Here is a 52,236-nt window from a genome sequence, read left to right as displayed (position 1 = left end):
GGTGACTACATGTTCGGGTAGTTGGGCCCGCCAGCGCCTTCGGGCGTGACCCAGGTGATGTTCTGGGCCGGGTCCTTGATGTCGCACGTCTTGCAGTGCACGCAGTTCTGCGCGTTGATCTGGAAACGCTTGCTGCCATCTTCCTGAGTGACTACTTCGTAGACGCCTGCCGGGCAATAACGCTGAGCAGGTTCGTCATACAGCGGCAGGTTGCTGGCGATCGGAATGGTCGGGTCGGCCAGCTTCAGGTGGCAGGGCTGCTCTTCTTCATGGTTGGTGCTGGACAGGAACACCGAGCTGAGCTTGTCGAAGCTGAGCTTGCCGTCGGGCTTGGGGTATTCGATCTTTTGCGAGTCCGCGGCCAGCTTCAGGCAGGCATAGTCAGGCTTGGTGTCGCGCAGCGTGAAGGGCAGCTTGCCGGCGAACCAGTTCTGGTCGATGTAGTTGAACGCAGCACCCAGCAACGGGCCGAACTTGTGCATGGCCGGGCCGAAGTTGCGGCTGGCGAACAGCTCTTCATGCAGCCAGCTGGCCTTGAAGGCGCTGACATAGCCGTCTAGCTGGTCACCGCCCTCACTGCCGGCGATCAGGGCGTCAGCGACGGCCTCCGCAGCGAGCATGCCCGACTTCATGGCCGTATGGCTGCCCTTGATCTTGGCAACGTTCATGGTACCCAGGTCGCAACCGATCAGGGCGCCGCCCTTGAATACCATCTTGGGCAGCGAGTTGATGCCGCCCTTGGCCAGCGCGCGCGCACCGTAGCTGATGCGTTTGCCGCCTTCGAGGTACTGGCTGATCACCGGGTGGTGCTTCAGGCGCTGGAACTCGTCGAAGGGCGACAGGTAGGGGTTGGCATAGGACAGGTCGACGATCAGCCCGACGACCACCTGGTTGTTCTCCAGATGGTAGAGGAACGAGCCACCGGTGTTGTCCTTGGCCATGACGTCCAGCGGCCAACCGGCGGTATGCACCACCAGGCCTTGCTGGTGTTTGGCTGGGTCGATTTCCCACAGTTCCTTGAGCCCGATACCGTAGTGCTGCACGTCCGAATCGCTGTCCAGTTTGAAGCGCTTGATCAGTTGCTTGCCGATGTGGCCACGGCAGCCTTCGGCGAACAAGGTGTATTTGGCGCGCAATTCCATGCCTGGCGTGTACAAGCCTTCCTTGGGCTGGCCTTCGCGATCGACCCCCAGGTCGCCCGTGACGATGCCGCGTACGACGCCGTCTTCGTCGAACAGCGCTTCCTGGGCTGCGAAACCTGGGTAGATCTCGACACCCAGGTTCTCGGCCTGCTGGGCCAGCCAGCGGCACAGGTTGCCCAGCGAGATGATGTAATTGCCCTGGTTGTGCATGGTCTTGGGCACGAACAGGTCAGGTACCTTGGTGGCGCTGCCGGCATCCTTGAGCACGTAGATGTCGTCACGCTTGACCTCGGTGTTCAGCGGCGCGCCCAGCGCCTTCCAGTCCGGGAACAGCTCGTTCAGGGCGCGTGGCTCGAACACGGCGCCGGAGAGAATATGGGCACCGACTTCGGAGCCTTTTTCCACCACGCAGACGCTGATTTCGCTACCGGCTTCGGCGGCCTTCTGCTTCAGGCGGCAGGCGGCGGACAGGCCCGCCGGGCCGGCGCCGACGATGACCACGTCGAATTCCATGTATTCGCGTTCCACAGGTTCTCTCCTACTCATCAAGGCTCATAGCTGTTGCTTTGTCTTATGGGTGCGCGGGCATTCGCAGCGGTGGCCAGGCCACCAGGTTGTAGCTGGGCAAATGACGAACTACACCGTTTTGTCTTGGACGCGCATTATATCTACACCACTTGACCGGTCCAATACAAACGTTTGTTTGAATTTGCCGCAGCCCAGTAAAATCAAAGGAAGGCGGCTGGAAGGTGACCGATTTGCCGTATTGACCGGATGGGGTGATACGGTCAAGATACGAGCGGTTTTACGTTCGCCGTAGGCTTGCAGCCGGGCGCAGGTACACCTCTAAAGACCAGGTGTGGAGCAGGGTTTTCAAGCGTTCAAGCGGTTTGTAGTGAAGTCTACACGCCACGACAGCAAATGACCCGCGTGCATTTTTGCCCCAGGCATGTGCACATCAGTGATGGGTCGGCGAACGCCGGGGCGCACTTGGTTGCGTTCACCATGAAAACTTCGTCTGCGGCTTGTTTCCAGAGGTGCCCTTGTACCCACGCGTATCGCAGGGCCTAGTCCCAGGCGACTATCTATTCACCGGAGAGTAACGAGGAATCCATGAAGGTTCTTGTAGCTGTCAAACGAGTGGTCGACTACAACGTCAAGGTTCGCGTCAAGGCGGACAACTCCGGCGTCGACCTTGCTAACGTCAAGATGTCCATGAACCCCTTCTGCGAAATTGCCGTGGAAGAGGCCGTTCGCCTGAAAGAAAAAGGCGTTGCGACCGAGATCGTCGTCGTATCCGTCGGCCCGACTACCGCCCAGGAGCAGTTGCGTACCGCCCTGGCGCTGGGTGCCGACCGCGCCATCCTGGTCGAAGCAGCCGACGAACTGAACTCCCTGGCTGTGGCCAAGGCGCTCAAGGCCGTGGTCGACAAGGAGCAGCCGCAGCTGGTCATCCTCGGCAAGCAGGCCATCGACAGTGACAACAACCAGACTGGCCAGATGCTCGCCGCACTGACCGGTTACGCCCAGGGCACTTTCGCGTCCAAGGTCGAAGTCGCTGGCGACAAGCTCAACGTCACCCGTGAAATCGACGGCGGCCTGCAAACCGTCGCGCTCAACCTGCCGGCCATCGTCACCACCGACCTGCGCCTGAACGAGCCGCGCTACGCGTCGTTGCCCAACATCATGAAGGCCAAGAAGAAGCCGCTCGAGACCCTGACGCCGGATGCGCTGGGCGTTTCCCTGGCCTCTACCAACAAGACCCTGAAAGTGGAAGCACCCGCTGCCCGTGGCGCTGGCATCAAGGTCAAATCGGTGGCCGAACTGGTCGAGAAGCTGAAGAACGAAGCGAAGGTAATCTAAATGACTATCCTGGTTGTCGCTGAATACGAGAACGGTGCCGTTGCGCCGTCCACCCTCAATACCGTTGCTGCTGCCGCCAAGATTGGTGGTGACGTGCACGTACTGGTCGCCGGTCACAATGTAGGTGCCATTGGCGAATCCGCCGCCAAGATCGCCGGCGTGGCCAAGGTTCTGGTCGCCGATAATGCCGCTTACGCCCATGCGCTGCCCGAGAACGTTGCGCCGTTGATCGTCGAGCTTGCCCAGGGCTACAGCCACGTGCTGGCCCCGGCCACCACCAATGGCAAGAACACCCTGCCGCGCGTTGCAGCGCTGCTGGACGTCGATCAGATCTCCGAAATCATCTCGGTCGAATCTGCCGACACCTTCAAGCGCCCGATCTACGCGGGTAACGCCATCGCTACCGTGCAGTCGAGCGCCAGCGTGAAGGTCATCACCGTGCGCACGACCGGCTTTGATGCCGTGGCTGCCGAGGGTGGCGCCGCCGCTGTCGAGGCGGTGGGTGCTGCCCATGATGCTGGCATCTCGGCGTTCGTTTCCGAAGAGCTGGCCAAGTCCGATCGCCCTGAGCTGACCGCTGCCAAAATCGTCGTTTCCGGCGGGCGCGGCATGGGTAACGGCGATAACTTCAGCCACCTGTACAGCCTGGCCGACAAACTGGGTGCCGCTGTTGGCGCTTCCCGTGCAGCGGTCGATGCGGGCTTCGTGCCCAACGACATGCAGGTCGGCCAGACCGGCAAGATCGTCGCTCCGCAGTTGTACATCGCCGTCGGTATCTCGGGCGCCATCCAGCACCTGGCCGGTATGAAGGATTCCAAGGTGATCGTGGCGATCAACAAGGACGAAGAAGCACCGATCTTCCAGGTTGCCGACTACGGCCTGGTTGCCGACCTGTTCGAAGCCGTGCCGGAGCTGGAAAAGCTGGTCTGATCCGCTGGCTTCACTTATAAAGAACCCGGCCCTCTTGTTGAGGGCCGGGTTTTTTTTATGGTCGAGGAGTATGGGATGAGGTTGGGTGCAACGGGCAGGACGCTGGCCTGCATGACAGTTCTGGTATCGCCACTGGCGATGGCGGCAGGCAAGTGCGAACGCCTGGTGGCCACCGGCAGCCCCGACGCGCCGCCCTATTCGTGGCAGGATCCTAAAGACCCTAAGCACCTGATTGGCGCCAACGTCGACTTGCTGCGCCAAGTCGCGGGCGAGCTGGGTATCAAGGTGGAAGTGCTCAATGCCGGCCGGCGCGATCAGGCCCTTGAGGAGGTGCGCAGCGGGCGCATGGATCTGCTGCTCGATGCGCCGTTGCAAGTTGAGCAATTGACATCGCTGGACTACATCCACCCGCCGTTGCAACTCAATGAGTATCTGGTATGGACGCGGCACGATGCCGAGTTGACCTTCGATGGCCCAGCCGACCTTGCGCGGTATCGGGGAAGTCTTTCGGAGCGAGCGCGGTTGACCCCCGCGTTCACCGCGTTTGCCAAAGACCAGTTGAAACCGGTGATGGCGCAGAATCTGACCCAGGCCTTTCAGAAGTTGGTACTCGGCCAAGTAGACTACGTGCTAGCCGGTCGTTACTCGGGCATGGCCATGGTCCAGAGCCTGGGCATGAACGATGCCCTGATTGCCCGCGGCCTACCCGTCGATCGACCCGGGCTTTACGTGGCGCTGTCCCATGACTCGGCGTGCAACGACAGTTGGCTGCGTGGGCATTTGGCGGAAAAACTGACAGAATTGCCCATCTCCGGTACGTCCGATGCTGTGCTGCAGACCAATCTCGAGCGCTGGAAGGCGCAATTGCAGGTGCAGGGCGACGCCCCCAAACACTAGGAAGATCGCGTGAAAACCCAACCTTTGATCCTTGCCATGGCCGTGCTTGCCCTGGCTGGCTGCGCCAACGACCCTGTCCCGGATGAGCAGATGCGCCTCTCCGAACAGGCCCTGGAACAAGCAAAAGCGGTTGGTGCTACCGACCAGGTCGAAGCGTTCAAGCTGGCCGAAGACAAACTGGGACGTGCTCGTACAAACATGCTCACACAGGATTTTCGCGACGCTCGCATGCGCGCCGAACAGGCTGAGCTCGATGCTCGGCTGGCCGAGGCACAAGTGTTGAACCAAAAGAGCGATGAGCAGTTGCAACTGCTGCAATCGAGGATTAAGCGCCTGCGCAAACAATTGGAGGTGCAGCCATGATGGCGCGTGGTTCTTTCACGGTACTGACGTTGCTGGCCCTTGCAGCAGGCCTGACCGGTTGCGCCAGCCAGCGCAGCACGGCCGCGCTGGATCAAGCCGCTGCCAGCTTCCAGAAGGTCAAGGACGACTCGGATGTGCTGCGCAGCGCGCCGCGTGATGTGATTCGCGCCGGCGAGTCGCTGGCGCGCGCCGAGCGTTTGTCCAGCTACATGGGTACCGGTGCCGATGTACGCCATTACGCCTACCTCAGTCAACGCTATAGCGAAATTGCCAGTGAGCACGCCAAGCTTGCGCTGAATCAGGAACGCCAGGCCAAGCTCGACTTGGAACGCCAACGGCTGCAATTGGCGCTGCGCGAGGCCAAGCTGGCCAGCGTGCAGCAACAGGGCAAATGGGTCGAGTCGCAGATCGTCGCACTGGCGTCGGAGCAGCCCGACCGTGGCTTGGTCATGACGCTGGGTGACGTACTGTTCGATACCGGCAGCGCCGATCTCAAGAACTCGGCCAGCCGGACGGTGCTCAAGCTTGTGCAGTTCCTCCAGCTCAACCCCCGCCGCATAGTGCGCATCGAAGGTTATACCGACAGCACTGGCACGCCTGAAGAGAATCTCAAGCTGTCCCGCGACCGGGCGCAGGCCGTGGCCGATATGCTGGCCGACCTGGGCATCGATGAAAAACGGATGCAAGTCGAGGGCTATGGCGACCAATACCCGGTTGAGGTCAACGCCTCGGAGCGGGGTAGGGCGCAGAATCGACGGGTCGAGATCGTGTTCTCCGACGACAAGGGCAAGCTCGCGCCAGCACGCTGATGGGTGGGTGTCAGGCCCGGGCAATGGGTCATGCTGGCCGTCGAAATGGGCAGTGCATGGCAGCCGTTGCCCCTGCGCGTGAATGACTTTTGGGCGCTTGCCACCTGCCGGATAGGCTCATGACTAGCATGCCCGCACACCGTTTAAGTGCCGGTGCTGCAAATCGCTTCCAAGCACGTGTACCGTTGACTATTCTGTCATCTGTCCCAGTACACTTTGCAACTGTTCCGGTATCCTGAACCGCAGTGAGCGACACAAGAATAATGAGCCTGTCCGCGCGTCGAGATCCAGCCATGACCAACCTGCTGTTATACCAGCGTATCGCCCAGCAACTGGCCGAAGACATCCGGCGCGGTGTCTACCAGCCAGGCGAACGGGTGCCTTCGGTGCGCAAGATGAGTGCACAGCTCAATGTCAGCCATGCCACCGTCCTGCAAGCGTATGCAAACCTGGAGGACCAGGGGTTGATTCGCGCGCGTCCCCAGTCTGGCTACTATGTGCACCAGACCCCGGCGCTAACGGCGCCCACGCCGGACATCGCGCGCGTGGAGCGCCCCGGTCTGGTGACCCGGGCCAGCATCATCCAGCAGGTGCTGACCGAGGCGCGCCGCGATGGCGTATTCGCCTTCGGCGCGGCCGTGCCACATGTCGACTATCTGCCCGTGCGAGCCTTGCACCAGCAACTGGCCAAGGTGACACGCTTTCACAGCCCGCGCGCCTTCAGCTACATGTTCAGCCCAGGCTTCGAGCCCCTGCGTCGGCAGATCGCCATTCGCATGCGCGACGCCGGCGTGCTGGTCGACCCACAGGAGGTGATCGTCACCCATGGCTGTGTCGATGCGTTGCAGATGTCGCTGCGTGTGCTCACCAAGCCCGGCGACCTGATCGCGGCCGAGTCGCCGACCTACTACGGTCTTCTGCAATTGGCGGACTTGCTCGGGTTGAAAGTGATCGAGATCCCCAGCGACCCCTCGACCGGCATCAGTCTCGAGGCCTTGCAATTGGCCGCCAACCAATGGTCCATCAAGGCGTTGGTGTTGACCGCGCGGTTGAGCAACCCGCTAGGAGGGACCGTTCCCGAAGAGCGGCAAAAGCAGTTGCTGCGCCTGGCATCGGACTACGACATCCAGATCGTCGAAGATGACATCTATGGCGAGTTGATGTTCGAGCAGGGCAAGACCAAGGCTTTGAAAGCGTTCGATCGTCTGGACAGGGTCATCTACTGCTCAAGCTTCTCCAAGACGCTCTCGCCTGGCGTGCGAGTGGGCTGGATGATTGCCGGCCGCTACCAGGACGAGATCCAGCGCTTGCAGACCTTCACCACCCATTCGGCGTGCAGCGTGACCCAGATGGCGGTAGCGGCTTACCTGGAAAACGGTGGTTATGATCGCCATCTTCGCTTCATTCGCCAGGAGTACCGCAAGAACCTCAGTGCGTATCAGTTGGCGGTGCAGCAGCACTTCCCGGAGGGCACTCAGATGACGCGCCCAACGGGCGGCTTCATTCTGTGGGTGAGCTTGCCTGGCCGGGTCAATACCCAGGAGCTGCACGTGCGGGCGCTGGAGCAGGGGATCAGCATCGCGCCGGGGCTGATTTTCAGCAACACCGAACAGTTCAACCACTGTATCCGCCTGAACTGCGGGATTCCATGGAACAAGGAGGCCGAGCGCGCAGTCATCACCTTGGGACTACTGGCACAACAATTGTGCAGAGAGCCTGCAACCCCGCTTTTGTGAGGCTTGCCAGGCGGCTGCGGAACAGGGAGCATACGCATTTTCCATGGAGTTCTGTCCATTTGCCATGAACGCACTGCGCCGGTATCTGATGGTCTTGTGTCTGCTGCCCGTGGTTCTGCCGGGCAGCCCAGCCCAGGCTGCCCAGCCAGCAAGCCAGGCACAGTCCGGTACAGATAAAGCGCAAGTCAAACCCAAGGCACAGCAAAGTGCTCGCAAGGCAGTCAGCAAGCGCGCTAAATCGACGCACAAAAAGGTCAGCAAGCAAGTGGCCAAGCCATTGCCCAAAGCCAACCTCGACCTGAGCTTGCCGACCGAGCTGGTGGATAACCTGCAGCCGAATGTGGGTGAGCCATCGCCCATCAAGAAGCGCAAGCCCTTGCTGCCGCCGTTGTTCGTTGAAAAGGCCGAAGCCGACAGTCCATTTCAACTCAACGGCCGCTTGATCAGCAACGAAATGCAATTGCAGCTTCGCAACGACAGCCGCCGGGATGTCGAAGGCGCCGCCATCGATTTCGAGTACCGTCAGTGAGCGGGGACTGACCGGCCAGTCAGTGGATTTTCATCTGGGTGGCAATTTCAAACGTCTGTTTGAGCGGTTACTATCCGTGTGTGCCGCCCTATCCCGTTCTCTGGAGCCCTGAGTCACTTGAATGCCATGAAATGCCGCGAAGGCTGCGGCGCCTGTTGCATCGCGCCATCCATCACCTCAGCCATGCCACTGATGCCCGAGGGCAAGCCGGCAGGGGTGAGGTGTCTGCACCTTACCCCTGCGAACCTGTGCGACCTGTTCGGCAAACCCGAGCGGCCGGCGGTCTGTGGCGGTTTCAAGGCCGATCCCGAGGTGTGCGGCGCTGACAATGAAGAGGCGATCAGGATTCTGGGCTGGTGGGAGCGGGTAACGGCGGCGTGACAGGCTGGATCTTCGACAACAAGGATAAACATGATGAGATCGTTCAAGCGTATTGCGCTGCTGTGTGGCGTCAGTGTTCTGTTTGCACCTGTTGCCTTGGCTGAAAACTGGCAGGTGGCCAAGGACGAGGAGGGCATCAAGGTCTCTCTCAGTGAAGTGCCGGGCTCCAAGTACAAGGCTTACCGAGGCGTGACCGTCATCAAGGCGCCGCTGGCCAAGGTTCAGGCGTTGCAGGAGGATGTGGCCGGGGCTTGTGCCTGGATTCACGAGTGCAAGTTGCAGAAACTGCTCAAGCATGAGGGTGACCAGAGCTGGACCTACACCCAGTTCAATACACCCTGGCCTGTGACACCACGCGACTCCGTGCTGCGTGTAACCACGGTCAAGAGTGCCGATGGCAGCCTTACGCGCAACCTCGTCGAAGAGCCTGCCTACGTGCCCGAGGAGAAGGGCTTCGTGCGGGTGGCGAAGGTGGACGGTTTCTGGAAGCTGGTGCCCAAGGGTGACAGCACGGAGGTCACGTACCAGGTGCATACCGAGCCAGGCGGCAGTGTGCCGGCGATGGTTGCCAACAAGTTCGTGGTGGAAGCGCCGTTCAATACGCTCAAGGCGCTTCGGGCGCGCGCTGAGAAAAACTGACGTTTCTCTGCTGGATGGGTGAAGGGCCGCCTGTCACAAGAGGCGGTCAGCACTGGGCCAACCAAAAAAGGCTGCCCGAGGGCAGCCTTTTGGCATTGGGCGTTGAACGCTTACTTGCGGTCGCTCAGTGCCACGATGTCGCGCTTCGCCTCGCCGGTGTACAGCTGGCGCGGGCGGCCGATCTTGTACGGGCTGGAGAGCATTTCTTTCCAGTGCGAAATCCAGCCTACGGTGCGCGCCAGGGCAAAGATCACGGTGAACATGCTGGTCGGAATGCCGATGGCCTTCAGGATGATGCCCGAGTAGAAGTCGACGTTCGGGTACAGCGAGCGCTCGATGAAGTAAGGATCGGTCAGGGCGATCTCTTCCAGGCGCATGGCCAGTTCGAGCTGCGGGTCGTTCTTGATGCCCAGCTCGCGCAGGACTTCGTCGCAGGTCTGCTTCATCACGGTGGCGCGCGGGTCGCGGTTCTTGTAGACGCGATGGCCGAAGCCCATGAGCTTGAACGGATCGTTCTTGTCCTTGGCCTTGGCGATGAAGGTGTCGATGTTGGACACATCGCCAATCTCATCGAGCATGGTCAGTACCGCTTCGTTGGCACCGCCGTGGGCCGGGCCCCAGAGTGCCGCGATGCCGGCAGCGATGCAGGCGAACGGGTTGGCACCCGACGAACCTGCCAGGCGCACGGTGGAGGTGGAGGCGTTCTGCTCGTGGTCGGCGTGGAGGATGAAGATCCGGTCCATTGCCTTGGCCAGCACCGGGCTGATCGGTTTGATCTCGCACGGGGTGTTGAACATCATGTGCAGGAAGTTTTCCGCATACGACAGGTCGTTGCGCGGGTACATCATGGGCTGCCCCATGGAATACTTGTACACCATCGCGGCCAGGGTCGGCATCTTTGCGACCAGGCGCACCGCGGAAATTTCGCGGTGTTGCGGGTTATTGATGTCCAGGGAGTCGTGGTAGAAGGCCGACAGGGCGCCGACCACACCGCACATCACCGCCATCGGGTGAGCGTCGCGGCGGAAGCCGTTGAAGAACGTCTTGAGCTGTTCGTGAACCATGGTGTGGTTCTTGACGGTGCTGACGAACTGGGCTTTCTGCTCGGCATTGGGGAGTTCGCCGTTGAGCAGCAGGTAGCAGGTCTCGAGGTAGTCGGACTGTTCGGCCAGTTGTTCGATGGGATAGCCGCGATGCAGCAGGATACCCTTGTCGCCGTCGATGTAGGTGATCTTCGACTCGCACGAGGCCGTTGCCATGAAACCAGGGTCGAAGGTGAAGTGACCAGTGGCCCCCAACCCGCGGACGTCGATTACATCAGGACCAACCGTGCCGGTTAAAATGGGCAGCTCGACGGGGGCAGTGCCCTCGATGACCAACTGCGCTTTTTTGTCAGCCATGTGGCCTCCTATTAATGCTTGAAATCATCAGACAGACCCCCCACGCAGGGCCCGCACCACTATAGAGGGATAAATTCAGATGTCAATTTGCCTAAAGGCTTGTTGAATCAGCTGTTCAAGCCTGATTTTTCCCGAAATTCTCGCCCATTTACGCCTTTTCCTCCTTAAAGGCAATGCGCTATTCGGGCTACCCCCTCACGTTGTCATGAGCAGCCTAACTGTCTATACTCGGCACCCGACCGCCAGGGGCTTGCAAGCCCGACCTGCTGGGGGTCGCCGTTCCCTGGGTGGTGGGTACCTGACCAGTACACTTACCAACAACTTTGCCCTGATTCGCTAGGGGCTCTTCAGTGTGAAAAAAGCCGTGAAAAGCCAACGACCTGTAAACCTAGACCTAAGGACCATCAAGCTTCCTGTCACCGCGTACACGTCCATCCTGCACCGTATCTCCGGCGTCATTCTGTTCATCGGCCTTGCCATCATGCTGTATGCACTGGGCAAGTCGCTGGGTTCGGAGGAAGGCTTCGGTGAAGTGAAGGCGTGTCTGACCAGCCCGCTGGCCAAGTTTGTGACCTGGGGCCTGTTGTCCGCCCTGCTTTATCACCTCGTGGCAGGTGTTCGTCACCTGATCATGGACATGGGTGTCGGCGAGACGCTGGAAGGCGGCAAGCTGGGCTCGAAAATCGTGATCGTCATCTCCGTGGTGCTGATCGTTCTGGTGGGAGTTTGGGTATGGTAACCAACGTCACGAACCTGTCGCGTTCGGGCCTCTATGACTGGATGGCGCAGCGCGTCTCGGCGGTCGTTCTCGCGGCTTACTTCATCTTCCTGATCGGCTACGTGGTCGCCCACCCAGGCATCGACTATGCCCAGTGGCATGCCCTGTTCTCCAACAACGCGATGCGGATCTTCAGTCTGCTGGCCCTCGTTGCCCTCGGCGCTCACGCCTGGGTTGGCATGTGGACCATTGCTACCGACTACCTGACGCCTATGTCGTTCGGCAAGTCGGCAACTGCGATTCGTTTCCTGTTCCAGGCGGTATGCGGCGTTGCGATGTTCGCTTACTTCGTCTGGGGTGTGCAGATTCTCTGGGGTATCTGATCCATGGCTAGCATTCCAACCATTTCTTTCGACGCCATCATCATCGGTGGCGGCGGCGCCGGCATGCGCGCAGCGCTGCAGCTGGCCCAGGGCGGTCACAAGACTGCCGTGGTCACCAAGGTCTTCCCGACCCGTTCGCACACCGTATCCGCCCAGGGCGGCATCACCTGCGCCATCGCTTCGGCCGACCCGAACGACGACTGGCGCTGGCACATGTACGATACCGTCAAGGGCTCGGACTACATCGGTGACCAGGACGCTATCGAATACATGTGCCAGGAAGGCCCGGCTGCGGTCTTCGAATTGGACCACATGGGCCTGCCGTTCTCGCGTACCGAAACCGGCCGTATCTACCAGCGCCCGTTCGGCGGCCAGTCCAAGGACTTCGGTAAAGGTGGCCAGGCTGCCCGTACCTGTGCCGCTTCCGACCGTACCGGTCACGCGCTGCTGCACACCCTGTACCAGGGCAACCTGAAAGCCGGTACCACCTTCCTCAACGAGTACTATGCCGTTGACCTGGTGAAGAACCAGGAAGGCGCCTTCGTCGGCGTGATCGCGATCTGCATCGAAACCGGCGAAACCATGTACATCAAGTCCAAGGCCACCGTTCTGGCCACTGGCGGTGCTGGCCGTATCTACGCCTCCACCACCAACGCCCTGATCAACACCGGTGACGGCATCGGCATGGCCCTGCGCGCCGGTGTTCCGGTGCAGGACATCGAGATGTGGCAGTTCCACCCGACCGGTATCGCCGGCGCCGGTGTACTGGTCACCGAGGGATGCCGCGGTGAGGGTGGTTACCTGATCAACGCCCACGGCGAGCGCTTCATGGAGCGCTACGCACCAAACGCCAAAGACCTGGCCGGCCGCGACGTGGTTGCCCGTTCCATGGTCAAGGAAATCATCGCTGGCAACGGCGTGGGCCCGAACAAGGACCACGTACTGCTGAAGCTGGATCACCTGGGCGAGGAAGTGCTGCACAGCCGTCTGCCAGGCATCTGCGAACTGTCCAAGACCTTCGCCCACGTTGACCCTGTCGTTGCGCCAGTGCCGGTCGTTCCGACCTGCCACTACATGATGGGTGGCGTTGCCACCAACATTCATGGCCAGGCCATCACCATGGACGAAGAAGGCAATGATCACATCATTCCTGGCCTGTTCGCCGTAGGTGAAGTGGCGTGCGTATCGGTTCACGGTGCAAACCGCCTGGGCGGCAACTCGCTGCTCGACCTGGTGGTATTCGGCCGTGCTGCCGGCCTGCACCTGGAGAAGGCGCTGAGCGACGGCATCGAGCACCTCGACGCCAGCGACACCGACATCGACGTTGCCCTGAATCGCCTGAACAAGCTCAACGAGCGCTCCACCGGCGAAGACGTAGCCAGCCTCAAGCGCGAATTGCAGAGCTGCATGCAGAACTACTTTGGTGTGTTCCGTACCGGCGAGTACATGCTCAAGGGTATCGAGCAACTGGCTGGCCTGCGTGAACGTATTGCCAACGTCAAGATCAACGACAAGTCCCAGGCCTTCAACACCGCGCGTATCGAAGCGCTGGAGCTGCAGAACCTGCTGGAAGTTGCCGAAGCTACCGCCATCGCGGCCGAAGCCCGTAAAGAGTCGCGCGGCGCTCACGCCCGTGAAGACTTCGAAGACCGTGACGACGAGAACTGGCTGTGCCACACCCTGTACTACCCGGGTGTCAAGCGCGTTGCCAAGCGTGGCGTCAACTTTGCGCCGAAGACCGTGCCGGCCTTCGAACCAAAAATCCGGACCTACTAAGGGTGGCTGCTATGTTGAAAGTCGAAGTTTATCGCTACAACCCCGACACCGACGCGGCCCCCAAGATGGAGTCGTTCGACGTCGATACCGGCGGCAAGGACCTGATGGTTCTGGATGTATTGGCGCTGATCAAGGAAAAGGACGAGGGCTTCTCGTACCGTCGCTCCTGCCGTGAAGGCGTGTGCGGTTCCGATGGCATGAACATGAACGGCAAGAACGGCCTGGCCTGCATCACCCCGCTGTCGGGCGTGGTCAAGGGCAACAAGCTGGTACTGCGTCCGTTGCCTGGCCTGCCGGTCATTCGTGACCTGGTCGTGGACATGAGCATCTTCTACAAGCAGTACGAGAAGGTGAAACCGTTCCTGCAGAACGATACGCCGCCTCCGGCCATCGAACGTCTGCAGTCGCCGGAAGACCGTGACAAGCTGGACGGCTTGTACGAGTGCATCCTGTGCGCGTGCTGCTCCACGTCCTGCCCGTCGTTCTGGTGGAACCCGGACAAGTTCCTGGGCCCCGCCGCGCTGTTGCAGGCCTACCGTTTCCTGGCCGACAGCCGTGACACCAAAACCCAGGAGCGCCTGGCGTCCCTGGATGACCCGTTCAGCGTATTCCGCTGCCGCGGGATCATGAACTGCGTCAACGTTTGCCCTAAAGGTCTCAATCCGACCAAGGCGATCGGCCACGTACGTAACATGCTGCTGCAAAGCGGCACCTGATACACGTTGTACCTGCAGTACGCCGACGTGCGGGTGTAACACCCGCACCGAGGTAAAACCCGAACGGGGCTCACAAAGCCCCTGTTCATTACCTATGAAGATGAGACCAGCAGGGGCTTTCCGGGCTGGTACCCGGAAAATCAGCAGGATCCAGGTGGCGTGGTTCAGTCGCTGTTTTCGGACCGTTCCAGGTTTTCATGGCTCTCGCCGATCAGTCCCCTAATCGAGGGTGACCAAGCATGCAAGAAAGCGTGATGCAGCGCATGTGGGAAAGCGCCCACCTTTCAGGTGGTAACGCTGCATATGTGGAAGAGCTCTACGAACTCTACCTGCACGACCCTAACGCTGTGCCAGAAGAGTGGCGCACCTACTTCCAGAAGTTGCCCGCCGACGGCAGCACCGCTACCGACGTATCGCACTCCACGATCCGCGATCATTTCGTACTGCTGGCAAAGAACCAGCGCCGCGCCCAGCCGGTATCTGCCGGGAGCGTGAGCAGTGAACACGAGAAGAAGCAGGTTGAAGTGCTGCGACTGATCCAGGCCTATCGTATGCGCGGCCATCAGGCTGCCAAGCTCGACCCCTTGGGGTTGTGGCAGCGCCCTGCGCCCGTAGACCTGTCGATCAATCACTACGGCTTGACCAATGCCGATCTTGATACGACCTTCCGTGCCGGCGACCTGTTCATCGGCAAAGAGGAGGCGAGCCTACGCGACATCCTCGATGCGCTCCAGAAGACATATTGTCGCACCATTGGCGCCGAGTTCACCCACATCGTCGATTCCGAGCAGCGCAGCTGGTTCCAGCAGCGCCTGGAAAGCGTGCGTGGCCGTCCTGAATTCTCCGCCGACGTGCAGTCCCACCTGCTCGAGCGCGTCACTGCAGGCGAAGGCCTGGAGAAATACCTGGGTACCAAGTACCCGGGCACCAAGCGTTTCGGCCTGGAAGGTGGCGAAAGCCTGATCCCGATGCTGGACGAAATGATCCAGCGCTCCGGCTCCTACGGCACCAAAGAAGTCGTCATCGGCATGGCCCACCGTGGTCGCCTGAACGTGCTGGTCAATACCTTCGGCAAGAACCCGCGCGAGCTGTTCGACGAGTTCGAAGGCAAGAAGATGAACGAGCTGGGCTCCGGTGACGTGAAGTATCACCAGGGCTTCTCTTCTAACGTGATGACCCCAGGCGGCGAAGTCCACCTGGCCATGGCGTTCAACCCGTCTCACCTTGAAATCGTGTCGCCTGTGGTCGAAGGCTCGGTGCGCGCCCGTCAGGACCGCCGCAACGACAGCGTTGGCGACAAGGTGCTGCCTATCTCCATCCACGGCGACGCGGCCTTCGCAGGCCAGGGCGTGGTGATGGAAACCTTCCAGATGTCGCAGACCCGCGGTTTCAAGACCGGCGGTACCGTGCACATCGTGATCAACAACCAGGTTGGCTTCACCATCAGCAACCCGCTCGATGCGCGCTCGACCGAGTACGCCACCGACGTGGCCAAGATGATTCAGGCGCCGATCCTGCACGTCAATGGCGACGATCCGGAAGCCGTGTTGTTCGTCACCCAGCTGGCCGTCGACTACCGCATGCAGTTCAAGCGTGACGTGGTCATCGATCTGGTTTGCTACCGTCGCCGCGGTCACAACGAGGCCGACGAGCCCAACGGCACCCAGCCGCTGATGTACCAGCAGATCACCAAGCAGCGCACCACCCGCGAGCTGTACGCCGAAGCCCTCATCCAGGCAGGCCGCATCGACGCCGAGCGCGCCCAGTCCAAGATCGACGACTACCGCAGTGCGCTGGACAACGGCCTGCATGTGGTCAAGAGCCTGGTCAAGGAGCCGAACCGCGAGTTGTTCGTGGACTGGCGCCCCTACCTGGGTCACGCCTGGACGGCTCGCCACGACACCCGCTTCGACCTCAAGACCCTGCAGGAGCTGTCGGCAAAACTGCTGGAGCTGCCTGAAGGTTTCGTGGTCCAGCGTCAGGTCGCCAAGATCTACGAAGATCGCCAGAAGATGCAAGCCGGTGGCCTGCCGATCAACTGGGGCTACGCCGAAACCATGGCCTACGCCACGCTGCAGTTCGAAGGGCACCCGATCCGCATGACCGGCCAGGACATCGGACGCGGCACCTTCTCCCACCGTCACGCGGTGCTGCACAACCAGAAGGACGCCAGCACCTACGTACCGCTGAAGAACCTGTACCCGGGCCAGCCACGCTTCGAACTGTACGACTCCTTCCTGTCCGAGGAAGCGGTGCTGGCATTCGAGTACGGCTACTCCACCACCACGCCGAACGCGTTGGTGATCTGGGAAGCTCAGTTCGGCGACTTCGCCAACGGTGCGCAAGTGGTGATCGACCAGTTCATCACCAGTGGCGAGCACAAGTGGGGCCGTCTGTGCGGCTTGACCATGCTGTTGCCGCACGGTTATGAAGGCCAGGGCCCAGAGCACTCCTCGGCGCGCCTGGAGCGTTACCTGCAGCTATGTGCAGAGCAGAACATCCAGGTCTGTGTGCCGACCACGCCGGCGCAGATCTATCACCTGCTGCGTCGTCAGGTCATTCGCCCGCTGCGCAAGCCGCTGATCGTGCTCACGCCCAAGTCGCTGCTGCGTCACAAGCTCGCCGTCTCGACGCTCGAAGACCTGGCGGAAGGTTCGTTCCAGACCGTCATTCCGGAAATCGACACCCTCGATCCGGCCAAGGTCGAGCGCCTGGTGCTGTGCGGTGGCAAGGTCTACTACGACCTGCTGGAAAAACGTCGTGCCGAAGGCCGCGAAGACATTGCGATCGTGCGTATCGAGCAGTTGTATCCGTTCCCGGAAGACGACCTGGTCGAAATCCTGGCGCCGTACACCAACCTCAAGCACGCGGTCTGGTGTCAGGAAGAGCCGATGAACCAGGGCGCCTGGTACAGCAGCCAGCACCACATGCGTCGTATCCTGGGCCGCCACAACAAGGCGCTGAACCTGGAATACGCCGGTCGCGAAGCTTCTGCCGCGCCAGCCTGTGGTTACGCTTCCAAGCACGCCGAACAGCAGGAACGACTGCTGCAAGACGCGTTCACCGTTTAACGCCTTCGCGCATCTGAAACCGAATTTAAGGAAACACTGATAATGGCTATCGAGATCAAAGCCCCAACCTTCCCGGAATCGGTTGCCGACGGCACCGTTGCCACCTGGCACAAGCAGCCAGGCGACGCCGTCAAGCGGGACGAGCTGATCGTCGACATCGAGACCGACAAGGTCGTGCTGGAAGTGCTGGCCACTGCCGACGGCGTGTTGGGTGACATCGTCAAGGGCGAGGGCGATACCGTCCTGTCCGACGAAGTGCTGGGTTCGATCGTGGAGGGCGGCGCTGCTGCCGCTGCACCTGCTGCTGCGCCTGCCCAGGCCGCCGCACCGGCCGCCGCCGCTGCCGACGCCGGTGAAGACGACCCGGTCGCTGCCCCTGCTGCGCGCAAGCTGGCAGAAGAAAATGGCATCGACCTGGCCAGCGTGTCGGGTACCGGTAAAGGCGGTCGCGTGACCAAGGAAGATGTGGTCGCCGCCGTTGCCAATAAAAAGTCGGCGCCTGCCCCGGCGGCCAAGCCTGCCGCTGCAGCACCGGCACCGGTCGTGACCGCCGCTGGCGATCGTACCGAGAAGCGTGTGCCGATGACCCGTCTGCGCGCCAAGATCGCCGAGCGCCTGGTCGAAGCCCAGTCCAACATGGCCATGCTGACCACCTTCAACGAAGTCGACATGACCGAAGTCATGGCCCTGCGTTCGAAGTACAAGGACCTGTTCGAGAAGACCCACAACGGCGTGCGCCTGGGCTTCATGTCGTTCTTCGTCAAGGCTGCGACCGAAGCGCTCAAGCGCTTCCCGGCTGTCAACGCCTCGATCGACGGTAACGACATCGTCTACCATGGTTACGCGGACGTCGGTGTAGCGGTCTCCAGCGACCGTGGCCTGGTGGTCCCGGTACTGCGCAACGCCGAGTCCATGAGCCTGGCCGAAATCGAGAACGGTATCGCCACCTTCGGCAAGAAAGCCCGTGACGGCAAGCTGGCCATCGAAGAAATGACCGGCGGCACCTTCACCATCACCAACGGTGGTACCTTCGGTTCGATGATGTCGACGCCGATCGTCAACCCACCACAAGCCGCGATCCTGGGCATGCACAACATCATCCAGCGCCCGATGGCCATCAATGGCCAAGTGGTGATTCGCCCGATGATGTACCTGGCGCTGTCCTACGATCACCGCCTGATCGACGGCAAGGAAGCGGTGACCTTCCTGGTGACCATCAAGAACCTGCTGGAAGATCCGTCCCGCCTGCTGCTGGACATCTAATCGCGCAGCTGTAAGCTGCGAGCGACAGGCTTCAGATCGAAGCCTGTCTGTCTTGCGGCTTGCAGCGGCCGCTTGAGCTAACAAGGAATCTTTTATGACCCAGAAATTCGACGTGGTAGTGATTGGTGCCGGTCCTGGCGGCTATGTAGCTGCTATCAAGGCCGCCCAACTTGGTCTGAAGACTGCCTGCATCGAGAAGTACACCGACGCCGAGGGCAAGCTGGCCCTGGGCGGCACTTGCCTCAACGTAGGCTGCATTCCTTCCAAGGCGCTGCTGGACAGCTCTTGGAAATACAAGGAAGCCAAAGAGAGCTTCAACGTCCACGGTATCTCCACTGGCGAAGTGAAGATGGACGTACCGGCGATGGTTGGCCGCAAGGCAGGCATCGTCAAGAACCTGACCGGCGGTGTCGCCACCCTGTTTAAGGCCAACGGCGTGACCTCCATCCAGGGCCACGGCAAGCTGCTGGCGGGCAAGAAGGTCGAAGTGACCAAGGCTGACGGCACCAGCGAAGTCATCGAAGCGGATAACGTCATCCTGGCTTCCGGCTCGCGCCCGATCGACATTCCGCCGGCCCCGGTCGACCAGAATGTGATCGTCGACTCCACCGGCGCCCTGGAATTCCAAGCCGTGCCCAAGCGCCTTGGCGTGATCGGTGCTGGCGTGATCGGCCTGGAACTGGGTTCGGTATGGGCGCGTCTGGGCGCAGAAGTGACCGTACTCGAAGCCCTGGACACCTTCCTGATGGCTGCCGACACCGCCGTCTCCAAGGAAGCCCAGAAGGTTCTGACCAAGCAAGGCCTGGACATCAAGCTGGGTGCGCGCGTCACCGGTTCCAAGGTCAACGGCGACGAAGTCGAAGTGACCTACACCAACGCCGAAGGCGAGCAGAAGATCACCTTCGACAAGCTGATCGTTGCGGTGGGCCGCCGTCCAGTGACCACCGACCTGCTGGCTGCCGACAGCGGTGTGAACATCGACGAGCGTGGCTACATCTACGTCGATGACCAGTGCGCGACCAGCGTGCCGGGCGTCTACGCCATCGGTGACGTGGTGCGTGGCCTGATGCTGGCGCACAAGGCCTCGGAAGAGGGCATCATGGTCGTCGAGCGCATCAAGGGTCACAAGGCCCAGATGAACTACGACCTGATCCCATCGGTCATTTACACCCACCCGGAAATCGCATGGGTCGGCAAGACCGAACAGTCCTTGAAGGCCGAGGGTGTTGAGGTTAACGTGGGCACCTTCCCGTTCGCGGCCAGCGGCCGTGCGATGGCGGCCAACGACACCGGTGGTTTCGTCAAGGTCATCGCCGATGCCAAGACCGACCGCGTACTGGGTGTGCACGTGATTGGCCCATCGGCTGCCGAACTGGTACAGCAGGGCGCAATCGCAATGGAATTCGGCACCAGTGCCGAGGATCTGGGCATGATGGTCTTCAGCCATCCAACCCTGTCCGAAGCGTTGCACGAAGCAGCGCTGGCGGTGAATGGCGGTGCCATTCACGTCGCCAACCGTAAGAAGCGTTAATCATAAGAAACCACGGCGGGCTGCCCGTCGTGAGTCTTGCGTGCATGACTCACCGCGGAAAGTCCGCCGGACCGGATCACATGGGATAACCCGGGGTCAACGGTCACAGGTGGTGCGGCGCCAGTGATGGCGCAGCGCCGAAGCGCAGTACCTAACGAAGACGGTAAAAAGCATGAATCTTCACGAGTATCAGGGTAAGCAGCTGTTCGCTGAGTACGGCCTGCCAGTTTCCAAGGGTTTCGCGGTCGATACCCCTGAAGAAGCGGCAGAAGCCTGCGACAAGATCGGCGGGAACGAGTGGGTCGTCAAAGCCCAGGTTCACGCTGGTGGTCGCGGCAAAGCGGGCGGCGTCAAGCTGGTTCGCAGCAAGGAAGACGCCAAGGCGTTCGCTGCACAGTGGTTGGGCAAGAATCTGGTCACCTACCAGACCGATGCCAACGGTCAACCCGTCTCCAAGATTCTGGTCGAATCCTGCACCGACATCGCCAAAGAGCTGTACCTGGGCGCTGTGGTCGATCGCTCGAGCCGCCGCATCGTGTTCATGGCCTCCACCGAAGGTGGCGTGGACATCGAGAAAGTCGCTCACGACACACCTGAAAAAATCCTCAAGGCCACTATCGATCCACTGGTCGGCGCTCAGCCGTTCCAAGGTCGCGAGCTGGCGTTCCAGCTGGGTCTGGAAGGCAAGCAAGTGCAACAGTTCGCCAAGATCTTCGTGGGCCTGGCCAAGCTGTTCAAGGATCACGATCTGGCCCTGCTGGAAGTGAACCCGCTGGTGATCAAGGCCGACGGCGACCTGCACTGCCTCGATGCCAAGATCAACATCGATGCCAACGCCATGTACCGTCAGCCCAAGCTGAAAACCTTCCACGACCCGTCCCAGGACGATGCCCGTGAAGCCCACGCTGCCAAGTTCGAACTGAACTACGTTGCCCTGGAAGGCAACATCGGCTGCATGGTCAACGGTGCTGGCCTGGCCATGGGTACCATGGACATCGTCAACCTGCATGGCGGCAAGCCAGCCAACTTCCTCGACGTGGGCGGCGGTGCTACCAAGGAACGCGTTACCGAAGCGTTCAAGATCATTCTGTCCGACAGCAATGTCGCGGCCGTTCTGGTCAACATCTTCGGCGGCATCGTTCGCTGCGACATGATTGCCGAAGGCATCATCGGTGCTGTGAAGGAAGTCGGCGTGAAGGTGCCGGTCGTCGTTCGCCTTGAAGGCAACAACGCCGAACTGGGCGCTAAAGTACTGGCAGAAAGCGGTTTGAACATCATTGCTGCAACCAGCCTGACCGACGCTGCTCAACAAGTTGTCAAAGCTGCGGAGGGCAAGTAATGAGCGTCCTGATCAATAAAGACACCAAAGTCATCTGCCAGGGCTTCACCGGCTCGCAGGGTACTTTCCACTCCGAACAAGCCATCGCCTACGGCACCAAGATGGTCGGCGGCGTCACTCCAGGCAAGGGTGGCACCACCCACCTGGGCCTGCCGGTGTTCAACACCGTCAAGGAAGCCGTTGAGGCGACCGGCGCCGATGCTTCGGTCATCTACGTACCAGCGCCGTTCTGCAAGGACTCGATCCTGGAAGCAGCGTTTGGCGGCATCAAGCTGATCGTGTGCATTACCGAAGGCATTCCGACCCTGGACATGCTGGACGCCAAGGTCAAGTGCGACGAGCTGGGCGTGACCCTGATCGGCCCTAACTGCCCAGGCGTCATCACGCCGGGCGAGTGCAAGATCGGCATCATGCCGGGTCACATTCACTTGCCAGGCAAGGTCGGTATCGTGTCGCGCTCCGGCACCCTGACCTACGAAGCTGTCAAGCAGACCACCGACGCCGGCTTCGGCCAGTCGACCTGTGTCGGCATCGGCGGTGACCCGATCCCGGGCTCCAACTTCATCGACATCCTGAAGCTGTTCCAGGAAGACCCGAAGACTGAAGCGATCGTCATGATCGGTGAGATCGGCGGTTCGGCTGAAGAAGAAGCCGCAGCCTACATCAAGGCCAACGTCACCAAGCCTGTCGTTTCCTACATCGCCGGTGTTACCGCACCTGCGGGCAAGCGCATGGGCCACGCTGGCGCCATCATTTCGGGCGGCAAGGGCACTGCAGACGAGAAGTTCGCAGCCCTGCAGGACGCAGGTGTCAAAACCGTACGTTCGCTGGCTGACATCGGCAAGGCCTTGGCCGAGCTGACCGGTTGGGAAGTGAAGAAGTAATATTGCTGCACCCCCCACGCGCACAGAGGCCACCTTCGGGTGGCCTTTGTCGTATAGGGGCGCCGATTAATCTCGTGAAGATGTGCTCGTCAGGTCAGGGGGCCAAACGGATTAGGTTTTCTCGATAGCTGTGATAGGAATTTTCGTACATACACCCTGTTCAACCAGCGGATAATACCGATCGTCCCGTTCACGCAGACGACAATGACGTACGCACATCGGACAACACGCACTGTGCCAGTGCGTTTGAAGGGTAAACCGGTTAATCTACGCGACTATTTTGTGCCCGTGCCCCAAAAGGGAACGACACGCTAAACGGGTCTGGCCTACCAAGCCGGGCAGCATTTCCCTCACCCATGGGGAAATCCCCTCACGAATCCCGATTTCAGCAGTGTGGTACTACCTCAAATGAAAGTTCTCAAAGGCCAGGATATCCTGGCGCTTGGCTTTATGACGTTCGCGCTTTTCGTAGGCGCTGGCAATATCATCTTTCCGCCCATCGTCGGCCTGCAATCCGGCCCGCACGTGTGGATGGCTGCGCTGGGCTTTTTGGTCACGGCGGTGGGGCTGCCTGTGATCACCGTGGTCGCCCTGGCCAAGGTCGGCGGCGGCATGGATGCGCTGAGCAGCCCGATCGGCAAGTTCTTTGGTGGCCTGCTGGCCGCCGTTTGCTACCTGTCGGTAGGCCCCTTGTTCGCAACACCGCGTACCGCGACGGTATCGTTCGAAGTGGGTGTAGCGCCGTTGACGGGTGAAAGCCCGCTGGCGCTGTTCATCTACAGCCTGGTCTACTTCATCGTGGTGTTGGCGGTGTCGATGTACCCTGGCAAGCTGCTGGACACCGTGGGTCGGTTCCTGGCACCGCTCAAGATCATCGCGCTGGCCGTGCTTGGCATCGCGGCCTTCGCCTTGCCAGCGGGCACCATTGGAGAGGCGCAGCCTGCCTATGCTGCTGCCGCGTTCTCCAAGGGCTTCTCCGATGGCTACCTGACCATGGATACGCTCGGGGCGCTGGTATTTGGCATCGTCATCGTCAACGCCATCCGCTCGCGCGGCGTGGAGTCGCCCAAGTTGATCACTCGCTATGCCATCATTGCCGGGTTGATTGCCGGTGTTGGCCTGGCGCTGGTGTATATCAGCTTGTTCCGCCTGGGCGCCGGTAGCCACGAAATCGCGGCAGGGGCCAGCAACGGGGCGGCTGTGCTGCACGCCTATGTGCAACATACCTTCGGCTCGTTGGGCAGCGGCTTCCTGGCCGTGTTGATCGCACTGGCGTGCCTGGTGACTGCCGTGGGCTTGACCTGCGCGTGTGCCGAGTACTTCAGCCAGATCCTGCCGTTGTCCTACCGCGCGCTGGTCGTGATCCTGGCAGGCTTCTCGCTGCTGGTGTCCAACCTCGGGCTGACCAAGCTGATCATGTTCTCGATCCCTGTGCTCACCGCCATCTACCCGCCGTGCATCGTCGTGGTGGGGCTGAGCTTCGTGAACGAGCTGTGGAACTCGCCAACGCGCATCCTCGGCCCGGTGATGCTGGTCTCGTTGCTGTTCGGCATGGTAGATGCCGTCAAAGGTAGCGACATTGCCCACGTGCTCCCGGACTTCATGGCTCACTTGCCCTTGAGCGATCAGGGCCTGGCTTGGCTGGTGCCGTCGGTGGTGACCTTGGCGGGTGCAGTGGTATGCGATCGCATGCTCGGCAAGCCCCGCCAGGCCATGGCATGAGTTGCTAAGCCCAGGGTGCGGCATCGGCCACAAGCCACGAGATGCTGGACCCACTGCTTGGCACTGCAAGCCCCGCATTCGCAAGGATGCGGGGCTTTTGTTCATATGCACCTTGGCAAACGTCGCAAGCGAGCCGCCTTGGAAATTATTCGCCGGAGTTCGCGTGCCTTTTGCGGCTTGCCAGCGTCGAAAGACGGTCTTTATGCTTTCGGCACATGGCACCTACGGATCTCTGCATGAACTTCATCCTGAGCAACCTCAATAACCTCATAGCGGCATGCTGGTTCGTGCTGTGCTGGGGCGGCTATACGCGCTATGCCATCTGGAAGGGGCGGGACACCGCATGCTTGGCCAGCGTGTTGCATTTATACCGTGAAGACTGGATGCGCAGGATGCTGCTGCGTGACAACCGCATTGCCGATGCCAGCGTCATCGGCAACCTGGAACGCAACGCCTCCTTTTTCGCCTCCAGCACCCTGATCATCCTGGCGGGTATCTTGACTGTGCTGGGGGCTTCCGACCGCGCGCTGTCGTTGCTGGCGGATTTACCGCTGGTGCAGCAGGCATCCCAGGGCATGTCGGAGATCAAGTTGCTGTGCCTGGCCACGGTGTTCGTGTATGCCTTCTTCACGTTCAGCTGGTGCATGCGTCAATACAACTTCGCTGCCGTACTGGTGGGCTCGGCGCCCATGATCGGCGAGCGTCAGGTAAGCGAACTAGAGCGCAAGGCCTTTGCCTTGAGGGCGGCCAGGGTGCTGTCATTGGCGGCCAACCAATTCAACTTCGGGCTGCGCGCTTATTACTTCGGCATGGCCATGTTGAGCTGGTTTATCAACCCCTGGTTGTTCATGGCGGTAAGTGTAGGGGTTGTGCTGATCCTTTATCGCCGCGAGTTCCATTCAGACGTGCTTGACGTCATGGTGTTCACCCCCACCGAAAGTTCGACAGGCGAGTTGCACGCCCCACAGTCCACGTTGCCTAACTGAAACGATTAGTCCACGAATGACAGGCATAAAAAAACCCGACAATGTCGGGTTTTTTGTTCGGTTCGATTACTGCTTGGCAGGATCGGCCGGCGTAGTGGTGGTCGCTGGCGTGGCTGGGGCAGCCTCTTCGGCAGCCTTGCGATTGGCTTCGGCCTGGTCTTGGGCAGCTTCGGCGTTTTCCTTGGCGGCTTCGTTCATCTTGTCCTGTGCGTCACCCATCTTCTCCTGGGCTTCTTCACGGTGTTCTTGTGCGTCCTGGGCTTTGTCTTCGCTCGCTTTATCGCAAGCAGCCAGGCCCATGGCAGCAGCCAGCATCAGAGCAAAAGCAAATGGTTTACGCATGAGGGTGTCTCTCCTTGGTGGAATAAGTTGACTTGATGCTTCGAGTCGGGCCCTGCTGGATTAGTTCCACCGTCATTACGCAGATATTAAATATCTTGAAACTGAACTTCCGGCCATGGCGATTGTTTCGCACTAAGGCGGGTTAACGGCCGCGGGCAACTGCAACTCCGCCAGTATGGCAGTGCACGGCAGGTACGCACATGCACGTCTTTTCGTTGCGTCAGTATCCGTACCCGTCTGAACCTGGAAACGATACACCGCCTGCGGCAAGCAGGGCGGCCAAGCAGCTTGCCACGACCTGCTCGGATTTGAAGATCGAATCGGGCAAGCCCTTGAAATCAATTCGGCAGCCCCCATCTGCATGACATCCGCCGCCAACGCAGCCATCCATGCCGCTTGGCGACCACTGTCATCTGATCGGAGTTTGAAGAACATGAGCGTGGAGACTCAAAAAGAAACGCTGGGCTTCCAGACCGAGGTGAAGCAACTGCTGCACCTCATGATCCATTCCTTGTACTCGAACAAGGAGATCTTCCTGCGCGAACTGATCTCCAACGCCTCCGACGCCTCCGATAAGCTGCGTTTCGAGGCGCTGGCAAAGCCCGAACTGCTCGAAGGCGATGCGGACCTGAAGATTCGACTGAGCTTCGACAAGGAGGCCGGTACGGTCACCCTCGAGGACAACGGCATCGGCATGAGCCGCGACGACGTCATCGCTCACCTGGGTACCATTGCCAAATCCGGCACTGCCGACTTCATGAAGAACCTCACCGGCGATCAGAAGAAAGACTCGCACCTGATCGGTCAGTTTGGCGTGGGCTTCTACTCGGCATTCATCGTGGCTGATCAGGTCGATGTCTACAGCCGTCGCGCGGGCCAGCCCGCCAGCGAAGGCGTGCACTGGTCGTCCAAGGGCGAGGGCGAGTTTGAAGTCGCGACCATCGACAAGCCTGAGCGCGGTACCCGCATTGTTCTGCACCTGAAAAAGGACGAGCTGGAATTCGCCGATGGCTGGCGCCTGCGCAACGTGGTCAAGAAGTACTCCGATCACATTGCCCTGCCAATTCAGTTGCCCAAGGAACAGACAGCAGCCGAAGGCGAAGAGCAGCCAGCCCAAGAGTGGGAAACCGTCAACCGTGCAAGCGCCCTGTGGACCCGTCCGCGTACCGAGATCAAGGACGAGGAATATCAGGAGTTCTACAAGCACATCGGCCATGACTTCGAAAACCCGTTGGCCTGGAGCCATAACAAGGTCGAAGGCAAGCTTGAATACAACTCGCTGCTGTACGTGCCTGCCCGCGCCCCGTTCGACCTGTACCAGCGTGAAGCGCCGCGTGGCTTGAAGCTGTACGTTCAGCGCGTGTTCATCATGGATCAGGCCGAGTCGTTCCTGCCGCTTTACCTGCGCTTCATCAAGGGTGTGGTGGATTCCAACGACTTGTCGCTGAACGTGTCGCGGGAAATCCTGCAGAAAGACCCGATCATCGATTCGATGAAGACCGCGTTGACCAAGCGCGTGCTGGACATGCTCGAAAAACTGTCCAAGAACGAGCCAGAGCAGTACAAGAGCTTCTGGAAGAACTTCGGTCAGGTGTTGAAAGAGGGCCCGGCCGAAGACTTTGCCAACAAGGAAAAGATCGCTGGCCTGTTGCGCTTCGCGTCTACCCACGACGAAAGCGGCGAGCAGAGCGTGTCGCTGGCCGACTACCTGGCCCGCGCCAAGGAAGGGCAGGACAAGATCTACTACCTCACCGGCGAGTCCTACGCGCAGGTCAAGAACAGCCCGCACCTCGAAGTCTTCCGCAAGAAAGGCATCGAAGTGTTGCTGCTGACCGACCGCATCGACGAGTGGCTGATGAGCTACCTGAACGAATTCGACGGCAAGGCGTTCGTGGATGTGGCCCGTGGCGATCTGGATCTAGGCAAACTGGATACCGAAGAAGACAAAAAGGCCCAGGAAGAAGTCGCCAAGGATAAGGAAGGCCTGGTAGAGCGCCTGAAAAGCGCATTGGGCGAAAACGTCGCCGAGGTCCGCGTCTCCCATCGCCTGACGGATTCGCCAGCCATTCTGGCCATCGGCGAGCAGGACCTGGGGCTGCAGATGCGCCAGATTCTGGAAGCCAGCGGCCAGAAAGTGCCCGATTCCAAGCCCATCTTCGAGTTCAACCCGACCCACCCGCTGATCGAGAAGCTCGATCACGAACAGAGCGAGGACCGCTTCGCCGAGCTGTCGCACATTCTGTTCGACCAGGCCGCGCTGGCAGCCGGTGACAGTCTGAAAGATCCCGCAGCCTACGTGCGGCGCCTGAACAAGCTGTTGGTCGAGTTGTCTGCTTGAATTGACGTATGGCTAAAGCCCGCTTCGGCGGGCTTTTTTCATGGTGCAGCCTTAAGGAGTACAGCATGAGCAAGGTAGTCGTCGAATCCCTGGTCCATCACCTGTCCGGCAAGACCTTCGAGAGCCGTTTGGCCTATGAGCCCGGCGCCTTGGGTCGGCCTGGCCTGGTGATGGCGCCCAACTGGATGGGCGTGACCGAAGGGGCCGAGCGCATCGCCAAGGAAGTGGCAGCGCAAGGTTATGTGGTGCTGCTCGTCGATCTCTATGGTCAGACCGTTCGCCCGGCGAATGCCGATGAGGCGGGCGCTGCAATGATGCCGCTCAAAGAAGACCGCGCCGAGTTGCGCAGGCGCATGGAAGACGCCCTTGCCCAGTTGCTGGGCCAGTCCAAGGCGCCGCTGAGCCCCGGCAAGGTGGCGACCTTCGGGTTCTGCTTCGGGGGATGCTGTGCGCTCGAACTGGCGCGCGCGGGGGCTGATCTGCGAGCAGCGATCTCCTTCCATGGCACACTGGACACGCCTGATCCTGAGGATGCCAAACGCATCAAGGGCTCGGTCCTGGTGCTGCATGGCGCATCCGACCCCTTGGTGCCCCAAGAGCAGCTCCCGGCGTTCGAAAATGAAATGAACGCCGCCAAAGTCGATTGGCAACTGGTGAGCTATGGCGGTGCGGTGCATTCGTTCACTGACCCGGATGCCAACGTGCCTGGCAAGACGCAGTACGACCGGCGCACCTCCGAGCGGGCCTTCCGCGCAATGCACAACCTGCTGGCCGAGGTATTCCAGCGCTAGCGCGCACGTGACCGGAGCGATTGCCAGCGCTGCGTTGATGGCAGGGCTGGCGAACCGCACGCTGCCCTTGCAGGTCTAGTAGGTTTGCCCCTTACAAGGAAGCCAACCATGATCGCCAGAGCACTGGCCTGCGTAGCGTTGACCGCCTGGCTTGGCCCAGGTGCCGAGGCCCGTGAATACCGCTACAGCGATGCGCACCTGCATTGCGTGGATTTCTTCCAGGAATCCGAAGGTATGCCGGCGCTGCTCAGGGCCATGGACGCTGCAGGCATCGATCAGTCGATGATCTCCGGCATCCCCGTTGCCAAGAAATGGCATGAAGACGAGCCCAAGCGCCCCCGCTATTACGCCGGCGACGATGCCGACGCCTATTGGTACAGTGCCACCGATACTTACGTGGCAGCGGCGCTGCAGCAGTTGTCGGGCGAACAGCGCAAGCGATTTCACCCCTTCCTGACCGGCTTCAATCCAGTCGACAAGAATGCCGTGAGCCATATCGAGCGCATGCTCGACCTTTATCCAGGCCTCTGGCAGGGTATCGGCGAGGTATTCACACGTCACGATGACCTGACGGCGTTGACCAGCGGTGAAACCCCGCGTGCCAACAACGAAGCCATGACGCGGGTCTATCACCTGGCCGCCGAGCGCGACCTGCCGGTGCTGTTGCATTCCAATATCACCTCCAAGCGCGAGCGTAACCCTTTGTACCTGGCCGAGATCGAAGAGCCCCTGCGCAATCATCCGCATACGCGCTTCATCTGGGCACACGCTGGCAGCAGCATGGAAATTCACCGGCACCAGACACAGATGGATTTTCTGCTGCCCGTGCTGACGCGATTGCTCGAAGATTACCCGAACCTGTATGTGGACCTGTCGTGGAGTGTGCTCAAGCCCTACCTGCTCGATGAGCAAGGCGTCCCACGCGAACCCTGGCTGGCGCTGGTAAAGCGGTATCCGACGCGGTTCATGCTGGGCTCGGATGTGGTCGGCCGCTTCGATAGCCTGGGGAAGGAGATGGACAGTTTCAGGTCATTTCTGGATGCCTTGCCCGAGGACGTGGCCAGGCGCGTGGCCAAGGACAACTTCCTGGCTGTACTGCCCAAGGGGAAATGACACAGGTCCCGTCGTGCCCCATGGGATCTTTTTTACAACGTAAATGAAAACGCCCCGAACCAGTCGGGGCGTTTTCTATTGGCGCGTCAGCGAATCACTTGCCTTCCCAGCGCTTGAGCACCAGGGTGGCGTTGGTGCCGCCGAAACCGAAGCTGTTGCTCATGACCGTATCGATCTTGGCATTTTCTTCGGTCTTGCGCAGGATTGGCAAGTCAGCGACCGCCGGGTCCAGTTCGTCGATGTTGGCCGAGCCGGCGATGAAGTTGTTCTCCATCATCAGCAGGCAGTAGATCGCCTCGTGTACACCGGCAGCCCCCAGGGAGTGACCGGACAAGCTCTTGGTCGAGCTGATCTTCGGTGCATTTTCGCCGAACACTTCACGAACGCCCTTCATTTCGGCAACGTCGCCCACTGGGGTAGAGGTGCCGTGGGTGTTCAGGTAGTCGATCGGGGTATCGACGGTCGACAGCGCCTGCTGCATGCAGCGGATGGCGCCTTCGCCGCTTGGGGCGACCATGTCATAGCCGTCGGAGGTGGCGCCATAGCCGACGATCTCGGCGTAAATCTTGGCGCCACGGGCCAGCGCATGTTCCAGCTCTTCGACCACCACCATGCCACCGCCACCGGCGATGACGAAGCCATCGCGGTCTGCGTCATAGGCACGCGAGGCCAGTTCCGGGGTTTCGTTGCGCTTGGTCGACAGGGCGCCCATGGCATCGAACAGGAACGACTGGCTCCAGTGCTCTTCTTCACCGCCGCCGGCGAACACGATGTCCTGCTTTCCCCACTGGATCTGCTCCAGTGCAGTACCAATGCAGTGGGCCGATGTAGCGCAGGCAGAAGAGATCGAGTAGTTGATGCCCTTGATCTTGAACGGCGTCGCCAGGCACGCCGAAACAGTGCTGCCCATGGTGCGAGTTACCCGGTAGGGGCCTACACGTTTGACGCCTTTTTCGCGCAGGGTATCCAGCGCTTCCATCTGGTTCAGGGTCGATGCACCACCGGAGCCGGCAACCAGGCCGGTACGCGGGCTGGAGACCTGCTCTTCGGTCAGGCCGGAGTCCTTGATGGCGTCCTGCATCGCCAGATAGGCGTAGGCAGCCGCATGCCCGACGAAACGGAAGACCTTGCGGTCGATCAGTTCCTCGAGATTGAGGTCGATGGAGCCGGAAACCTGGCTACGCAGCCCCATTTCCTTGTATTCCGGGTTGTAACGAATACCCGGACGGCTGTTGCGCAGGTTTTCGGTGACGGTAGCTTTGTCATTGCCCAGGCACGACACGATGCCCAGACCAGTGATAACGACGCGGCGCATGCGAATAACCCTTAGAAGTTGTCAGTGGAGGTGAACACGCCGACCCGCAGGCCTTCGGCGGTGTAGATCTCGCGGCCATCGACACTGACCGAACCATCGGCGATGGCCATGTTCAGCTTGCCTTTGAGCACGCGCTTGATGTGAATGTTGTAGGTGACGTTCTTGGCGGTGGGCAGCACCTGACCGAAGAACTTCACTTCACCGGAACCCAGTGCACGACCGCGGCCCGGCAGGCCTTGCCAGCCCAGGAAAAAGCCGACCAGCTGCCACATGGCATCGAGGCCCAGGCACCCTGGCATCACGGGGTCGCCTTCGAAATGGCAGGCAAAAAACCAAAGATCAGGATTGATGTCCAGCTCGGCGACCAATTCACCTTTGCCGTACTTGCCGCCTTCTTCACTGATGTGGGTGATGCGATCGACCATCAGCATGTTCGGCGCGGGCAGTTGCGCATTACCTGGGCCGAACAGCTCACCGCGACTGCAGCGCAGCAGGTCTTCCCGAGTAAAGGCGTGTTGTTTGGTCATGCGAGCTCCTCAATAACCCCCTGCGGCAGGGGATGAATCTTCCCGGCCGGCCCGTCACGCATTGCGAGCGGGTCGGCAGCCTACAGGTAGACTATTGCGTTGTAGTGAAAGTCACAGCGCACCTGTCGAAAGAAGTACAGGTGTGCACTGAAATGTCTATTTTCAGGTCCGAAAGGAGTCCTGTCCAGTGTTTAAGACTGCCGCACTTTAGCATTTATCGCCAGTCGCGGTTGCCTGTCCTGGCAGCCAGCGCGCCAGCACCTGCTGCAATTCACTGCGGCGCAGGGGTTTGCTCAGGTAGTCATCCATCCCTGCGGCAATACACCGTTCGCGGTCACCCTGCAACGCATTGGCGGTCAGGGCGATGATCGGTACGTGCGCGCCGTTTGTCAGCAGGCGCAATTGACGCGTGGCCTCGTAACCGTCCATGTAGGGCAGGCCACAGTCCATGAAAACGGCGGCGAAATGCTGCAGCCTGACCTGCTCCACGGCCTGCTGACCGTCATCGGCCGTGCTCACCTCAACGCCCAGGCTGCGCAACATGGCCTCGGTGACGTTCTGGTTGACGGCATTGTCTTCGACCAGCAATACCCTGGTGGGTTCGGTCCAGGCAAGCTGGCCGGGCGGCGCAACGTGGCGGGCCCGGCGCGTCAATGCTGGCAATGCCAGGGGCATCTCCAGCGTAAAGGTCGAGCCATGGCCTTCGAGGCTCTGGCCATGCAGGTGCCCACCCATGCGTTCGGCCAAGGTGCGCGCGATGGACAGGCCCAAGCCGGTGCCGCCGTAGCGACGGGAAATCGAGCTGTCGGCCTGCTGGAACGCGACGAACATCATCTCCAGGCGATCGTTGTCGATGCCGATACCCGTGTCCTGCACGCTGCAGGTCAGCCAGATGCGCTGCTCATCCATCACCTGCCAACGGGCCTCGACCCGCACCTGCCCCTGTTCGGTGAACTTCAGGGCATTACCGATCAGGTTCAGGAGAATCTGCCGGATCCGGGTAGGGTCGCCGTTCACCTGCAACTGGGCGGTGTTCTCGGCCAGGCTCAAGTCCAGCGTCAGCCCTTGTTGCTGCGCTGCATGCTGGAATGACTGGACGCAGTGGGTGATGAGCTCGCCGAGGTTGAAGTCGATGTGCTCGAGCTGCAAGGCCGCCCGTTCAATCCGCGAGAAATCGAGGATGTCATTGATGACCCGCAGCAGATGCCCCGTCGACTCGCTCGCCACTGCGGTGTAGTCGGCCTGCTCGCTGCTCATCGAGGTGGTTTCGAGCAATTGCAGCATGCCCAGTACACCGTTGAGCGGTGTGCGCAGCTCGTGGCTCATCATGGCCAGGAAATCGGACTTGGCGCGGTTGGCCTGCTCGGCCTCTTCGCGAGCCTGGATCAGCTCGGCAATGGCTGTCTTCTGCTCGGTACTGGCCTGCTCCAGCGCACGGGCCAGATTATTGATGTGCCGGGCCAGATGCCCCAGCTCGCTGTCGTCCACCACCGGAACGGGCGTATCGTAGTGACCCTGCTGGATGGCCTTGACGGCATGGCCCATGTCGCTGATGGGTTTGGCCAGGCTCAGGGCCAGGCGGCGAGCCAGCAGGAAGGTGAACAGCAGTGCGAACAACGCCAGCACGGCGGCCTTGATCACGATCTCCTGCTGACGCTGACTGAACGCATCGTCCGACATGCCGACGATGACCCGCCCCAGGTAGTCATCGCCAATAGCCGGGGCAGCCGCCAGGCCTTCCTGGAGGAAATCGCTTTCGAGTCGAATCTGTTGCAGACGAATCGGCGCCTGAAACACCTCCACCTGCTGGGCGCGGTTGGTGCTTTCGTCAGACTGCTCGACGTACACCAAAATATGGTTGCGGCTGTCCTGCACCTCCAGAAACCGCACGTGGGGAATGCTCAGGGTGGCGCGCATCAGGCCTTCGAGCACTTCATTGTTGCCTGAGATGACCCCGTATTCGGACGCGGGCGCAAGCTGGTTGGCAATCAATTGGCCGGTGTGGTTGAGCTCCTGACGCAAATCCTGGATGCGCACGAACGTGAAGAAGCTGATCAAAAGCAGCGTCAGCAGCAGCGCCGGGCCTAGGCTAATGATCTGTGTGCGCGTATGAATGTCCCAGTTCAGGCCCTTGGTCATGGGGTGCGCTCTCCAGCAGCCAGGGCTTGGGCAGCGGCGTCGGGATCAATGGGCTCCAGGCCCAGCGCCCGTGCCACCTGCTGATTGCCGCTGACCCCGAAATGAGCTGGGTAGAGGCTGCGGGGCCAGCGCGCAGGCGATTGCCCGAGCAGGCTGTCGAGCACGCTCAGCCAATCTTGCTGGTCGCTAAAGGTGCTGGCCAGCGCGCCGGCACGGACGAATCCGGCATTGGGGCCGATCAGGGCCATTTGACGGCCGTAACTGCTGAGCAACAGGTTTTTTGCTGTCTTGGAATTGTACAGGTCCGAATCATCGAGCCCGAGCAGCACGTCACTGCTGCCCAGAAGGTATTGCAAGGGGCGGCTGTCACGCGGGTCGGGCCAAGCCTGTGCCACGATCTCCAGGCCAAGCGGTTGCGCGGCACGGCGCAGCTCATCCAGCAGAAACCCACTGTGCTCACCGTACAGCACCCCGATGCGCCTGGCTTGCGGCAACAGGTAGCGGGTCAAGCGCAGTTGCCGATCCAGCGGCGGGTCGCTCCACAGCAAGGTGAGAAACCCGGGGCGTGACTTTCCCAGGCGCTGTTCCACCTGCACCCGGCTGACCCTCATGGCCAGTGCCGGGGGCCCGGCGGTTTGCGACAGGCGCCATTGCAGTGCCTCATCGTCCAGCAACACCAAGCGCAGGTCCAGGTCAAGCCGGCCCGGCGCAGGCAGCTCGCTGGCAGCCTGGAAATGCACGTGGTCATTGGGGCGTCGACTTTCCAGGGCAGCGATGAAGCTGCGGATGCCCGGCTGGTCCTGGGCGCCGACCAGCAGGATTTCGCTAGCGGACAACTGTCCCAATGGCCACAGCCATAGCACCAACAGGCGCAGCAACCGAACCATCAGAACTCCAGCTCCGCGCTCAGGCTCAGCCGATGCCGGCTGTCGTAGCGGTTCTGCACGGCCGTGGTGGGCTCATCATCCAGGCGTTGCTGCCACAGGGCTGCCAGTTCCAGGGTGCTCTCGTACACGCGCCAGCGCTTGGCCACGCGCAGGTCCAGGCGTTCGTAGCGGTACTGATTAAGGGCATCGTCTCCATAATAGAAAGCACCACTGGACCAGCCGTGGCCCCAGTCCCTCATCCAGCCGACTGAGCCGCTGTTGCTGGCGCTGAGGTTGCGGTCGGCAGGATTGCTGGCCCAGGCGTCGACATGGGCGAAGGTCAACCGCAGCCGGTCGCGCAGGGTAGGGCGCCAATCGAATTGGGCCTCGCTGCCGCTGAAGCGCGCGCGGTTCGCATTGCTGGCGATGTACTGGTTGTTCTTGAGCGGCTCGCTGATCATGCCGGTGATCTCATCAAAGAACACCTTCAGGTCCATGCTCAGGTCCAGATCGCTGAAGTAGCCGTTGTAGCCCAGCTCACGCGAGCGCATGTGCTCCTGCTCCAGGTCACCAGGGCCGCGGGTCTTGACGAAGTATTCGCCATGCTGCTGGCCAAAGGCGTAGGGCATCAGGTTCTTGACGGTGTAGCTCCAGTTGACGTTGTTTTCGAACATGTCAGGCGAACGTACCGCCTCGGAATAGACGGCGCGCAGGCCATGGCGCGGAGTGATCAGGTAATTGATCGCCAACCGTGGGGTAAGCGAGCTGCCAGAGAGCCGCGAATCCTCGAACATGGCGCCGCCCTGCACGATCCAGTGCTCGTCGGCTCGCCACTCCAGTTGCCCGAAAAGCCGCCAGGTCTGATCGTCCACGCTGCCATTGAAGTAGGTCTGCGAGTCGGCACGATCATAGCGATAGTTCATGCCGCTGAGCAGGCGCAGACTGTCGGTCAGGCTGTAGGTGTCCTGGATTTCCAGGTCATAGCGGGTTTCACGCGTGCTCTGGTCGACATCGCCGCACACCACGTCACTGCCGCCCTGGTTGTTCCACTGCTCCTTGATCGCATCGACCAGGGCCTGCTCCTGAGGGTTGCTGCTAGGGGGCGGGTTGTTCGCGCCGCGGGCTACCCGTTCGGCGTAATTGGGGTTCATTTGCCAGAGGCGGGTGAGTTCAGGGCTGAAGGACAACGCCGCGTCGCAGGCCCGCCACACTTGCTGGCGGTCGAAGTGCTGCGCCGAACCCTGGACGTACAGGCTGTGTTCAGCGGCAAAGTCGATGTTCCAGCGCACCGAGCCTGCATAGTCCATGGCCTTGACGTCGGCATCCTTGCCGCGCTGGGTCACGAACGGGAACACTGGCTGGTAGGTATAAGGCCGCTGGTTGGTGCCTTCCTTGGCGGCCAGTTGCCAGTCCAGTGTCTGGTCCTGCGCCAGGGCATGGCTGGCGCTCAGGTTCAAACGTGTGGCGCGGCGGCTGTCACGGTAGTGCTGGCCGAACTGGTCATGGTCGAACCCATCATCCTGCAGGCCCGAGATGGACAGACGCATATCGCCGTTGTCCCAGCCAAAGCCCTGGCTGGCATAGAAGTCGTCGATGCCGTTTTGCCCGCGCGTGACTTTCAGGCGCGTGCCGTGGCTGTCGGCAGGATTGCGGGTGAGGATGTTCACCACGGCCATCAGGGCATTGGCGCCATAGCTGACCGTGTTCGGCCCTCTGAACACCTCGATTCGGTCGATGTCTTCCAGCGCCAGCGGGATATCGCTCCAGTCCACCGTCGCCAGCCCGGCCCGATACACCGAGCGGCCGTCGATCAGCACCTGCATGCGGCGCGCTTCGTTGACGTTGCTGCCGTGGTAGTTGACGGTCGGTTGATTGCCGGCCAAATAGCCCACCATCATCCCTGGCACGAGCCTGAGCAGCTCGGGGATGTCACGCGCGCCACTGGCCCGGATCAAGGCGCCGTCGAGCACGGTCATGCTCCCTGGCACCGCAGCCGGAGATTGTTTGAGGCGTGTTGCAGTCAAAACCTGTGGCAGGTCGCTGTTGCCGATGAACAAGTCATCTGCCAGCGCAGGTGCACCGAGCAGGGCGGTCAACAGCAACAGCCGCGGGTAGGGAGGCGAGCCAGGGAGCACGGAGCGGCCTTGTATCGTGGGTAAACCGGCATGGTAAATGAACTTTGCCGTTTTGCCAGTGATCTGCGGCGGTATTGATGCTGGCCGATCAGTGGGCATGCACCTGGCCTGGGCGAGCAATGCCTGACCGGCCTTGGCGCAGGGCAGGTGACCCGTATAATGCGCCGGTCGCCATTTATTTTAGGTGTTAACGGATTGGATATGACTGATCAGCAACCTGTTGCAGTTCTGGGCGGCGGCAGCTTCGGCACGGCCGTGGCAAACCTGCTGGCACAGAACGGTGTGCCCGTGCGCCAATGGATGCGCGACCCGGCACAGGCCCAGGCGATGCGTGAGCATCGCGAGAACCCGCGCTACCTCAAGGGCATTGGGCTGCACGAGGGGGTAGAGCCGGTCAATGACCTGCTGGCCACGCTCCAGGCGTGCGACCTGATTTTCGTGGCCTTGCCCTCCAGTGCCTTGCGTAGCGTATTGGCGCCACATGCCGACCTGCTGCGTGGCAAAGGACTGGTCAGCCTCACCAAAGGGATCGAGGCCCAGACGTTCAAGCTGATGAGCCAGATCGTCGAGGAGATCGCCCCGCAGGCGCGCATAGGTGTGCTCTCCGGGCCCAACCTTGCCCGGGAAATTGCCGAGCACGCCCTGACTGCCACTGTGGTGGCCAGCGAAGACGAGCGCCTGTGCCAACAGGTGCAGGCTGTGCTGCATGGCAGGACCTTCCGCGTGTATGCCAGCAGTGACCGTTTTGGCGTGGAACTCGGTGGCGCCCTGAAGAACGTCTACGCCATCATCGCTGGCATGGCCGTGGCGCTGGGCATGGGCGAGAACACCAAGAGCATGTTGATCACCCGCGCACTGGCCGAGATGACCCGCTTTGCAGTCAGTCAGGGCGCCAACCCCATGACCTTCCTGGGCCTGGCCGGCGTGGGCGACCTGATCGTCACCTGCTCCTCACCCAAGAGTCGTAACTACCAGGTGGGCTACGCGCTCGGCCAAGGGCTGAGCCTGGATGAGGCGGTGAGTCGGCTGGGGGAAGTGGCAGAGGGCGTCAACACCCTCAAGGTACTCAAGGCCAAGGCCCAGCAGGCGCAGGTGTACATGCCCCTGGTCGCCGGCCTGCATGCCATCCTGTTCGAAGGCCGCACGTTGAATCAGGTGATCGAGCACCTGATGAGCGCCGAGCCGAAGACCGATGTCGATTTCATTTCCACCAGCGGCTTCAACTGAACCCTGATAACCCTGGCAAACGGCAAGGAGCGACACATGAACGATACCCCTGAACATGCCCAGCGCGAGTCCCTGATCCTGCGCGTGGTCTGGATGCTGGTTTTCCTGGTGGTCTGGCAATTGGCCGAGTTGCTGCTGGCCGGTCTGGTAGTAGTCCAGTTGATCTATCGACTGATCTACGGTGCGCCCAGCGCCAGCGTGATGGACGTTGGCGATAGCCTGAGCCAGTACCTGGCTCAGATCGGACGTTTCGGCACCTTCCATACCGATCAGAAGCCCTGGCCGTTTGCCGATTGGCCAGCACCACGTCCGGCGGACGGCGAGGCGCCCCATGTGGCGCGCGCACCTGCGCCTGCTGAACCTGACCGCGAGCCCAAGCTGTGAACCTGTGGGTGTTGCGCCACGGTGAAGCCGAGCCGCGAGCCACCCGCGATGCCGAGCGGCGCTTGACCGCGCGCGGTCACGAGCAGGTTCTGCACAGCGCTGCACACCTGGCAGGCAAGCCACTGCAGGCGATCATTGCCAGCCCTTATGTTCGGGCGCAGCAGAGCGCTGCGTTGGTCCATGAGGCATTGGGGTTTAGCGAGCCGGTACGCACGGTGCCGTGGCTGATGCCCGAGAGCGATGTGCAACACACGATCGGCCAGATTGAACGCCTTGGTCTGGATCACGTGCTGCTGGTCAGCCACCAGCCGTTGGTCGGCCACCTAGTCGGGTTGCTCGAGCACGGTCACCTGCAGCGGCCGGCCGCCATGGGCACGGCAAGCCTAGCGGAGCTAGAAGGGGATTGGCCCTTGGCGGGATTGATGTCGCTGCGCGCCTTGCACATGTCCTGCTGATTGCCTGCGCTGGCTACGTCATACAGGTTTGCAATGGAGGCAACTGGCATTTTTGTTAGTTGTTTCAATCGATTGCGACTTGCTAGCTTAGTCACAAAGAACAGGCATAAGGTTGGGTCGATGACGGGCGAAATGTTGAAATTGTTGTGCTCGCTGAACCTGCAAACCACCACGGAGAAGGTCGAGCAAGGCATCGCCCTGGACCACGCCCAGCACAGCTTGCTGCGGGAGGTCTCCGACGCCAAGTTCTATCACCTGATGCGCAAGATCGAGGCGAACACGGCGCTTGAGGAAGGTCGACGTCAGCAAGCCGAGCAGGAACTGCTTGCCTTGCAGCTAGCCTGCACCCGCGTGGCCCACCTGATACAAACCAGCTGCCTGGCGCTGCGCAGATTGGATCTTGACGCTGAAGACCAGCGTCTGGCGCGCGAGGCGCTGGAAAGCCAGCAAGCCTTCATCAAGGCGTGTCTGCGCCGCTCGCTGGGTAGCTTTGATCGATCGGCCTGACCTGATCGCCCTTGCCGATGACCTTTCCGAACGTTGCCTGGGGCTTGGTGGACAACCACAATGGGCCACTCTCTGCGCCCGGAAGCCCACCATGCCGCAACCGATATTCTTTGCCCATGCCAATGGGTTTCCGTCGGCAACCTACGGCAAGTTGTTCGCCGCCCTGGCGCCGGACTACTCTGTGCAGAGCTTGCCCCAGCACGGCCACGATCCGCGCTTTCCGGTAGACGCCAACTGGCAGAGCCTGGTGGACGAGCTGTTGTACCACCTTGAGCAGCAGCCAGGCCCCGTATGGGGTGTGGGACATTCGTTAGGGGGTGTTCTGCATTTGCATGCCGCCCTACGGCGACCTGAGCTCTACCGGGGCGTGGTCATGCTCGACTCGCCCGTGCTGACCCGCGCAGACCAGTGGCTGCTGCGCGCTGCCAAGCACCTGGGCTTGATCGACCGCATTACCCCGGCCGGCCGGACGCTAGGTCGGCGCGCCGAATTCGAAGATCGGCTCAGTGCCCGTTCCTATTTCGCCAGCCGATCACTGTTCCGCCACTTCGACCCCGACTGCCTTGATGCCTACGTCGAGCATGGCCTGCACGAGCATCAGCACGCGCTGTGCCTGCGCTTCGATCCTGCTATCGAAATCAGCATCTATCGCAACGTACCCCACCTGAGCCCTGCGCCTGTTCAGCAGTTGCACCTGCCGCTGGCCATGGTCCGTGGTCAGGCCAGTACCGTGGTGCGTCGTCATCATGCCTTGGCGGTGCGGGGCATGCCGAAGGGGGAATATCACAGCGTTCCGGGTGGCCACATGTTCCCGCTTGAGCACCCGGAAGATACCGCCAGCCTGATCAAGGGCCTGTTCGATCGGTGGGGTCAGGCATGAATATCCAGGTCGAAGACATACGCTTGAACCTTGGCCATATCGAGCTGGCCGGCCACGTGTTCGGCCCCGAGGACGGCCTGCCGGTGATCGCATTGCACGGCTGGCTGGACAACGCCAACAGCTTCGCGCGCCTGGCGCCCCGCCTTCGGGGCCTGCGCATCGTGGCCTTGGACATGGCCGGTCATGGCCATTCGCAACATCGTCCGCCGGGTGCCGGCTACGCGCTGGCCGACTACGCCTACGACATCGTGCGCGCAGCCGAGCAACTTGGCTGGGAGCGCTTCGCCCTGCTGGGGCATTCACTGGGCGCTATCATCAGCGTGCAACTGGCCGCCGCATTGCCCGAGCGTGTCAGCCACCTGGCGCTCATCGATGGCCTCATCCCGCCTACCGGTGAGGAGCAGGATGCTGCCGAGCGGCTGGGGATGGCGCTGCGCGCCCAGATGCGCCTCGATACCAAGCGCAAGTCGGTGTACAGCACCCAGGACCAAGGCGTGGAGGCACGCATGAAGGGCATGGTCGCGGTGAGCCGCGAAGCGGCCGAGCTGCTGGCCCAGCGTGGGCTGATGCCCGTGGCCGGTGGCTACAGCTGGCGCAGCGACAGTCGCCTGACCTTGCCCTCGCCGATGCGCCTGACGCAAGCCCAGGCGATGGCCTACGTGCGGCACGTCAAGTGCCCCGGCTGCCTGGTGGTGGCAGCGCAGGGTATGCTGGCGCGTCGCGAGGGGTTGCTTGAGCAGCTACCCTTTGAACAGGTGACCTTGCCCGGTGGCCATCACCTGCACCTGAACGATGAGCAGGGCGCAACGCTTGTAGCAGACTGTTTCAATCGCTTCTTTGGCTTTGCTTGACTTGCACCGGACAAGTGTCGAGGCTTGGCGGGTTGATCAGGGAGACAACCATGCAATTGCCAGACATGTACATGCTTCACCTTGACGCCGAGCGCCGCGTGGGCCGCCTATGAATGCGCCTGCCGCCTTGCGTTGCCTGTTGGCCGTCAGCGCGCTGCTTGCCAGCACCACGCTCTGGGCCGGCAGCCTGCCAGTGCCAGTGGACGCCAAGGTTGTCGATCAGCGCCCGGCTGTGGAGCAGGAGCGCGTCTATCCATTGGGGCCACTGCGCAAGATTAGCGGCCGCCTGCGGGTGGAGGATAAAGTAGAGAGCCGTGGCCAGGTCAGTTCCACCACCTATGAGCTGCCGGTTGAGCGCTCCGCGCGGGAGGCTTTCACGCGCGCGCGCGAGGCCTTGCAGCAAGACGGCGGGTATCCGTTGTTCTGGTGCCAGGGCCGCGACTGTGGCGAGGCTAGCCTGTGGGCCAACGATGTCTTTGCCAATGCTCGGCTCAATGGTGGCGATGAGCGCCAGGCGTTCATCCTGCTGCGCCGCTCTGCCGAGCAGGCCGATACGTTGGTCGCACTCTACAGCGTGACCCGTGGTAATCGCCGGGCCTACCTGCATGTGGAGGAGTTCGTCGCCGCCAGCCCGTTGGGTGAACTGCTGCCTACTGCTGCAACCGTGCTGCGTGAAATGCGTGACACCGGCAAGCTCGATTATCCTGATCTGAGCGAGCCGCAGCCGGCCTGGGCAACCCTGCTTGCACGCAGCCTCAATCTGGACAGCACCTTGCGCGCCACCCTGAGCGGTGCCCAGGCCGAGGCCTGGCGTGAAGCACTGATAAAGGCCGGTGTACGCAGCGCTCGCCTGGAGCTCGGCGATTCGCCGACCGATGGCCTGCACCTCGAACTGATCCGTTGACGGGCAAGACCATGGTTGACAATGATCGCCTGCTGATCCAGATCCTTTTGCTGGCATTGCTAGCCGCCGGCCTATGGGTCATGGCCCCCTTCATTTCGGCGCTGCTGTGGGGCGCCATCCTCGCATTCGCCAGCTGGCCCTTGATGCGGTTCCTGACCCGCGTGCTGGGTGGGCGCGAAACCCTTGCCGCCGGATTGTTGACCAGCGCCTGGATCCTCATCGTGGCGCTGCCCTTGGTCTGGCTGGGCTTCAACCTGGCCGACCACATTCGTGATGCGACCTTGTTCGTGCGTGATGTGCAGGTCGATGGCCTGCCGGATGCGCCTTTGTGGCTGGTCGACATCCCGTTGGTAGGCGAACGCATGGCCAGCTGGTGGTCGTCGCTGGACCAGCAGGGCGCCGCGCTGCTGGCATCGGTCAAACCCTACTTGGGGCAGGTGGGCAACTGGCTCCTGGCCCGCAGCGCGCAGATCGGAAGTGGCGTGCTGGAACTCACCCTGAGCCTGGTCTTCGTGTTCTTCTTCTACCGCGACGGGCCGCGGCTCTCGGCGTTCGTGCTTCGGCTGCTGCACCGGCTGACCGGCGAGCGCGCCGAGTATTACCTGAACCTGGTGGCCGGCACGGTACAACGGGTGGTCAATGGCGTGATCGGTACGGCGGCGGCGCAAGCCCTGCTCGCGTTGATCGGCTTTCTCATCGCAGGCGTGCCGGGTGCCATCGTGCTTGGTTTGATCACCTTCATGCTCAGCCTGATCCCCATGGGCCCGCCGCTGGCCTGGCTGCCGGTGACCGGCTGGCTGATCTGGAAGGGTGACTACGGCATGGCGATCTTCATGGGTATCTGGGGCACCTTCGTGATCAGTGGCGTGGACAACGTGCTCAAGCCCTACCTGATCAGCCGTGGCGGCGACTTACCGCTCGTGATCGTGTTGCTCGGCGTGTTCGGCGGCCTGATTGCCTTCGGCTTCATCGGCCTGTTCATCGGCCCGACGTTACTGGCCATCGGCTACAGCCTGCTGCTGGACTGGAGTCGCAACGTGCAGCCTACCCCGACTGCCTAGGCCTGCCGCCTGGTCGAGCATGTTTCTTTACGTGTTCTTTATGCCAGGCCTGCCCCCACGATCTCGAGCCTTTACGCTGGCCTGACCGAAAATCCCCCTAAAGCGGCCGCAGCCGCATTAAAGGGGATTGATTCATGAACTTGCTCGAAGGGTTGTCACTGCTGATCGCGGTGGCCATGGCGGTGTACCTGCTGACGGCGCTACTACGCGCCGATCGCAGCTAAGGGGGCGCCAATGCACGTCTACGATATCGCCTTGCTGATGGCCTTCTTCGCCATTGTCCTGCTACCGGCCCCTTGGCTGGGAAGGTTCTACTTCAATGTCATGGAAGGCCGGCGCACCTGGCTTACGCCATTACTGGGACCGATTGAAAATGTCTGTTACCGGGTGGCTGGGGTCTGCCCATCGCAGCAGCAGGGCTTGCGCCACTATGCCCTGGCGCTTCTGATCTTCAATTTAGTTGGGTTCCTACTGCTGTTCGGCGCGCTGGTGGCCCAAGGCCTTCTGCCATTGAATCCGCAGCGCTTACCCGGCCTTGAGTGGTCGCTGGCCTTCAACACCGCGGTCAGCTTCGTGACCAACACCAACTGGCAGGCCTACAGTGGCGAGGCCTCCATCAGCTACCTGAACCAGATGCTCGGCCTGACCGTGCAGAACTTCATCAGTGCGGCCACGGGCCTGGCCGTGCTGGTAGCCTTGTGCCGTGGTATCGCCCGTCGCAGCAGTGCGGCCTTGGGCAATTTCTGGGTGGACATGACCCGGGCCACGCTTTATGGGCTGTTACCCCTGTCCCTGCTACTGGCGCTGCTGTTGGTATGGCAGGGCGTGCCCCAGACCTTCAGCGACTATGCCCATGCCCTGACATTGCAAGGGGCCGAGCAGCTGATCCCGCTCGGCCCGGCAGCCAGCCAGATTGCGATCAAGCAACTGGGTACCAACGGCGGTGGCTTCTTCGGCGTCAACTCGGCGCATCCGTTTGAAAACCCGACAGCGTGGAGCAACCTGTTCGAGGTGTCGGCGATCATCCTGATTCCCGTGGCGCTGGTGTTCATGTTCGGCCATTACGTGAAAGACCTGCGCCAGAGCCGCGCCATTGTGGCCTGCATGCTTGCATTGTTTCTGGTCGGCGGCGCATCGGCTTTGTGGTCCGAACACCAGCCCAACCCGGCGCTGCACGTCAGCGAGGTGGAGCAGGCAGCCCCTCTGGAAGGCAAGGAAAGTCGCTTCGGTATCACGGGTTCGGTGTTGTGGACAGTCACTACCACGGCAGCCTCCAACGGTTCGGTCAATGCCATGCACGACAGCCTCAACCCACTGACCGGCATGGTGGCCATGGTCAACATGATGGTAGGCGAAGTCATCTTCGGCGGCGTCGGGGCAGGCCTGTACGGCATGTTGCTGTTCGTGCTGATCGCAGTGTTCCTGTGCGGGCTGATGATCGGCCGCACGCCGGAGTACCTGGGCAAGAAGCTTCAAGCCCGCGAGGTACAGCTGCTGGTGGCGACGTTGCTGGTGATGCCGGTCGGCGTGCTGGTACTGGCCGCCGTCGCTGCCAGCCTGCCAGGGCCGGCCACAGCGGTGAGCAACCCTGGCGCCCATGGCTTCAGTCAGTTGCTTTATGCCTATACCTCCGGGGCCGCCAATAACGGGTCGGCCTTCGCAGGCTTTGGCGCCAACACGGTGTTTCACAACCTCATGATCGGTCTGGCGATGCTGATCGGCCGTTTCGGTTACATCCTGCCTGTCCTGGCGCTGGCTGGGAGCCTGGCAGCCAAGCCACAGGCACCTCAAGGCCCCAACAGCTTTCCCACCCAAGGGCCACTGTTCACCCTCCTGCTGCTGCTGACCATCCTGCTGGTAGGCGGGCTGACCTTCCTGCCGACCTTGGCCTTGGGGCCGATTGCCGACCATTTGAGCCAGGCCTATTGAGAGATGACCATGAACATGCCCATTCCAGAGATCAAGGCCCAACCAGACGCAGCAGCCCAGACGCGGCTGGCCGCGCTGTGGCGGCCAGCGTTGCTGCAGGCGTTGCTCAAGCTCGATCCACGTCAACTCAAACGCTCACCGGTCATGCTGGTGGTGGCCATTACGGCCTTACTGACCACCGTGCTGTGCCTGGCCCCGGCCAATGGCGTCACCCCAGGCGTTGCGGTGCAGATCGCAGCCTGGCTGTGGTTCACCGTGCTGTTCGCCAACTTCGCCGAGGCCCTGGCCGAAGGCCGGGGTAAAGCCCGGGCCGACAGCCTCAAAGCCGGCAGCCAGGGGCTCTCGGCCAGGCGTCGCAATCCGGATGGCAGCTTCGACAACGTGCCGGCTGTATCCCTGCGCAAGGGTGATGTAGTCCGGGTGGAGGCTGGCGAGATGATCCCCGCCGACGCCGAGGTGATAGAAGGTATCGCTGCCGTCAACGAGGCAGCCATCACCGGGGAATCTGCGCCCGTCATTCGGGAGTCAGGCGGCGATCGTTCGGCGGTGACCGGCAATACCCGTCTGGTGTCGGACTGGCTGCTGATCCGCATCGCCAGCAACCCCGGTGACTCCACCCTGGACCGTATGATCGCCCTGGTCGAGGGCGCGCGCCGGCAGAAAACGCCCAACGAGATCGCCCTGGACATGCTGTTGATCGGCCTGACCCTGGTGTTTCTGATTGTGGTGGTGACCCTGCAACCCTTTGCTCACTTCGCTGGGGGCAGCTTGCCGCTGATTTTTCTGGCCGCGTTGCTCGTCACACTCATTCCCACCACCATCGGCGGCTTGCTCTCTGCCATCGGCATCGCCGGCATGGACCGCCTTGTGCGCCTCAACGTCATCGCACGTTCAGGGCGCGCCGTGGAAGCCGCAGGCGACGTGCACACCTTGATGCTGGACAAGACCGGTACCATCACCTTCGGTAACCGCCGCTGCAGCGCACTGTACGCCGCGCCCGGTGTGACCGCCCGTGAGCTGGGGGAGGGGGCCTTGCTGGCTTCGCTGGCCGATGACACGGCAGAGGGCAAGTCGATCGTCGAGTACCTGCACCAGCTTCATGATTTCGTCGAACCGGCGGCCGGGCACTACCAACCGGTAGCCTTCACGGCCCAGACACGCCTGTCTGGTATCGACCTGGGGCCACGTCGTTATCGAAAAGGCGCCGTCGATGCGCTCCTTGCCTTCGTCGAGATGCAGCGCGCGGACATGCCGACAGCCCTTGCCCGAGAGGTAGAGCGCATTGCCCAGTCAGGCGGTACGCCGTTGCTGGTGTGCCTCGACAAGCGTCTGCTGGGCGTGATTCACCTCAAGGATGTGGTCAAGCCTGGCATTCGCGAACGCTTTGCCGAACTGCGCAAGCTGGGTATCAGGACCGTCATGGTCACTGGCGACAACCCGCTCACGGCAGCCGCCATCGCGGCCGAAGCGGGCGTGGATGATGTGTTGGCAGAGGCAACACCGGAGAAAAAACTGGCGCGCATTCGCCAGGAGCAGCAAGACGGCCGTCTGGTGGCCATGTGCGGCGATGGTGCCAACGACGCGCCAGCTCTGGCCCAGGCGGATGTGGGTATGGCCATGAACGATGGCACCCAGGCTGCACGGGAGGCGGCCAACATGGTCGATCTGGACAGCGACCCGACCAAACTGTTGGACGTGGTGCAGGTTGGCAAGGCGCTGCTCATCACCCGTGGGGCGTTGACGACCTTTTCCATCGCCAACGACGTGGCCAAGTACTTCGCCATCCTGCCAGCGTTGTTCGCGGTGATTTATCCGCAGCTGGGGGTGCTCAACGTCATGCAGCTGGCAAGCCCGCAGAGCGCGATCCTGTCGGCCATCGTGTTCAACGCACTGATTATCGTCGTGCTCATTCCGTTGGCCTTGCGTGGGGTGCAGGTACAGGCTGCCAGTGCTGCGCAGCTGCTCAGGCGCAACCTGCTGATCTACGGGCTGGGCGGCATCATCGTACCGTTCGCCGGCATCAAGGTCATCGACCTGCTGCTCAACGCCTTGCACCTGGTCTGAGGAGGCCATCATGACTGCATACCTACGCCCGGCTCTGAGCCTGGTTCTGTCGATGACCTTCCTGACAGGTGCGCTGTACCCCCTGGCAGTCACCGGTATTGCCCAGGTGGCGTTCCCCTACCAAGCCAATGGTAGCCTGGTGCAAGACGAGCAGGGTCGCGTGCGCGGCTCTGCCTTGATCGCCCAGCGCTTCGAGGGTGACGGTTGGTTTCATTCCCGTCCCTCGGCAGGTGATTTCGCGACCGTGGCCAGCAGCGCCAGCAACCTTGCCCCTGGCAACCCAGCCTTGATGCAGCGTGTTCAGGCACAGGCAGCCGCGCTGCACCAGCCAGAGCAGGGGCCGGTCCCACTGGCGCTGGTCACAACCTCGGGCAGTGGGCTGGACCCACACCTGCCGCCGCTGGCCGTGGCCTATCAGTTGCCACGGGTAGCCGCCGCCCGACATCTACCCATCGAACGCTTGCAGGGTCTGCTCGAAGCCGCCACGCTGCGCCCATTGGTGGGCCCTGCGGTGGTCAACGTCCTGGCCCTGAACCAGGCACTGGAAAGGATGAGCCGTTCGGGCCAGGGCCTGTGACCCTTGCTGTGAAGGAAACCCCATGAGTGATTCCGACCGCGCCGATGCGCTGCTGGCAGATTTCCCAAAGCCGGGGCGAGGGCGGCTGAAGGTGTTTCTTGGCGCCGCGCCCGGTGTCGGCAAGACCTTCGCCATGCTCACCCATGCCCATGCCCAGCAGCGCATGGGCCGCCAAGTGCTGGTAGGCGTGGTCGAAACCCACGGGCGTGCCGAAACCGAAGCCCTGTTGGCGGGCCTGCCCCAGCAACCGCTGTTGCGCACCCGTTACCGGGGCGTGACCCTGCACGAAATGGACCTGGATGGGGTGCTCAGTACCCCGGGCAGCCTTGTGCTGGTGGACGAACTGGCTCACAGCAACGCGCCGGGCAGCCGCCACGCCAAGCGCTGGCAGGATGTGCAGGAACTGCTAGCCGCTGGTATCGACGTCTACACCACAGTCAATGTCCAGCATCTGGAGAGCCTCAACGACAAAGTGCGCGACATCACCGGTGTTTTGGTGCGTGAAACGGTGCCGGACTGGGTGGTACACGAAGCGTTCGACCTGTTGCTGGTGGACCTGCCGCCACGCGACCTGCTCGAACGGCTGCGCGAAGGTAAGGTGTACGTGCCTGAGCAAGCGAGGGCGGCCATCGACGCATTCTTTTCCCAGCGCAACCTCAGCGCGCTGCGGGAACTGGCCATGCAGGCCGCTGCCGCCCAGGTCGATACCGACGCCGCCCAGGGCTATCGCCAGGGCGGCACTGCAGCGCCAGCGCTGCGCGGGCGCTTGCTGGTCGGGGTAGATGGCGACGACCAGGCTGAGCGCCTGGTGCGTCATGCCAGCCGCGTGGCGCAGCGTCGGCACTTGCCCTGGAGCCTGGTCCACGTGGACAACGGGCGCCTGCACGACGAGAACGGGCGCCAGCGAATACAAGCCGCCCAGCAACTGGCCGAGCGCCTGGGTGGGGAGGTGGTCGTGCTGCGCGCTGCGGAGGTGGCTCGTACGCTGATCGAGCATGCCCGAGAGCGGCGTGCCAGCCTGGTACTGGTAGGGCAGTCCCGTGACCGGTGGCGCCGCCGACTGTTCGGCGCAGGTGTCGCTGCACGGCTGCTGCGGGGCAGTCATGGTCTGGAGGTCAATGTGCTCGATCGCGACGTCCAGCGCTCGGCACCCAAGCCCGCAGCCCGGTATGTGTGGGCATGGCGACATTACCTGTTGGCGCTGGCCGCGACCGTCCTGGCGGCGGGCCTGGCCTGGGCGGTGACCAGCGTGCTGGCGTTGCCCAACATTTCCCTGGTGTTTCTGGCAGCGGTGCTGCTGGTGGCAGTGCGCACCAGCCTTGGGCCCGCCCTGGCTTGTGCGATGCTGTCCTTCCTGGCGTACGATTATCTGTTCATTGCGCCCAACTTTTCCCTGAGTATCCAGCGCGAAGAGGACGTGCTGACCCTGGTGTTTTTCCTGCTGATGGCCGCGCTCACGGGTAACCTTGCCGCGCGCCAGCGCAGTCAGTTGCAGGCCCTGCGTGAAACCCAGGCGCAAACCATCCAGTTGCTGGACCTGTCTCGCCGCCTGACCGGAGCCACGGACCGTCAGGCGGTGCTGGAGGCTGCGCACCAGCACCTCGATGCCCGGCTTGGCTTGCAGGTCTGCATCCTGCAGCGCGACGAGCATGGCCAACTGCACGTAGCCAGCGGCGACCCCACTTCTTTTACCGACAACGAGCGCGCAGCGGCGCAGTGGGCCTGGCAGCACGACCAGGCGGCCGGATTTGGTAGCGATACACTGCCCGAAGGGCGTTGGTGGTGGTGGCCCTTGACCGTGGACAGCCAGCCTTTGGCCTTGATGGGCGTGGCTCAGTGCGCAGGCCAGGCGCTCAGTGGCCCCGAGCGGCGATTGCTGCGTGGCTTGGCGCAGCCAGTGGCCCAGGCCCTGGCCCGGGCACAGCTGTCCGAGCAGTTGGAGGCGGCGCGTCTGCACGGCGAGACCGAACAGCTGCGCAGTGCATTGCTGGCCTCCGTATCCCACGACTTGCGCACGCCGCTCACGTCCATGCGCGGCAGCATCGACAGCTTGCTGGCGTTGGGCGAGGCCATTGCCGAATCGGACCGACGTGAGCTGCTTGAAGGCACCCGCGACGAAGCCGAGCGGTTGGACCGCTATATCCAGAACCTGCTGGACATGACCCGCTTGGGGCACGGCAGTCTCAAATTGGCCCGCGACTGGGTAGCGCCTGCCGACATCGTGGGCAGCGCGCTGCATCGACTGCGGGCCGTGCTGGCACCCCTGAACCTCGATACCCAGGTGCCGGCCAACTTGCCACTGCTGTTCGTGCATGCCGCGTTGATCGAACAGGCCCTGGTCAACGTGCTTGAGAACGCCGCACGGTTTTCGCCTGCTCAGGGGCGCCTGCGTGTCGAGGTGACGGTGCACGACCAGCAGCTGCATATCGCCGTCAGCGATGAAGGCCCTGGCATCGCCCTGGCGGACCGGGACAAGGTCTTCGACATGTTCTACACCGCTGCACGCGGTGATCGCGGTGGCCAGGGCACGGGCCTGGGCTTGGCGATCTGCCAGGGCATGGTCGGGGCCCATGGCGGTCAGGTCAGGGTTGGCGAGGGCACAGATGGCGTTGGCACCTGCATGACCTTATGCTTGCCGCTGCCTACCCAACCGGACACCGGAAGCGACGTGCCATGAGCCAGACCGCCACCTTGCTGGTCATCGATGACGAGCCTCAGATCCGCAAATTCCTGCGCATCAGCCTGGCTTCTCAGGGCTATAAAGTCCTTGAAGCGGAGAACGGCACCCAGGGGCTGGCGCAGGCTGCCTTGGGTAAGCCTGACCTGGTGGTCCTCGACCTTGGCCTGCCGGACATGGACGGGCAGCAGGTGCTGCGCGAACTGCGCCAGTGGAGCACGGTGCCGGTGATGGTCTTGTCGGTACGCGCCAGCGAAGTACAGAAGGTCGACGCCCTGGACGCCGGCGCCAATGACTATGTGACCAAGCCGTTTGGCATTCAGGAGTTTCTTGCACGCGTTCGTGCCCTGCTCAGGCAGGTGCCGCAGAGGGGCAGCGCGCCGGCCTGCGTCAGTATCGGGCCGCTGACCGTCGATCTTGCCTTGCGACGCGTGACCCTGGAAGACGCCGATGTGACTTTGACCCGCAAGGAATATGCCCTATTGGCGCAACTTGCGAGCCATCCCGGGCGCGTCATCACTCAGCAGCAACTGCTCAAGGACATCTGGGGGCCAACCCATGTGGGTGACACGCATTATTTGCGCATCGTGGTCGGGCACCTGCGGCAGAAGCTTGGCGATGACCCGATGGCGCCGCGCTTCATCGCCACCGAGGCAGGGGTAGGGTACCGATTGCTCGCCCCGGTGCAGTGAGCGGCCTGGCTCAGGCCCTGGGCGGGTCCTTTTCGAATAGCTTGCGGACGCTGTCCAGGTAGTGCCGTGCGCCGAGGCCCAAGGGTCGAGGCTTGATCCAGATGATGTCCACCCACAGGCGCAGGCGACTGGCCATGTTGTCAAAGCGCACCTCAGCCAGCGCGCCCGAGGCGATGAGCGGCTCGACCAGGGGCTGCGGCAGATAGGCCCAGCCAAGGCCTGAGTGCACCAGCTCCAGTGTGGCCAGGTAGCTATCGGTCAGCCAGATGCGCCGGGACAGCACCATGCGCGGGTCGGAGCCGGTGGGGTTGCCGGAGGCGACGATGATCTGCCGCTGTTCGGCGAAGGTCTCTTCGGGCAGGGGCAAGGCGCCCTGCATGCCGGCGGGGTGACGGGGGGAGGCGACTGCCACCAGTAGCTGACTGCCGGCTTCGAGAAACGACTCACGCTCATCGATACCTGGGCGTTCGAAGACCAGTGCCAGTTGCACGGTACCGTCATGCAGCAAGCGGATGGCCTCGCGCTGGCTGGCCGAGCGCACCTCCACTTCCAGGCCAGGAAAGGCCTGCGCCAAGGCGTCTAGTGGTTGGCTCCAGGGTCCTGTTTGCAGTTCGGGTGCCATGGCGATGGTCAGGCGTTTTTCCAACCCTTGATGCAGTTGCAGGGCCTGAGCATCGAGCAGGTTCAGCTGGCAGATCACCTGCCTGGCCTGCGACTCCAGCGCCAGCGCTGCGCTGGTGGGTAAGGCTTTGCGGGTGGTACGGTCGAACAGCGGCAGGTCCAGTTCTGCCTCCAGTTGCGCGATGGCCATGCTGATCGCGGATGGCACCCGGCCCAGCTTGCGCGCTGCAGCGGAAAAAGACCCGGCCTCCAGCACGGCCAGGAAGATCGTCAGGGAGTCACTGGTGAAGGCCATGCGGGTGCCTGCTGATGAGCCGATTGGGTGGGGCGAGGGTAATGCTGGGGCGGGGGGATTGCTACCGCCTACCGGGCCTTCAATGCCCATCTATTAGATTCGTCCTGGAACTGGAGCTACAGTTTAAGCCCAAGATGCCGTTGCCGTTGCCGTTGCCGTTGCCGTTGCCGTTGCCGTTGCTTTGGCTTTTGCTTCTAAGCGCGCGGTAGCTCAGGCGCCGCAGATCGCGACTTCAGGAGGCTGAGCGCAGGGCTTGCGGAGGGAGGTGACAGGCATGGATGCCTGTCAAGCGCTGGGCCCCAGGATGGGGCCTACAGCGCGGTCCTCCCGGGAGCAAGCCCGGAGTGAGGGAACCCCGGAGCGCAGCGTAGGGGCCGGATGATAGGAGCAGGCGGTTTTTGCTCACTTTTTGACAAGACAAAAAGTGAGCCGCCGTAAGGGCGGAAAGGTGACTGTGCGCCACCCGCG

46 protein-coding genes are annotated in these 52,236 nt (G+C 61.8%); 37 read left to right on the top strand and 9 right to left on the bottom strand.

Features of this window, described 5'->3' with window-relative positions; all coding sequences use genetic code 11:
* Window positions 1-5 precede the first annotated feature (5 nt).
* Complete coding sequence (locus tag ACF8E5_RS10745) at window positions 6-1,670, bottom strand: electron transfer flavoprotein-ubiquinone oxidoreductase (RefSeq protein ID WP_058602654.1); 1,665 nt, start codon at window positions 1,668-1,670, stop codon at window positions 6-8.
* Window positions 1,671-2,255: 585 nt separating this feature from the next.
* Here ACF8E5_RS10745 and ACF8E5_RS10740 point away from each other — a divergent pair.
* The 9 genes from ACF8E5_RS10740 (at window position 2,256) to ACF8E5_RS10700 (ending at window position 9,289) form a co-directional block, all read left to right on the top strand.
* Window positions 2,256-3,005, top strand: coding sequence for an electron transfer flavoprotein subunit beta/FixA family protein (locus ACF8E5_RS10740; RefSeq protein ID WP_023533596.1), 750 nt, complete (start codon window positions 2,256-2,258; stop codon window positions 3,003-3,005).
* Window positions 3,006-3,935, top strand: coding sequence for an electron transfer flavoprotein subunit alpha/FixB family protein (locus tag ACF8E5_RS10735; RefSeq protein WP_058602655.1), 930 nt, complete (start codon window positions 3,006-3,008; stop codon window positions 3,933-3,935).
* 75 nt (window positions 3,936-4,010) lie between these two features.
* Window positions 4,011-4,832, top strand: coding sequence for an ABC transporter substrate-binding protein (locus ACF8E5_RS10730; RefSeq protein WP_058639748.1), 822 nt, complete (start codon window positions 4,011-4,013; stop codon window positions 4,830-4,832).
* Window positions 4,833-4,841: 9 nt separating this feature from the next.
* The gene (locus ACF8E5_RS10725; RefSeq protein ID WP_058639747.1) at window positions 4,842-5,195 is read left to right on the top strand and encodes a DUF4398 domain-containing protein; all 354 of its coding nucleotides are present in this window, start codon (window positions 4,842-4,844) and stop codon (window positions 5,193-5,195) included.
* Window positions 5,195-6,004, top strand: coding sequence for an OmpA family protein (locus ACF8E5_RS10720; RefSeq protein ID WP_153008582.1), 810 nt, complete (start codon window positions 5,195-5,197; stop codon window positions 6,002-6,004). The genes ACF8E5_RS10725 and ACF8E5_RS10720 overlap by 1 nt, the downstream gene beginning before the upstream one ends.
* A gap of 293 nt (window positions 6,005-6,297) precedes the next feature.
* The gene (locus ACF8E5_RS10715; RefSeq protein WP_058602659.1) at window positions 6,298-7,740 is read left to right on the top strand and encodes a PLP-dependent aminotransferase family protein; all 1,443 of its coding nucleotides are present in this window, start codon (window positions 6,298-6,300) and stop codon (window positions 7,738-7,740) included.
* 64 nt (window positions 7,741-7,804) lie between these two features.
* Window positions 7,805-8,269 (top strand): hypothetical protein, encoded by a 465-nt coding sequence (locus tag ACF8E5_RS10710; RefSeq protein ID WP_326384107.1) that lies wholly within the window; start codon window positions 7,805-7,807, stop codon window positions 8,267-8,269.
* A gap of 126 nt (window positions 8,270-8,395) precedes the next feature.
* Window positions 8,396-8,650, top strand: a complete 255-nt coding sequence (locus tag ACF8E5_RS10705) for a YkgJ family cysteine cluster protein (RefSeq protein ID WP_027916297.1) — start codon at window positions 8,396-8,398, stop codon at window positions 8,648-8,650.
* A gap of 33 nt (window positions 8,651-8,683) precedes the next feature.
* Window positions 8,684-9,289 carry an START domain-containing protein gene (locus ACF8E5_RS10700; protein ID WP_058602662.1) on the top strand — a complete coding sequence of 202 codons (606 nt, stop codon included), beginning with the start codon at window positions 8,684-8,686 and terminating at the stop codon, window positions 9,287-9,289.
* Between the two features lie 110 nt (window positions 9,290-9,399).
* On the opposite strand, the gene gltA is transcribed toward ACF8E5_RS10700, so the two are convergent.
* Window positions 9,400-10,689, bottom strand: a complete 1,290-nt coding sequence (gene gltA / locus ACF8E5_RS10695; RefSeq protein ID WP_058639744.1) for a citrate synthase — start codon at window positions 10,687-10,689, stop codon at window positions 9,400-9,402.
* A 352-nt stretch (window positions 10,690-11,041) separates the two neighbouring features.
* Here gltA and sdhC point away from each other — a divergent pair, with 352 nt between their 5' ends.
* The 11 genes from sdhC to ACF8E5_RS10640 all read left to right on the top strand — a co-directional run bounded on the left by sdhC (window position 11,042) and on the right by ACF8E5_RS10640 (window position 25,078).
* Window positions 11,042-11,428 carry a succinate dehydrogenase, cytochrome b556 subunit gene (gene sdhC, locus ACF8E5_RS10690; protein WP_088523617.1) on the top strand — a complete coding sequence of 129 codons (387 nt, stop codon included), beginning with the start codon at window positions 11,042-11,044 and terminating at the stop codon, window positions 11,426-11,428.
* Window positions 11,422-11,790 (top strand): succinate dehydrogenase, hydrophobic membrane anchor protein, encoded by a 369-nt coding sequence (gene sdhD / locus ACF8E5_RS10685; RefSeq protein WP_023533603.1) that lies wholly within the window; start codon window positions 11,422-11,424, stop codon window positions 11,788-11,790. The genes sdhC and sdhD overlap by 7 nt, the downstream gene beginning before the upstream one ends.
* Before the next feature lie 3 nt (window positions 11,791-11,793).
* Window positions 11,794-13,566 carry a succinate dehydrogenase flavoprotein subunit gene (gene sdhA, locus ACF8E5_RS10680; protein ID WP_058602663.1) on the top strand — a complete coding sequence of 591 codons (1,773 nt, stop codon included), beginning with the start codon at window positions 11,794-11,796 and terminating at the stop codon, window positions 13,564-13,566.
* Window positions 13,567-13,577: 11 nt separating this feature from the next.
* A complete protein-coding gene (locus ACF8E5_RS10675) occupies window positions 13,578-14,282 on the top strand; it encodes a succinate dehydrogenase iron-sulfur subunit (protein WP_023533615.1) in 705 nt (234 codons plus the stop codon).
* Between the two features lie 239 nt (window positions 14,283-14,521).
* Complete coding sequence (locus tag ACF8E5_RS10670) at window positions 14,522-17,353, top strand: 2-oxoglutarate dehydrogenase E1 component (protein ID WP_058602664.1); 2,832 nt, start codon at window positions 14,522-14,524, stop codon at window positions 17,351-17,353.
* A 42-nt stretch (window positions 17,354-17,395) separates the two neighbouring features.
* Complete coding sequence (gene odhB, locus ACF8E5_RS10665) at window positions 17,396-18,616, top strand: 2-oxoglutarate dehydrogenase complex dihydrolipoyllysine-residue succinyltransferase (RefSeq protein ID WP_078478823.1); 1,221 nt, start codon at window positions 17,396-17,398, stop codon at window positions 18,614-18,616.
* 94 nt (window positions 18,617-18,710) lie between these two features.
* The gene (gene lpdA, locus ACF8E5_RS10660; RefSeq protein WP_058602666.1) at window positions 18,711-20,147 is read left to right on the top strand and encodes a dihydrolipoyl dehydrogenase; all 1,437 of its coding nucleotides are present in this window, start codon (window positions 18,711-18,713) and stop codon (window positions 20,145-20,147) included.
* A 172-nt stretch (window positions 20,148-20,319) separates the two neighbouring features.
* Window positions 20,320-21,486: an ADP-forming succinate--CoA ligase subunit beta gene (sucC, locus tag ACF8E5_RS10655; protein ID WP_023533614.1), complete on the top strand. Its 1,167-nt coding sequence runs from the start codon at window positions 20,320-20,322 to the stop codon at window positions 21,484-21,486.
* Window positions 21,486-22,370: a succinate--CoA ligase subunit alpha gene (gene sucD / locus ACF8E5_RS10650; protein WP_004376004.1), complete on the top strand. Its 885-nt coding sequence runs from the start codon at window positions 21,486-21,488 to the stop codon at window positions 22,368-22,370. The genes sucC and sucD overlap by 1 nt, the downstream gene beginning before the upstream one ends.
* A 408-nt stretch (window positions 22,371-22,778) precedes the next feature.
* Window positions 22,779-24,092 carry a branched-chain amino acid transport system II carrier protein gene (gene brnQ, locus ACF8E5_RS10645; protein ID WP_058639741.1) on the top strand — a complete coding sequence of 438 codons (1,314 nt, stop codon included), beginning with the start codon at window positions 22,779-22,781 and terminating at the stop codon, window positions 24,090-24,092.
* Window positions 24,093-24,328: 236 nt separating this feature from the next.
* Window positions 24,329-25,078 carry a DUF599 domain-containing protein gene (locus ACF8E5_RS10640; protein ID WP_058602668.1) on the top strand — a complete coding sequence of 250 codons (750 nt, stop codon included), beginning with the start codon at window positions 24,329-24,331 and terminating at the stop codon, window positions 25,076-25,078.
* 66 nt (window positions 25,079-25,144) lie between these two features.
* Here ACF8E5_RS10640 and ACF8E5_RS10635 read toward each other — a convergent pair whose 3' ends face one another.
* Window positions 25,145-25,420: a hypothetical protein gene (locus tag ACF8E5_RS10635; protein WP_058602669.1), complete on the bottom strand. Its 276-nt coding sequence runs from the start codon at window positions 25,418-25,420 to the stop codon at window positions 25,145-25,147.
* Window positions 25,421-25,853: 433 nt separating this feature from the next.
* Between ACF8E5_RS10635 and htpG the strand changes: the two genes are divergently transcribed.
* The 3 genes from htpG (at window position 25,854) to ACF8E5_RS10620 (ending at window position 29,662) form a co-directional block, all read left to right on the top strand.
* Window positions 25,854-27,758, top strand: coding sequence for a molecular chaperone HtpG (gene htpG / locus ACF8E5_RS10630; RefSeq protein WP_058602670.1), 1,905 nt, complete (start codon window positions 25,854-25,856; stop codon window positions 27,756-27,758).
* A 65-nt stretch (window positions 27,759-27,823) separates the two neighbouring features.
* On the top strand, window positions 27,824-28,549 hold the full coding sequence (locus tag ACF8E5_RS10625; RefSeq protein ID WP_197844748.1) for a dienelactone hydrolase family protein: 726 nt from the start codon (window positions 27,824-27,826) through the stop codon (window positions 28,547-28,549).
* A gap of 108 nt (window positions 28,550-28,657) precedes the next feature.
* Window positions 28,658-29,662 carry an amidohydrolase family protein gene (locus ACF8E5_RS10620; protein WP_392475250.1) on the top strand — a complete coding sequence of 335 codons (1,005 nt, stop codon included), beginning with the start codon at window positions 28,658-28,660 and terminating at the stop codon, window positions 29,660-29,662.
* 94 nt (window positions 29,663-29,756) lie between these two features.
* Here the strand turns inward: ACF8E5_RS10620 and fabB are convergent, their stop codons facing one another.
* The 5 genes from fabB to ACF8E5_RS10595 all read right to left on the bottom strand — a co-directional run bounded on the left by fabB (window position 29,757) and on the right by ACF8E5_RS10595 (window position 36,644).
* The gene (gene fabB / locus ACF8E5_RS10615; RefSeq protein WP_058639738.1) at window positions 29,757-30,977 is read right to left on the bottom strand and encodes a beta-ketoacyl-ACP synthase I; all 1,221 of its coding nucleotides are present in this window, start codon (window positions 30,975-30,977) and stop codon (window positions 29,757-29,759) included.
* 11 nt (window positions 30,978-30,988) lie between these two features.
* Window positions 30,989-31,504, bottom strand: coding sequence for a 3-hydroxyacyl-[acyl-carrier-protein] dehydratase FabA (gene fabA, locus ACF8E5_RS10610; protein ID WP_023533607.1), 516 nt, complete (start codon window positions 31,502-31,504; stop codon window positions 30,989-30,991).
* A gap of 207 nt (window positions 31,505-31,711) precedes the next feature.
* Window positions 31,712-33,643 carry an ATP-binding protein gene (locus ACF8E5_RS10605; protein ID WP_058639737.1) on the bottom strand — a complete coding sequence of 644 codons (1,932 nt, stop codon included), beginning with the start codon at window positions 33,641-33,643 and terminating at the stop codon, window positions 31,712-31,714.
* On the bottom strand, window positions 33,640-34,530 hold the full coding sequence (locus tag ACF8E5_RS10600) for a hypothetical protein (protein WP_058639736.1): 891 nt from the start codon (window positions 34,528-34,530) through the stop codon (window positions 33,640-33,642). Before ACF8E5_RS10600 ends, ACF8E5_RS10605 begins: the two co-directional genes overlap by 4 nt.
* Window positions 34,530-36,644 (bottom strand): TonB-dependent receptor plug domain-containing protein, encoded by a 2,115-nt coding sequence (locus tag ACF8E5_RS10595; RefSeq protein ID WP_392475249.1) that lies wholly within the window; start codon window positions 36,642-36,644, stop codon window positions 34,530-34,532. Before ACF8E5_RS10595 ends, ACF8E5_RS10600 begins: the two co-directional genes overlap by 1 nt.
* A gap of 201 nt (window positions 36,645-36,845) precedes the next feature.
* On the opposite strand from ACF8E5_RS10595, the gene ACF8E5_RS10590 reads away from it, so the two are divergent.
* The 14 genes from ACF8E5_RS10590 (at window position 36,846) to ACF8E5_RS10525 (ending at window position 50,852) form a co-directional block, all read left to right on the top strand.
* Window positions 36,846-37,871 (top strand): NAD(P)H-dependent glycerol-3-phosphate dehydrogenase, encoded by a 1,026-nt coding sequence (locus ACF8E5_RS10590; protein WP_058602677.1) that lies wholly within the window; start codon window positions 36,846-36,848, stop codon window positions 37,869-37,871.
* A 36-nt stretch (window positions 37,872-37,907) separates the two neighbouring features.
* Complete coding sequence (locus tag ACF8E5_RS10585) at window positions 37,908-38,255, top strand: DUF4389 domain-containing protein (RefSeq protein WP_058602678.1); 348 nt, start codon at window positions 37,908-37,910, stop codon at window positions 38,253-38,255.
* Window positions 38,252-38,710 carry a phosphohistidine phosphatase SixA gene (gene sixA / locus ACF8E5_RS10580; protein ID WP_078478820.1) on the top strand — a complete coding sequence of 153 codons (459 nt, stop codon included), beginning with the start codon at window positions 38,252-38,254 and terminating at the stop codon, window positions 38,708-38,710. The genes ACF8E5_RS10585 and sixA overlap by 4 nt, the downstream gene beginning before the upstream one ends.
* Before the next feature lie 132 nt (window positions 38,711-38,842).
* On the top strand, window positions 38,843-39,217 hold the full coding sequence (locus ACF8E5_RS10575) for a hypothetical protein (protein WP_058639964.1): 375 nt from the start codon (window positions 38,843-38,845) through the stop codon (window positions 39,215-39,217).
* A 91-nt stretch (window positions 39,218-39,308) separates the two neighbouring features.
* On the top strand, window positions 39,309-40,097 hold the full coding sequence (locus ACF8E5_RS10570; RefSeq protein WP_058639962.1) for an alpha/beta fold hydrolase: 789 nt from the start codon (window positions 39,309-39,311) through the stop codon (window positions 40,095-40,097).
* Entirely contained in the window at window positions 40,094-40,948 is an 855-nt protein-coding gene (locus ACF8E5_RS10565; protein ID WP_196121902.1) for an alpha/beta hydrolase, read from the top strand. Before ACF8E5_RS10570 ends, ACF8E5_RS10565 begins: the two co-directional genes overlap by 4 nt.
* 109 nt (window positions 40,949-41,057) lie before the next feature.
* Window positions 41,058-41,852: a DUF4892 domain-containing protein gene (locus ACF8E5_RS10560; protein ID WP_058602682.1), complete on the top strand. Its 795-nt coding sequence runs from the start codon at window positions 41,058-41,060 to the stop codon at window positions 41,850-41,852.
* An 11-nt stretch (window positions 41,853-41,863) separates the two neighbouring features.
* Window positions 41,864-42,913, top strand: a complete 1,050-nt coding sequence (locus tag ACF8E5_RS10555; protein WP_392475247.1) for an AI-2E family transporter — start codon at window positions 41,864-41,866, stop codon at window positions 42,911-42,913.
* Between the two features lie 134 nt (window positions 42,914-43,047).
* A complete protein-coding gene (kdpF, locus tag ACF8E5_RS10550; RefSeq protein WP_058639621.1) occupies window positions 43,048-43,137 on the top strand; it encodes a K(+)-transporting ATPase subunit F in 90 nt (29 codons plus the stop codon).
* Between the two features lie 10 nt (window positions 43,138-43,147).
* Window positions 43,148-44,842, top strand: a complete 1,695-nt coding sequence (kdpA, locus tag ACF8E5_RS10545) for a potassium-transporting ATPase subunit KdpA (protein WP_392475246.1) — start codon at window positions 43,148-43,150, stop codon at window positions 44,840-44,842.
* Between the two features lie 9 nt (window positions 44,843-44,851).
* Window positions 44,852-46,906 carry a potassium-transporting ATPase subunit KdpB gene (gene kdpB, locus ACF8E5_RS10540; RefSeq protein ID WP_078478816.1) on the top strand — a complete coding sequence of 685 codons (2,055 nt, stop codon included), beginning with the start codon at window positions 44,852-44,854 and terminating at the stop codon, window positions 46,904-46,906.
* Window positions 46,907-46,916: 10 nt separating this feature from the next.
* Window positions 46,917-47,483 carry a potassium-transporting ATPase subunit KdpC gene (gene kdpC / locus ACF8E5_RS10535; protein WP_326384104.1) on the top strand — a complete coding sequence of 189 codons (567 nt, stop codon included), beginning with the start codon at window positions 46,917-46,919 and terminating at the stop codon, window positions 47,481-47,483.
* A gap of 22 nt (window positions 47,484-47,505) precedes the next feature.
* Window positions 47,506-50,160 carry a DUF4118 domain-containing protein gene (locus ACF8E5_RS10530; protein ID WP_392475245.1) on the top strand — a complete coding sequence of 885 codons (2,655 nt, stop codon included), beginning with the start codon at window positions 47,506-47,508 and terminating at the stop codon, window positions 50,158-50,160.
* Complete coding sequence (locus ACF8E5_RS10525; RefSeq protein WP_078478813.1) at window positions 50,157-50,852, top strand: response regulator; 696 nt, start codon at window positions 50,157-50,159, stop codon at window positions 50,850-50,852. Before ACF8E5_RS10530 ends, ACF8E5_RS10525 begins: the two co-directional genes overlap by 4 nt.
* 10 nt (window positions 50,853-50,862) lie before the next feature.
* Here ACF8E5_RS10525 and ACF8E5_RS10520 read toward each other — a convergent pair whose 3' ends face one another.
* A complete protein-coding gene (locus tag ACF8E5_RS10520) occupies window positions 50,863-51,768 on the bottom strand; it encodes a LysR family transcriptional regulator (RefSeq protein WP_392475244.1) in 906 nt (301 codons plus the stop codon).
* Window positions 51,769-52,236: the final 468 nt, after the last annotated feature.

The organism is Pseudomonas sp. WSY_20 (assembly GCF_043104335.1).
Classification (GTDB): Bacteria; Pseudomonadota; Gammaproteobacteria; order Pseudomonadales; family Pseudomonadaceae; genus Aquipseudomonas; species Aquipseudomonas parafulva_B.
The sequence above is the reverse complement of the archived record's forward strand: the minus strand, read 5'-3'. Positions and strand labels throughout refer to the sequence as shown.

What these genes read in the sequence shown, in the direction of transcription:
- ACF8E5_RS10740 (WP_023533596.1), top strand. Translation starts at nt 2,256, where the DNA reads ATGAAGGTTCTTGTAGCTGTCAAACGAGTGGTCGACTACAACGTCAAG.
- ACF8E5_RS10735 (WP_058602655.1), top strand. Translation starts at nt 3,006, where the DNA reads ATGACTATCCTGGTTGTCGCTGAATACGAGAACGGTGCCGTTGCGCCG.
- ACF8E5_RS10730 (WP_058639748.1), top strand. Translation starts at nt 4,011, where the DNA reads ATGAGGTTGGGTGCAACGGGCAGGACGCTGGCCTGCATGACAGTTCTG.
- ACF8E5_RS10720 (WP_153008582.1), top strand. Translation starts at nt 5,195, where the DNA reads ATGGCGCGTGGTTCTTTCACGGTACTGACGTTGCTGGCCCTTGCAGCA.
- ACF8E5_RS10715 (WP_058602659.1), top strand. Translation starts at nt 6,298, where the DNA reads ATGACCAACCTGCTGTTATACCAGCGTATCGCCCAGCAACTGGCCGAA.
- ACF8E5_RS10710 (WP_326384107.1), top strand. Translation starts at nt 7,805, where the DNA reads ATGAACGCACTGCGCCGGTATCTGATGGTCTTGTGTCTGCTGCCCGTG.
- ACF8E5_RS10705 (WP_027916297.1), top strand. Translation starts at nt 8,396, where the DNA reads ATGAAATGCCGCGAAGGCTGCGGCGCCTGTTGCATCGCGCCATCCATC.
- ACF8E5_RS10700 (WP_058602662.1), top strand. Translation starts at nt 8,684, where the DNA reads ATGAGATCGTTCAAGCGTATTGCGCTGCTGTGTGGCGTCAGTGTTCTG.
- gltA (WP_058639744.1), bottom strand. Translation starts at nt 10,689, where the DNA reads ATGGCTGACAAAAAAGCGCAGTTGGTCATCGAGGGCACTGCCCCCGTC.
- sdhD (WP_023533603.1), top strand. Translation starts at nt 11,422, where the DNA reads ATGGTAACCAACGTCACGAACCTGTCGCGTTCGGGCCTCTATGACTGG.
- sdhA (WP_058602663.1), top strand. Translation starts at nt 11,794, where the DNA reads ATGGCTAGCATTCCAACCATTTCTTTCGACGCCATCATCATCGGTGGC.
- ACF8E5_RS10675 (WP_023533615.1), top strand. Translation starts at nt 13,578, where the DNA reads ATGTTGAAAGTCGAAGTTTATCGCTACAACCCCGACACCGACGCGGCC.
- ACF8E5_RS10670 (WP_058602664.1), top strand. Translation starts at nt 14,522, where the DNA reads ATGCAAGAAAGCGTGATGCAGCGCATGTGGGAAAGCGCCCACCTTTCA.
- odhB (WP_078478823.1), top strand. Translation starts at nt 17,396, where the DNA reads ATGGCTATCGAGATCAAAGCCCCAACCTTCCCGGAATCGGTTGCCGAC.
- lpdA (WP_058602666.1), top strand. Translation starts at nt 18,711, where the DNA reads ATGACCCAGAAATTCGACGTGGTAGTGATTGGTGCCGGTCCTGGCGGC.
- sucC (WP_023533614.1), top strand. Translation starts at nt 20,320, where the DNA reads ATGAATCTTCACGAGTATCAGGGTAAGCAGCTGTTCGCTGAGTACGGC.
- sucD (WP_004376004.1), top strand. Translation starts at nt 21,486, where the DNA reads ATGAGCGTCCTGATCAATAAAGACACCAAAGTCATCTGCCAGGGCTTC.
- brnQ (WP_058639741.1), top strand. Translation starts at nt 22,779, where the DNA reads ATGAAAGTTCTCAAAGGCCAGGATATCCTGGCGCTTGGCTTTATGACG.
- ACF8E5_RS10640 (WP_058602668.1), top strand. Translation starts at nt 24,329, where the DNA reads ATGAACTTCATCCTGAGCAACCTCAATAACCTCATAGCGGCATGCTGG.
- ACF8E5_RS10635 (WP_058602669.1), bottom strand. Translation starts at nt 25,420, where the DNA reads ATGCGTAAACCATTTGCTTTTGCTCTGATGCTGGCTGCTGCCATGGGC.
- htpG (WP_058602670.1), top strand. Translation starts at nt 25,854, where the DNA reads ATGAGCGTGGAGACTCAAAAAGAAACGCTGGGCTTCCAGACCGAGGTG.
- ACF8E5_RS10625 (WP_197844748.1), top strand. Translation starts at nt 27,824, where the DNA reads ATGAGCAAGGTAGTCGTCGAATCCCTGGTCCATCACCTGTCCGGCAAG.
- ACF8E5_RS10620 (WP_392475250.1), top strand. Translation starts at nt 28,658, where the DNA reads ATGATCGCCAGAGCACTGGCCTGCGTAGCGTTGACCGCCTGGCTTGGC.
- fabB (WP_058639738.1), bottom strand. Translation starts at nt 30,977, where the DNA reads ATGCGCCGCGTCGTTATCACTGGTCTGGGCATCGTGTCGTGCCTGGGC.
- fabA (WP_023533607.1), bottom strand. Translation starts at nt 31,504, where the DNA reads ATGACCAAACAACACGCCTTTACTCGGGAAGACCTGCTGCGCTGCAGT.
- ACF8E5_RS10605 (WP_058639737.1), bottom strand. Translation starts at nt 33,643, where the DNA reads ATGACCAAGGGCCTGAACTGGGACATTCATACGCGCACACAGATCATT.
- ACF8E5_RS10600 (WP_058639736.1), bottom strand. Translation starts at nt 34,530, where the DNA reads ATGGTTCGGTTGCTGCGCCTGTTGGTGCTATGGCTGTGGCCATTGGGA.
- ACF8E5_RS10590 (WP_058602677.1), top strand. Translation starts at nt 36,846, where the DNA reads ATGACTGATCAGCAACCTGTTGCAGTTCTGGGCGGCGGCAGCTTCGGC.
- ACF8E5_RS10585 (WP_058602678.1), top strand. Translation starts at nt 37,908, where the DNA reads ATGAACGATACCCCTGAACATGCCCAGCGCGAGTCCCTGATCCTGCGC.
- ACF8E5_RS10575 (WP_058639964.1), top strand. Translation starts at nt 38,843, where the DNA reads ATGTTGAAATTGTTGTGCTCGCTGAACCTGCAAACCACCACGGAGAAG.
- ACF8E5_RS10570 (WP_058639962.1), top strand. Translation starts at nt 39,309, where the DNA reads ATGCCGCAACCGATATTCTTTGCCCATGCCAATGGGTTTCCGTCGGCA.
- ACF8E5_RS10565 (WP_196121902.1), top strand. Translation starts at nt 40,094, where the DNA reads ATGAATATCCAGGTCGAAGACATACGCTTGAACCTTGGCCATATCGAG.
- ACF8E5_RS10560 (WP_058602682.1), top strand. Translation starts at nt 41,058, where the DNA reads ATGAATGCGCCTGCCGCCTTGCGTTGCCTGTTGGCCGTCAGCGCGCTG.
- ACF8E5_RS10555 (WP_392475247.1), top strand. Translation starts at nt 41,864, where the DNA reads ATGGTTGACAATGATCGCCTGCTGATCCAGATCCTTTTGCTGGCATTG.
- kdpF (WP_058639621.1), top strand. Translation starts at nt 43,048, where the DNA reads ATGAACTTGCTCGAAGGGTTGTCACTGCTGATCGCGGTGGCCATGGCG.
- kdpA (WP_392475246.1), top strand. Translation starts at nt 43,148, where the DNA reads ATGCACGTCTACGATATCGCCTTGCTGATGGCCTTCTTCGCCATTGTC.
- kdpB (WP_078478816.1), top strand. Translation starts at nt 44,852, where the DNA reads ATGAACATGCCCATTCCAGAGATCAAGGCCCAACCAGACGCAGCAGCC.
- kdpC (WP_326384104.1), top strand. Translation starts at nt 46,917, where the DNA reads ATGACTGCATACCTACGCCCGGCTCTGAGCCTGGTTCTGTCGATGACC.
- ACF8E5_RS10530 (WP_392475245.1), top strand. Translation starts at nt 47,506, where the DNA reads ATGAGTGATTCCGACCGCGCCGATGCGCTGCTGGCAGATTTCCCAAAG.
- ACF8E5_RS10525 (WP_078478813.1), top strand. Translation starts at nt 50,157, where the DNA reads ATGAGCCAGACCGCCACCTTGCTGGTCATCGATGACGAGCCTCAGATC.
- ACF8E5_RS10520 (WP_392475244.1), bottom strand. Translation starts at nt 51,768, where the DNA reads ATGGCCTTCACCAGTGACTCCCTGACGATCTTCCTGGCCGTGCTGGAG.